48 protein-coding genes and 1 pseudogene (2 of these 49 cut by a window edge) are annotated in these 56,998 nt (G+C 69.0%); 29 read left to right on the forward strand and 20 right to left on the reverse strand.

Annotated features, from left to right (window positions below):
* On the reverse strand, nt 1–6 hold the 5' end (the start) of the coding sequence (locus tag OZ403_RS14915) for a serine protease (protein ID WP_140790537.1). 1,932 nt of this gene lie to the left of the window's left edge; only the first 6 of its 1,938 coding nucleotides appear in the window; its start codon is at nt 4–6; its stop codon lies beyond the left edge, outside the window.
* 459 nt (nt 7–465) lie between these two features.
* Here OZ403_RS14915 and OZ403_RS39705 point away from each other — a divergent pair.
* Nucleotides 466–666, forward strand: a pseudogene (locus tag OZ403_RS39705) (hypothetical protein); the annotation flags it as partial.
* A 50-nt stretch (nt 667–716) separates the two neighbouring features.
* On the opposite strand, the gene OZ403_RS14920 reads toward OZ403_RS39705, so the two are convergent.
* Nucleotides 717–935 (reverse strand): hypothetical protein, encoded by a 219-nt coding sequence (locus OZ403_RS14920; RefSeq protein ID WP_268784482.1) that lies wholly within the window; start codon nt 933–935, stop codon nt 717–719.
* A 4,795-nt stretch (nt 936–5,730) separates the two neighbouring features.
* Here OZ403_RS14920 and OZ403_RS14925 point away from each other — a divergent pair.
* Nucleotides 5,731–6,861, forward strand: coding sequence for a general secretion pathway protein GspE (locus tag OZ403_RS14925; RefSeq protein WP_268784484.1), 1,131 nt, complete (start codon nt 5,731–5,733; stop codon nt 6,859–6,861).
* A gap of 87 nt (nt 6,862–6,948) precedes the next feature.
* Here OZ403_RS14925 and OZ403_RS14930 read toward each other — a convergent pair whose 3' ends face one another.
* Nucleotides 6,949–9,741, reverse strand: a complete 2,793-nt coding sequence (locus tag OZ403_RS14930) for a vitamin B12-dependent ribonucleotide reductase (RefSeq protein WP_268784485.1) — start codon at nt 9,739–9,741, stop codon at nt 6,949–6,951.
* A 604-nt stretch (nt 9,742–10,345) separates the two neighbouring features.
* On the opposite strand from OZ403_RS14930, the gene OZ403_RS14935 reads away from it, so the two are divergent.
* The 9 genes from OZ403_RS14935 (at nt 10,346) to OZ403_RS14975 (ending at nt 21,677) form a co-directional block, all read left to right on the forward strand.
* Nucleotides 10,346–10,687 carry a (2Fe-2S) ferredoxin domain-containing protein gene (locus OZ403_RS14935; RefSeq protein ID WP_140790542.1) on the forward strand — a complete coding sequence of 114 codons (342 nt, stop codon included), beginning with the start codon at nt 10,346–10,348 and terminating at the stop codon, nt 10,685–10,687.
* 155 nt (nt 10,688–10,842) lie between these two features.
* Complete coding sequence (locus tag OZ403_RS14940; RefSeq protein ID WP_140854266.1) at nt 10,843–12,642, forward strand: glycosyl hydrolase family 18 protein; 1,800 nt, start codon at nt 10,843–10,845, stop codon at nt 12,640–12,642.
* 96 nt (nt 12,643–12,738) lie between these two features.
* Complete coding sequence (locus OZ403_RS14945) at nt 12,739–13,938, forward strand: hypothetical protein (RefSeq protein ID WP_268784486.1); 1,200 nt, start codon at nt 12,739–12,741, stop codon at nt 13,936–13,938.
* 143 nt (nt 13,939–14,081) lie between these two features.
* Complete coding sequence (locus OZ403_RS14950; protein ID WP_140796455.1) at nt 14,082–14,576, forward strand: sigma-70 family RNA polymerase sigma factor; 495 nt, start codon at nt 14,082–14,084, stop codon at nt 14,574–14,576.
* Nucleotides 14,573–15,445 carry a tetratricopeptide repeat protein gene (locus tag OZ403_RS14955; protein ID WP_268784487.1) on the forward strand — a complete coding sequence of 291 codons (873 nt, stop codon included), beginning with the start codon at nt 14,573–14,575 and terminating at the stop codon, nt 15,443–15,445. The genes OZ403_RS14950 and OZ403_RS14955 overlap by 4 nt, the downstream gene beginning before the upstream one ends.
* Nucleotides 15,442–16,674: a DUF7305 domain-containing protein gene (locus OZ403_RS14960; protein WP_268784488.1), complete on the forward strand. Its 1,233-nt coding sequence runs from the start codon at nt 15,442–15,444 to the stop codon at nt 16,672–16,674. Before OZ403_RS14955 ends, OZ403_RS14960 begins: the two co-directional genes overlap by 4 nt.
* A 206-nt stretch (nt 16,675–16,880) precedes the next feature.
* On the forward strand, nt 16,881–18,161 hold the full coding sequence (locus OZ403_RS14965) for a hypothetical protein (RefSeq protein WP_268784489.1): 1,281 nt from the start codon (nt 16,881–16,883) through the stop codon (nt 18,159–18,161).
* Nucleotides 18,162–18,510: 349 nt separating this feature from the next.
* Entirely contained in the window at nt 18,511–19,794 is a 1,284-nt protein-coding gene (locus OZ403_RS14970; RefSeq protein ID WP_268784490.1) for a hypothetical protein, read from the forward strand.
* Nucleotides 19,795–20,387: 593 nt separating this feature from the next.
* Nucleotides 20,388–21,677 carry a hypothetical protein gene (locus OZ403_RS14975; protein ID WP_268784491.1) on the forward strand — a complete coding sequence of 430 codons (1,290 nt, stop codon included), beginning with the start codon at nt 20,388–20,390 and terminating at the stop codon, nt 21,675–21,677.
* 130 nt (nt 21,678–21,807) lie between these two features.
* Here the strand turns inward: OZ403_RS14975 and OZ403_RS14980 are convergent, their stop codons facing one another.
* Together OZ403_RS14980 and OZ403_RS14985 are read right to left on the reverse strand one after the other, a co-directional pair.
* Complete coding sequence (locus OZ403_RS14980) at nt 21,808–22,962, reverse strand: lytic polysaccharide monooxygenase (protein ID WP_140798166.1); 1,155 nt, start codon at nt 22,960–22,962, stop codon at nt 21,808–21,810.
* Nucleotides 22,963–23,019: 57 nt separating this feature from the next.
* The gene (locus OZ403_RS14985; protein ID WP_268784492.1) at nt 23,020–24,492 is read right to left on the reverse strand and encodes a hypothetical protein; all 1,473 of its coding nucleotides are present in this window, start codon (nt 24,490–24,492) and stop codon (nt 23,020–23,022) included.
* 336 nt (nt 24,493–24,828) lie between these two features.
* Between OZ403_RS14985 and OZ403_RS14990 the strand changes: the two genes are divergently transcribed.
* From OZ403_RS14990 to OZ403_RS15015, 6 genes are all read left to right on the forward strand, one after another.
* Nucleotides 24,829–25,263, forward strand: coding sequence for a hypothetical protein (locus tag OZ403_RS14990; protein ID WP_140798168.1), 435 nt, complete (start codon nt 24,829–24,831; stop codon nt 25,261–25,263).
* Nucleotides 25,264–25,537: 274 nt separating this feature from the next.
* The gene (locus OZ403_RS14995; protein ID WP_268784493.1) at nt 25,538–26,035 is read left to right on the forward strand and encodes a hypothetical protein; all 498 of its coding nucleotides are present in this window, start codon (nt 25,538–25,540) and stop codon (nt 26,033–26,035) included.
* A gap of 83 nt (nt 26,036–26,118) precedes the next feature.
* Nucleotides 26,119–26,502: a hypothetical protein gene (locus OZ403_RS15000; protein ID WP_140790564.1), complete on the forward strand. Its 384-nt coding sequence runs from the start codon at nt 26,119–26,121 to the stop codon at nt 26,500–26,502.
* Nucleotides 26,503–26,517: 15 nt separating this feature from the next.
* Nucleotides 26,518–27,120: a hypothetical protein gene (locus tag OZ403_RS15005; RefSeq protein WP_140798170.1), complete on the forward strand. Its 603-nt coding sequence runs from the start codon at nt 26,518–26,520 to the stop codon at nt 27,118–27,120.
* Between the two features lie 10 nt (nt 27,121–27,130).
* On the forward strand, nt 27,131–28,864 hold the full coding sequence (locus OZ403_RS15010; protein WP_268784494.1) for a hypothetical protein: 1,734 nt from the start codon (nt 27,131–27,133) through the stop codon (nt 28,862–28,864).
* 196 nt (nt 28,865–29,060) lie between these two features.
* A complete protein-coding gene (locus tag OZ403_RS15015; protein ID WP_140790570.1) occupies nt 29,061–29,612 on the forward strand; it encodes an isochorismatase family protein in 552 nt (183 codons plus the stop codon).
* A gap of 3 nt (nt 29,613–29,615) precedes the next feature.
* On the opposite strand, the gene OZ403_RS15020 is transcribed toward OZ403_RS15015, so the two are convergent.
* From OZ403_RS15020 to OZ403_RS15045, 6 genes are all read right to left on the reverse strand, one after another.
* The gene (locus OZ403_RS15020) at nt 29,616–30,488 is read right to left on the reverse strand and encodes a metal ABC transporter permease (RefSeq protein ID WP_140798173.1); all 873 of its coding nucleotides are present in this window, start codon (nt 30,486–30,488) and stop codon (nt 29,616–29,618) included.
* Complete coding sequence (locus tag OZ403_RS15025) at nt 30,469–31,281, reverse strand: metal ABC transporter ATP-binding protein (RefSeq protein WP_140790574.1); 813 nt, start codon at nt 31,279–31,281, stop codon at nt 30,469–30,471. The genes OZ403_RS15020 and OZ403_RS15025 overlap by 20 nt, the downstream gene beginning before the upstream one ends.
* Nucleotides 31,268–32,116: a hypothetical protein gene (locus tag OZ403_RS15030; protein ID WP_268784495.1), complete on the reverse strand. Its 849-nt coding sequence runs from the start codon at nt 32,114–32,116 to the stop codon at nt 31,268–31,270. Before OZ403_RS15030 ends, OZ403_RS15025 begins: the two co-directional genes overlap by 14 nt.
* 3 nt (nt 32,117–32,119) lie before the next feature.
* Nucleotides 32,120–33,049, reverse strand: a complete 930-nt coding sequence (locus tag OZ403_RS15035) for a metal ABC transporter substrate-binding protein (RefSeq protein ID WP_140790578.1) — start codon at nt 33,047–33,049, stop codon at nt 32,120–32,122.
* Nucleotides 33,050–33,067: 18 nt separating this feature from the next.
* On the reverse strand, nt 33,068–34,426 hold the full coding sequence (locus OZ403_RS15040; protein ID WP_140790580.1) for a zinc-regulated TonB-dependent outer membrane receptor: 1,359 nt from the start codon (nt 34,424–34,426) through the stop codon (nt 33,068–33,070).
* Nucleotides 34,427–34,503: 77 nt separating this feature from the next.
* Nucleotides 34,504–34,929 carry a hypothetical protein gene (locus OZ403_RS15045; protein WP_140790582.1) on the reverse strand — a complete coding sequence of 142 codons (426 nt, stop codon included), beginning with the start codon at nt 34,927–34,929 and terminating at the stop codon, nt 34,504–34,506.
* A 124-nt stretch (nt 34,930–35,053) separates the two neighbouring features.
* Here OZ403_RS15045 and OZ403_RS15050 point away from each other — a divergent pair, with 124 nt between their 5' ends.
* From OZ403_RS15050 to OZ403_RS15075, 6 genes are all read left to right on the forward strand, one after another.
* Nucleotides 35,054–35,395 carry a Rieske (2Fe-2S) protein gene (locus OZ403_RS15050; protein WP_140854290.1) on the forward strand — a complete coding sequence of 114 codons (342 nt, stop codon included), beginning with the start codon at nt 35,054–35,056 and terminating at the stop codon, nt 35,393–35,395.
* A 102-nt stretch (nt 35,396–35,497) separates the two neighbouring features.
* Entirely contained in the window at nt 35,498–36,055 is a 558-nt protein-coding gene (folE, locus tag OZ403_RS15055) for a GTP cyclohydrolase I (protein ID WP_216620342.1), read from the forward strand.
* The gene (locus tag OZ403_RS15060) at nt 36,052–37,470 is read left to right on the forward strand and encodes an FAD-binding oxidoreductase (protein ID WP_268784496.1); all 1,419 of its coding nucleotides are present in this window, start codon (nt 36,052–36,054) and stop codon (nt 37,468–37,470) included. The genes folE and OZ403_RS15060 overlap by 4 nt, the downstream gene beginning before the upstream one ends.
* A gap of 201 nt (nt 37,471–37,671) precedes the next feature.
* Entirely contained in the window at nt 37,672–38,418 is a 747-nt protein-coding gene (locus OZ403_RS15065; RefSeq protein ID WP_140790591.1) for a sigma-70 family RNA polymerase sigma factor, read from the forward strand.
* A 154-nt stretch (nt 38,419–38,572) separates the two neighbouring features.
* A complete protein-coding gene (locus tag OZ403_RS15070) occupies nt 38,573–39,313 on the forward strand; it encodes a tetratricopeptide repeat protein (RefSeq protein ID WP_418766481.1) in 741 nt (246 codons plus the stop codon).
* On the forward strand, nt 39,310–41,172 hold the full coding sequence (locus OZ403_RS15075) for an AMP-dependent synthetase/ligase (RefSeq protein WP_268784497.1): 1,863 nt from the start codon (nt 39,310–39,312) through the stop codon (nt 41,170–41,172). The genes OZ403_RS15070 and OZ403_RS15075 overlap by 4 nt, the downstream gene beginning before the upstream one ends.
* Before the next feature lie 128 nt (nt 41,173–41,300).
* Here the strand turns inward: OZ403_RS15075 and tatA are convergent, their stop codons facing one another.
* Nucleotides 41,301–41,579, reverse strand: a complete 279-nt coding sequence (gene tatA / locus OZ403_RS15080; RefSeq protein WP_442929779.1) for a twin-arginine translocase TatA/TatE family subunit — start codon at nt 41,577–41,579, stop codon at nt 41,301–41,303.
* A gap of 42 nt (nt 41,580–41,621) precedes the next feature.
* Complete coding sequence (locus tag OZ403_RS15085; RefSeq protein ID WP_140874674.1) at nt 41,622–42,647, reverse strand: sensor histidine kinase; 1,026 nt, start codon at nt 42,645–42,647, stop codon at nt 41,622–41,624.
* Between the two features lie 183 nt (nt 42,648–42,830).
* On the opposite strand from OZ403_RS15085, the gene OZ403_RS15090 reads away from it, so the two are divergent.
* From OZ403_RS15090 to OZ403_RS15100, 3 genes are all read left to right on the forward strand, one after another.
* Nucleotides 42,831–43,208 (forward strand): response regulator, encoded by a 378-nt coding sequence (locus tag OZ403_RS15090; RefSeq protein WP_140790601.1) that lies wholly within the window; start codon nt 42,831–42,833, stop codon nt 43,206–43,208.
* A gap of 97 nt (nt 43,209–43,305) precedes the next feature.
* Nucleotides 43,306–43,629 carry an SCP2 sterol-binding domain-containing protein gene (locus OZ403_RS15095; protein WP_011553019.1) on the forward strand — a complete coding sequence of 108 codons (324 nt, stop codon included), beginning with the start codon at nt 43,306–43,308 and terminating at the stop codon, nt 43,627–43,629.
* Between the two features lie 127 nt (nt 43,630–43,756).
* On the forward strand, nt 43,757–44,929 hold the full coding sequence (locus OZ403_RS15100) for a CaiB/BaiF CoA transferase family protein (protein ID WP_140854296.1): 1,173 nt from the start codon (nt 43,757–43,759) through the stop codon (nt 44,927–44,929).
* Here OZ403_RS15100 and OZ403_RS15105 read toward each other — a convergent pair.
* The 4 genes from OZ403_RS15105 to OZ403_RS15120 all read right to left on the reverse strand — a co-directional run bounded on the left by OZ403_RS15105 (nt 44,895) and on the right by OZ403_RS15120 (nt 51,064).
* Complete coding sequence (locus tag OZ403_RS15105) at nt 44,895–46,118, reverse strand: hypothetical protein (RefSeq protein WP_268784498.1); 1,224 nt, start codon at nt 46,116–46,118, stop codon at nt 44,895–44,897. The two genes, OZ403_RS15100 and OZ403_RS15105, sit on opposite strands and share 35 nt — an antisense overlap.
* Before the next feature lie 106 nt (nt 46,119–46,224).
* The gene (locus OZ403_RS15110) at nt 46,225–46,824 is read right to left on the reverse strand and encodes a MarR family winged helix-turn-helix transcriptional regulator (protein ID WP_140790607.1); all 600 of its coding nucleotides are present in this window, start codon (nt 46,822–46,824) and stop codon (nt 46,225–46,227) included.
* Nucleotides 46,824–49,964 carry an efflux RND transporter permease subunit gene (locus OZ403_RS15115; RefSeq protein ID WP_140790609.1) on the reverse strand — a complete coding sequence of 1,047 codons (3,141 nt, stop codon included), beginning with the start codon at nt 49,962–49,964 and terminating at the stop codon, nt 46,824–46,826. Before OZ403_RS15115 ends, OZ403_RS15110 begins: the two co-directional genes overlap by 1 nt.
* A 35-nt stretch (nt 49,965–49,999) precedes the next feature.
* Entirely contained in the window at nt 50,000–51,064 is a 1,065-nt protein-coding gene (locus OZ403_RS15120) for an efflux RND transporter periplasmic adaptor subunit (RefSeq protein ID WP_268784872.1), read from the reverse strand.
* A gap of 347 nt (nt 51,065–51,411) precedes the next feature.
* Here OZ403_RS15120 and OZ403_RS15125 point away from each other — a divergent pair, with 347 nt between their 5' ends.
* Nucleotides 51,412–52,551: an acyl-CoA dehydrogenase family protein gene (locus OZ403_RS15125; protein WP_140790613.1), complete on the forward strand. Its 1,140-nt coding sequence runs from the start codon at nt 51,412–51,414 to the stop codon at nt 52,549–52,551.
* 10 nt (nt 52,552–52,561) lie between these two features.
* Here OZ403_RS15125 and dctA read toward each other — a convergent pair whose 3' ends face one another.
* The 3 genes from dctA to OZ403_RS15140 all read right to left on the reverse strand — a co-directional run bounded on the left by dctA (nt 52,562) and on the right by OZ403_RS15140 (nt 54,725).
* Nucleotides 52,562–53,851 (reverse strand): C4-dicarboxylate transporter DctA, encoded by a 1,290-nt coding sequence (dctA, locus tag OZ403_RS15130; RefSeq protein ID WP_174258777.1) that lies wholly within the window; start codon nt 53,849–53,851, stop codon nt 52,562–52,564.
* A gap of 103 nt (nt 53,852–53,954) precedes the next feature.
* Nucleotides 53,955–54,242 (reverse strand): hypothetical protein, encoded by a 288-nt coding sequence (locus OZ403_RS15135; RefSeq protein WP_140790617.1) that lies wholly within the window; start codon nt 54,240–54,242, stop codon nt 53,955–53,957.
* A gap of 60 nt (nt 54,243–54,302) precedes the next feature.
* Complete coding sequence (locus OZ403_RS15140; RefSeq protein ID WP_268784499.1) at nt 54,303–54,725, reverse strand: hypothetical protein; 423 nt, start codon at nt 54,723–54,725, stop codon at nt 54,303–54,305.
* A 75-nt stretch (nt 54,726–54,800) separates the two neighbouring features.
* Between OZ403_RS15140 and OZ403_RS15145 the strand changes: the two genes are divergently transcribed.
* Together OZ403_RS15145 and OZ403_RS15150 are read left to right on the forward strand one after the other, a co-directional pair.
* Nucleotides 54,801–55,442, forward strand: coding sequence for an SAM-dependent methyltransferase (locus tag OZ403_RS15145; protein ID WP_140798184.1), 642 nt, complete (start codon nt 54,801–54,803; stop codon nt 55,440–55,442).
* Nucleotides 55,443–55,490: 48 nt separating this feature from the next.
* Nucleotides 55,491–56,998 carry the 5' portion of an alpha-2-macroglobulin family protein gene (locus tag OZ403_RS15150; protein WP_268784500.1) on the forward strand. It continues 4,528 nt past the right edge of the window, so the window shows 1,508 of its 6,036 coding nt (coding positions 1–1,508); its start codon is at nt 55,491–55,493; the stop codon falls past the right edge of the window.

Genomic DNA, 56,998 nt, shown 5'->3' on the forward strand with positions numbered 1-56,998 from the left:
TTTCATCGACTCTCCTGGGAGTGAAGCTCTTGCGGGTTTGACCGCACTCGCAGTTATAGCCTGAAGAAATGACAATTCTGTGTGATTGCCACGGGTTCCGTGGCTGGGTGGTGTGATTGGAGATTTTCCATTTCACGGTGAGTGGTGGTTGCCCGTTGCGGCGTGGGGATTGGGCCAGGGCCTTGGTTTCACTCGGAGCAGGTGCCTGTGGCGCCGGTCGTACGGCCTGGCTGGCATGCAGCGGCCACGCAGCGGGAGGGGCGTCTCAGCCGCTGTGAAGGCGTCTAGAATCGGCCGGACATGGCCGAAATGCTCGGAGCGATCCTGGTCCGCAAGGGCCTCATCACGCAGGCGCAGCTCGACGAAGCCCTCCGGGCCCAGCTCATCTACGGCGGAAGGTTGGGCTCCAACCTTGTCGAGCTGGACATCCTCGACATCGACACCCTGGCCATGGTGCTGGGGGAGATGTGCCGCTACCCGGTGGCGCAGGAAGCGGACTTCGAGGCGGCGCCGGACGCGGTGCTGCAACTGCTCCCCGCGGCGATGGCGGAGAAGCACCAAGCCTTCCCGCTGGCGCAGGAAGGCCGGCGGCTCAAGGTGGCCATGGCCAGCCCGTTGGAAATCGAGCACGCGGATGCGCTGGGGTTCATCACCGGTCTGCGCATCGTTCCGTACGTCACGCCGGAGCTGCGGCTGTTCCAGTTCCAGGAGCTTCGCTACGGCATCAAGCGCGAGACGCGTTTCATCCAGATGACCTCGACGAAGCGTCCGAAGCGGACCGCGGCCGTGGCGCTGCCCGTGGACCTCCCTTCGATGCCCGCCGCGCTGAGCATGACGCCTCCGCCTCCCGCGCCCGTGCGAGCGGAGCCCGAGGCGGAAGGAATGTTCGGTGGGCTCGCGCCCGGGCAGTACTTGAGCGGCGATGACCCGGACACGGAGACCGAGGATTCCAGCTCGGTCGGGTGGGCGCCGGCCGTGTCGGGGAGCTCGCATCCGTTGGACCATCTGCCGCCGCCCGAGCCTCCGGTGGCGATGATTGATTTCGGGGAGGACGGCGGGATGCGGGGGGGGACGCCCGAGGTGCCCGTGCCTCCGACGCTGACGCCAGTGGGTGGGGGCGCGCGGCCTGCCTCGCCGCCGCGACTCACGCCGACGGAGACGCCGCGTGCCGTCGCGCCGCCTCCGTTCGCGTTGGCGCCGGAGCCCGCGGAGGAGATTGACCTCCTGGAGGAAGGGGAGGTGCTGGAGGAGGGCGAGGTCGTCGAGGACGTGGCGGCCGTGCCCGAGGACTTCGACGATGGTGTTCCCGCGCCAGGAGTTGCTGTGGCCTCGGCCATGCCGATGGCGCCGCAGGGGGCCGGTGGAGGGACGCAGCCGCCTGGATTGGCGTCGCGGCAGGGGGTGGCGAGTCGGCCTCCGGTTCCGCCGGTGAGCGCCGCTTCTTCGGAGCCCGGGGGGCCGGCTCGGAGGGCTTTGGGGGTGGGCGAGGGAATGGGGGCTCCTCCTGGGATGCTCTCGCGGCCATCGGCGCATCCGGGAGCTCCGGTGCCTCCGGGGATGATGGGGGCTCGGCCTCCGTCGTCTCCTGGGCTTCAGGCGGTGGCGGGACCTCCGGGCATGGTGGGCGCGCCGCCTGGGCCGGGTGCGTCGATGCCGCCGGGGGGGGCCGGGGCTCGGCCGCCCTCAGCGACGGGACTGCCTGCGGTGCATGGAGCGCCGGGCGTGGGGACTGCTGGTCCGCAGGTTCCTCCGGGGATGCTGGGCGCATCGCCGTCGTCCGCGCCCGGAGGGATGGCTGTTCCACCAGGGATGATGGCTGCACGGCCTCCGTCCGCGACGGGACTGCCCGCGATTCCTGGGCCACACGGTCCGGTGCCGCCAGGCATGGCGGGCGCACGGCCTCCGTCCATGACGGGTGTACCGGCAGTGCCGGGGCCTCATGGGCCGGTGCCACCAGGGCTGATGGGAGCACCGCCTTCGGCGGCGGGTGCTCCGGTGCCACCAGGGCTGATGGGAGCACCGCCTCCGGCGGCGGGTGCTCCGGTGCCACCAGGGCTGATGGGAGCACCGCCTCCGGCGGCGGGTGCTCCGGTGCCTTCGGGGATCATGGGCGCAAATCCTCCTGCGAAGGTTGGAGCGGGTGCTCCGGGGCTGATGGGCGGGCAGGCTCCTGCGACGGCTGGGGCGGGTGCTCCGGAGCCTCCGGGAATGACGGGGCATCGGCCTCCGTCCGCGACGGGGCTGCCTGCGGTGTCGGGACCTCCTGGCATGGCGGGTGGTGCGTCCGGACCTGCTGTGCCAGTTCCTCCCGGGATGATGGGACATCGCCCGCCGTCCGCGACGGGCCTGCCCGCGGTGCCGGGGCCTCATGGGCCGGTGCCGCCGGGAATGATGGGAGCACGGCCTCCTCCCGCGCCCGGCCTCTCCTCCGCGCCCGGGCCACACGGGCCGGTCCCTCCCGGGATGATGGGACATCGTCCGCCGTCCGCGACGGGCCTGCCCGCGGTGCCGGGGCCTCATGGGCCGGTGCCGCCGGGAATGGTGGGAGCACGCCCCCCGTCGTCGTCGGGCCTGCCTGCGATGCCCGGGCCTCATGGGGGGCCGGTGCCATCGGGAATGATGGGAGCACGGCCTCCGCCCGCGCCCGGATTGCCAGGGTCGCCTGGGCCGGTGCCTGCGGGGATGATGGGAGCACGGCCGCCACCTGCGCCTGGCCTGCCAGTGCCTCACGGGCCGGTCCCTCCCGGGATGATGGGAGCGCGCCCGCCGTCGTCGCCGGGCCTGCCTGCGGTGCAGGGGGCTCGTGGGGCGATGCCGCCGGGAATGACGGGCGCACCGCCTCCGTCCGTGCACAGGGGGCCCCAGGCTCCTGGGCCTCACGGGACGATGCCACCGGGAATGACGGGAGCACCGCCTGCGACTGCGCACGGGGTGCCCCATGCTCCCGCGCCTCACGGGGTGATGCCACCGGGAATGAAGGGCGCACCGCCTGCGACTGCGCACGGGGTGCCCCATGCCCCCGCGCCTCACGGGACGATGCCACCGGGAATGAAGGGCGCACCGCCTCCGTCCGTGCATGGGGCGCCCCATGCCCCCGTGCCTCACGGGGTGATGCCACCGGGAATGACGGGCACGCCGCCTCCATCTGCGCACGGGCTGCCCAAGGCTCCCCTGGCTCACGGTGCATTGCCTCCGGAGATGACTGCCGGGGCTCGGGCTGTCGCCGGGCCGGGGATGCCCCGTCCTCACTCGCCTCACGGACAGACGCCTCCGGGCACATTGCCCGTACCTCCGGCCGCCGGTAGCCCACCTGTGGCCCCCCTGCAGGGCGCACTCATGCAGGGCATGGAGCAGGGCCCGTTGAGTGGACCGCCCGCGCAGGTGTCCCCGACGCCGCCTTCGGGCGTGGTCGCTGCGCATCCAGCGGGCATTCCGTCGCAGCCCCCCATGGGGATGACGCCTCCAGGCGCAATGCCGCCTCCTGCGTCACTGGGGGATGCACGACCCGTGGAAGCGAACATGCCAGTCCCTGGCAATGCCGCTGCGGAAGCTCCTCGGACCGACGAGCCAGCCGAGACTTCTCCAGGGGAAGCGCACGCTGCCCCCTCCTCGGCCGCCGCGGATGGAACGGAACGTCCGTTCCACCTCGAGCAATCCCTGGGGGCTTCGGTGCCGAGCGGTGTTTCCTCGGCGCCGGACTTCGACTCAAGCCGGATGCCGGTTCCTCCCGGAATGTCGCCCGCGGTTCATCGCGGGCAGGGCGTCTCGCCTGCTCCCTTCGCGTCTGAAGGGCGAGAGTCCCCCCACGAGAGCGGCGCGGTGCCTCAACTGGTTGGCATCCCTGTTGAGGTGTCGGCTCAAGAGCACGTGCCGTCTGCCGTCGACGCGAGTGGGGCTCCTGCGCAGGCGTTGCCCACGGACTCTGACGTGGTGTTGGACGTGGATGCCGTTGCCGTCACGGCTTCCGACGTGGTGTCGGCGCCCCCTGTCGCGACCGAAGGTGCGTCGTCGGTGGACGTGGAGGTGGCTCCCGAGACGCCAGACCGCACGGATGTCACGGTCGTGGTTGAGCCGGTCATTGCCACGGACGCTGCAGTTGGGCCGCAGGAAGTCGACGAAGCCGCCATGGTGACGGCAGAGGGCGCCGGTGCGGCATCGGGTGGCGTCGCAAGCGAAGCCGTTGGCGTGACGGCAGCGGACGTCAGTGTGGAATCGGGTGGCGTCACAACCGAAGCCGCCGCGGTTTCGTCGGACACAGCAGTTGCTACGGACGCGGTCCTTGATGCCACTGCAGTCGGTGCCGTTGACTCAGCTGTGCTGGAAGCCGCAGATGGATCAGGTGCTCGGGCCGAGGAACCGTCGGCCAGCCCCATTCACGACGAACCGAAAGCAACTGTTGCGGCATCGGTAGCAGGTGCGGCTACCGCTGAGTCTGAAGCAGCCAGCGTTGCGAGTCCGGACATTGAGGCTGTAGCCGCATCCGCTGTGTTGGACGCGGCCAATGCTGCCACCTCAGGCGTCGATGACTCGGCGGTGGGTGCGGCTTCCTCCGCGCAGGATGTTGCTGGTGATGCGAATGCGGTCTTGGCCGTATCGGCGGCCGGTGCCGTTTCGGCACAGCCGGACGACTCCGTTGGGCCAGGTGCGAACGTTGATGCATCGGCCGCAAGCTTCGTTACTGCCCAGCCGAATGACTCCGACGTGGAAGGCACGGCGGTTCATTTGCCGGGCGTTGACGCACGTCCGGCCGCAGAAGCGGCGTCGACCGCCGAACTGGCGGATGCATCAACTCCAGGGCCGGAGGCTGGGACCTCACAGCACTCGGACGCTTCTCCTGTTGAGTCGCCGAACGCCGAGGCTGTGAGCACGGTGGTCTCGGCGTCCTCCGACGATGTCGCTGCGCCTGAGCTCATCGGTGGCGTCCCGCAGGGTGACAGCCTCACGGATGCACGCTCCAACGAAGTTGCGCTGACGGTTTCGGAGCGAGTGGCAACGCCGGATGGCACGGCGGCCACTGCCACCGTGGAAATCGGTGCTGTGCCTTCCTCCGTTGAATCGCCAAGTGGCGAGCGAATCGTCAGCGATCCAGAAGTGGCACAAGCCCTGGCTGCGAGCGCCTACGAAGCGGCGCTTCCGTCGCCGGCCTCCAGCGCGGCTCCTCAGGTCGCGGAGGTGCCGGCGCAAGCAGGACAACCAGCGCCCGTGGACAGTGTTTCGCACACGCAGTCTTCCGACACGTCTCAGTCCGTCACCGACCACGTGTCCGCGGATTCGATTCCCGAACCGGAAGGGACTGAGCAACCTCCCAGTTTGGAAGCGCTGCCGGAGGCCTCGCAGGCCCACTCCGGTCCAGCCCTCGCGGGAGAACCCGCGGAGGCCGTGTCGTTGCTGGCTTCCACGACTCCAGCCGAAGCACAGCGTCCAGCCGAGCCCATCATCGTGGCCGATGCCGTTGGCCATTCCACGGCTCAATCCGCTGCAACCGAAACGCTGGCGGGCACGGAGCCTTCCGAAACCGCACCGGCGAACTCGGAACTCACGAGCGATTCATCCTCACCGGCCACGCAGGGTCCAGTCGCGGTCAGCCTGTCTGCGGAGACGACTCTGACTGCCACCGTAGACGCCCCAACCGCCGTAACACCGCGCGATGCGCCTGACGGCTTCTCGGAGGCGGCTGCGGCAACCACAGAAACCGAGCCAACTCCGTCCATCGAGTCCGCTCCCGCCGCCATGCCATCCACGGGCGAACGGGCCGCGCTGCCCTTCGGCGAGGTGACGCAGCCATTCGGCCTCAAGTTGGACCTGGCGGCCATCGCCAGCGAGTCCGATCCGACGGCGGAGGATGCTTCAACAGGCAAGCACGCGGATACGCCAACGCAGGACACCCCGGCGCCGCGCAAGGCACGCGGCTTCGTCGTCGCGGAGCATGGCGAACTGCTCACCACCCCTGTTGCCCCCGCGGCCAGCCTCGACGCCACGGAGCCCGCCGTGCATGGCGGCACTCCCGCGCCCTTCGTCGAGACACCCGAATTCACGACTCCACCCGTCGCCCCCACGCCCCGGGCGCCCATTGAACTGGATGACCTGTCCGGCGCATCCGACGAGCCGATGCAGCTCGCCTCGACGTGGGAGTTCGTGGGCTGGCAGGGCGGCGATGACGCGGGCCCCATCGGCCACGTCCCGGAGACGACCTGGGCGGACCGCGGTGTTGACCTCGACGGCCCGGCCATATCGCCCGCGGCGACCGAAGTGCCTCTGGCCTCGGCGTGGGACTTCATCCAGCAGCCATGGCAGCCCACTGCGGCGGAGCCTTCGGAAGTCATCACCACGCTCCTGTCCGCGGCGGCCAGCACGGCCACGGAAGTGCCCGTGGGTGGCCCTTCAGTGACGGCGGAGCACGTGTTGTCGGCGCTCGACGTGGTGAGCACCCAGGGCACGCTCGGCAGGGTGGTGCTGGCGTACTGCGCGGGCCGCTTCCAGCGCGCCTTCCTCTTGGGCGAAAGCCTCGGCCTCGCGCGGGTGGGGCATGCATGGGGACCGGGCAGCGAAAGCGCGGCGGTCGCCGGACTCAAGGTCGACCTTGAAGCGCCGTCCCTGCTGCACACCGCGATGACGTCCATGGGTGCCAGCGTCTTCGACGCACCGGCCTGTCCCCAGGACGAAGCCATCTTCGCCGCGCTCGGAGGCGAGGGCGCCTCGCACCTGGCCGTCATCGCCATCCGGAGCCGGGGCCAGGCAGTGGCGTTCATCGTCGCGGACCATGGCGCGGAGCCCATCGCCGCGCCCGCGCTCGATGAACTCACGCTCATCGCGCAGAGGGCCTCCGAGGTCTTCTCCCGTCTCCCCACCCGGAGCGCCTGAGCGCGAGCCGGAGGAGGGGAGACGCGAAAAGGGCTCCGGAGCCAGGTGCTCCGGAGCCCTCTTCACTTCAAGAACGGCGCGTCGCGCTCAGCTGCAGCCGCTGGTCGCGCCGCAGTTGCCGCATTTGTAGCAGGCACCGCTGCGCACCATGATGGCGCCGCAGGTGTGGCACGGCGGAGCATCCGCCTGATTCAGCCAGGTGGACCGCTTCGAGGAGTTGGAGTCGGACCGCTGCACCGAAGCCGTCTGCGCGGGCAGGGCTTCCCGCTTCGGCTGCACGTCCACCCGGTCCAGCACCGCGTCCTCTTCCTCGCTCGGCAGGAACTTCAGCTCCAGCCAGCGGAAGATGTAGTCGGTGATGGACTTGGCGATGGGGATGTCCGGGTTGCCGGTGAAGCCGCTGGGCTCGAAGCGGGTGTGGCTGAGCTTGTCGACCAGCACCTTCAACGGCACGCCGTACTGGAGCGCCAGCGACACGCTGGTGGCGAAGCTGTCCATCAGCCCGCTCACCACCGAGCCTTCCTTCGCCATGACGATGAACAGCTCGCCCGGCAGGCCGTCCTCGTACATGCCCACCGTCAAGTAGCCCTCGTGGCCGCCGATGGAGAACTTGTGCGTGATGGAGCGGCGCTCGTCCGGCAGGCGCCGGCGGACCGCGCGGGGCTCCGGCTGGAGGGCGGGGGCGGGCTCGGGGGCCACGGTGGATTTGGCGGCGCGCGTGTCCTTCACCGTCTCCTTCGACGTGTTCAGCGGCTGTGTCCGCTTGCACCCGTCGCGGTACACGGCGATGGCCTTGAGGCCGCGCTTCCACGCCTCCAGGTACGCCTTCTCGATGTCCTCCACCGTCGCGTCGGACGGCATGTTCACCGTCTTGGAGATGGCGCCGGAGAGGAACGGCTGGCAGGCCTCCATCATCTGGATGTGGCCCATCCAGTGGATGCTGCGCTCGCCCTGGGCCGGCTTGAAGGCGCAGTCGAACACCGGCAGGTGCTCGGGCTTCAGGTGCGGCGCGCCCTCGATGGTGTCCTGCTTGTCCAGGTAGCTGATGATGTCCTGGGACTGCGTCTGCGGGTAACCCAGCTTCTCCAGCGCCAGCGGCACCGTCTGGTTGACGATCTTCAGCATGCCGCCGCCCACCAGCTTCTTGTACTTGATGAGCGCGATGTCCGGCTCGATGCCGGTGGTGTCGCAGTCCATCATGAAGCCAATGGTCCCCGTGGGGGCCAGCACCGTCACCTGGCTGTTGCGGAAGCCGTGCTCCTCACCCAGCGCGAGCGCGCGGTCCCACGCGTCCTTCTGCGCGGCGAACAGGCCCTGGCTCACACCCTCCGGCGCGATGTGGTACGCGGCCTTGCGGTGCTTGCGGATGACGCCCAGCATCGGCTCCGCGTTCTTCGCGTAGCCAGCGAAGGGGCCCTGCTTCTCCGCCAGGCGGGCGCTCATCGCGTAGGCCTCGCCGCACATCAGCGAGGTAATCGCGCCGGCGTAGTTGCGGCCCGCGGGCGAGTCATACGGCAGGCCCGACGCCATCAACAGCGCGCCCAGGTTGGCGTAGCCCAGGCCCAGCGGCCGGTAGTCGTGGCTGTTCTTCTCGATGCGCTCGGTGGGGTAGCGGGAGTTGCCGACGATGATCTCCTGCGCCATCAGCAGGATGTCGACCGCGTGGCGGAACGCCGTCACGTCGAAGTCGCCGTCGATGGTGCGGAAGTGCATCAGGTTCAGGGACGCCAGGTTGCAGGCGGAGTCGTCCAGGAACATGTACTCCGAGCACGGATTGGACGCGTTGATGCGCGCCGTCGTCGAACACGTGTGCCAGCTGTTCACCGTGGTGTCGAACTGCATGCCCGGGTCGCCGCACAGGTGCGCGGCCTCGGAAATCTCCCGGAACAGCTCGCGCGCCTGGTAGGTGTCCAGCGGCTGGCCGTCGCGCACCGACCGCGTCGTCCAGGTGGCGTCATCCACCACCGCCTTCATGAACGCGTCGGTGACGCGCACCGAGTTGTTCGAGTTCTGGAAGAACACCGACGAGTACGCCTCGCCGTTGAAGGACGGGTCGTAGCCGGCCTCGATGAGCGCCCAGGCCTTCTTCTCCTCGGTCGACTTGCAGCGGATGAACTCGAGGATGTCCGGATGCTCGGCGTTGAGGATCACCATCTTCGCCGCGCGGCGCGTCTTGCCGCCGCTCTTGATGACACCGGCGAAGGCGTCGAAGCCGCGCATGAAGGACACCGGGCCGGACGCGGTGCCGCCGCCCGCCAGCAGCTCCTTGCTGCCGCGGATGGTGGACAGGTTGCTGCCCGTGCCGCTGCCGTACTTGAAGAGCATGCCCTCCGTGCGCGCCAGCGTGAGGATGGAGTCCATGTTGTCCTCCACGCTGTTGATGAAACACGCGGAGCACTGGGGCTGCGCCTCGACGCCGACGTTGAACCACACGGGCGAGTTGAAGGACGCCTTCTGGCGCAGCAGCAGGTGCGTCAGCTCCGCGTGGAAGGCCTCGCGGTCCGCGTCCCGCGTGAAGTAGCCACCCTCCACACCCCAGCGGGTGAGGGTGTCCACCACACGCGCCACCAGCTTGCGCACGCTCGTTTCACGCTCCGGCGTGCCCGGCGTGCCGCGGAAGTACTTCGACGCCACGACGTTCGTCGCCAGCATCGACCAGGACTTCGGAACCTCGATGTTCTTCTGCTCGAAGACGGCCTTGCCATCCTCGCCGGTGATGCTGGCGCTGCGGTATTCCCACGCCAGCTCATCCGCGGGATCCACGCCCGGTGTCGTGAAGAAGCGCTCCACCGTCAAGCCCGTCGCCGCCACGCGCGCCTTGCGCCCGCCGCGCCGCTCCTTCCCGTTCACCGTGGACTTCGAGCTCAGCTCTTTATCCATGTCGCCACCCTCCGCGAGTTCACTGTGAGTTCTGATGCAAAATTTGCAAAACGCTAACGTCGCGAGATCCCGATGGTTCCGATGGATCAGCCCGACGCGAAACGCGGGTGACCTCGGAGCGGATTCGCGACGACGAAGCAGGGGCGCGCCCGGCCCCTCGGCTGTTCTTGGGAGATGCCCGCCTGACTGCCGGACGAGGCCATGGATAGACGCCTGTAGCACCTCCGTCAAAGATTCTATCGATACAACAAATGGTATCCGTCAATGTCATGCCCACCACGGATTGTGTACAGCCGTGAAGTGGGCGCCCGGTGTCTGCCTGCCTGCCCTGCTGCTACTGCGTTCAGCGAGTGAGCCCGATCTAGAGGGCCGCGCCTGCCCTGGCAACACATGCTTTGCAGTGCCTGAGTCCAGATGGCGAGCCATGTATTGTCACTTCGAGCCAAGCGAGCGTGATCACTGGGAGACGTTTGCTGTGAGTCTGTGCACGACTCGGGTGGGTGCAACCGTGCTGATCCGCCAGGCGTGGTGGATCAGCCCCGTTGGCGGTCCGTTGGTGAACGAGGCCGTCGATTTTGGCCCGGACGCGCGTTAGGAGGCGGACATGGCTCCTCCCTACCAGCGCCACGTCTTCGTCTGTACCAACCGCCGCCCGGACGGAAATCCCAAGGGGTGTTGCGCCTCCAAAGGAGCGGAGGAGGTTCGCGCCGCCTTCAAGGCGGAGCTCGACAAGCGGGGCCTCAAGGGACACATGCGAGCCAACGCGGCGGGATGCCTGGACACGTGCAGCTTCGGTGTCGCCGTCGTCGTCTACCCGGAAGGCACCTGGTATGGCGGCGTCCAGGTGGAGGACGTGAAGGACATCGTCGAGCAGCACCTGATGGAAGGCCGCCCCGTGGAGCGGCTGCTGATGCCCTTCTCCCGCAAGGCCGTCACCCCGGGCTAAAGCGCGCTTCTCTGTATTAACCCGAAAAAGTCGACGCCTGCCTCTGTCTGCGTGAACCCGCAGACGAGCCGCGCGGAACCCTTGTCGAGAAGTCCGGTGCAGGCCTGCACCGGGCTTAGGCTCGGCGTGTGTCCAGCGCGGCGAGGAGCACATGCATGCGTCGCAGTTGGTGGGCCTCTGGCCTGATCGCCACCGCCTTGTCCGTGGCTGGCTGTGATTCCGAAGTGTCGTCGTCTCACGTCCGGGACCTGATGGCGTTCCAGGATGCGGCTCTGGCCGCGGAGTGGTCCGTGGGTGTCGCGTACTCCGTGGGGACGCGCGTCACCTATCAGGGGCGCCTCTATGAATGCCGGCAGCCGCACACGTCCCAGGCGGATTGGACGCCGGTAGCGGTGGCGGCGCTGTGGTTGGACCTGGGGCCTGCGGGGGGCGGTGAGCCGGATGCGGGCAGCGGCGGGACGGACGCGGGCACGGGCGGGGACGTCACCGCGCCCACCGTGGGCTTGAGTGCCAGCACCTCGCGCATCATCGCCGCGGGGCCGTTGAGTCTGACGGCCACGGCGACGGACGACGTGGGCGTGACGCGGGTGGAGATTCTGGAGAACGGCACCGTCGTCGCCACCGGCTCGCAGTTCAGTCGGGCCTTCAGCGGCTGGGAGCAGAACGGCACGTATGTCTATGCGGTGCGCGCCCATGACGCCGCGGGCAACGTGGGGACCACCACGCTCACCGTCGTCGTGGACATTCCGGGTGGGCCGCCGCCGGGAGGAAAGCGCATCGTCGGCTACTTCACCGCGTGGGGCATCTACGCGCGCAACTACCACGTGTCCAACGTGCAGCCGTCCAAGCTCACGCACATCAACTACGCGTTCTCCAACATCTCCGGGGACGGACGCTGCATCCTCGGCGACCCGTTCGCGGACATCGACAAGGGCGGCGGCTGGCAGGGTGAGTGGGATCCCGGCCAGCTTCGCGGCAACTTCCGCGCGTTCAAGGAGATGAAGCGGCAGAACCCGCACCTGAAGCTGCTCATCTCCGTGGGCGGCTGGTCCTGGTCCACGCACTTCTCCACCGTGGCGTCCTCGCCAGCCTCGCGCGCGGCCTTCGTGAAGTCCTGCGTGGACCTCTACATCCGCGGCCAGTACCCCGGCGTGGACCCCGTCAACGGCGAGGGCGTGTTCGACGGCATCGACATCGACTGGGAGTACCCCGTCGGTGGCGGCCTGCCGGGCAACAGCAACAGCCCCGCGGACAAGCAGAACTACACGCTGCTGATGCAGGAGTTCCGCAGCCAGCTCAACGCCGTCACCACGCAGACGGGCAAGCCGTACCTGCTCACCATCGCCACGGGCGCCTCGCCGGACCTGCTGGAGAACAAGCAGGAGACGAAGAAACTGTCCGACGTGCTCGATTGGATCAACGTGATGTCCTACGACTACCACGGTGCCTTCGAGAGCACGGTGAACTTCCACTCGGCGCTCAATCGCGTCACGGGTGACCCGGGCGCGGCCACGGGCTTCTACACGGATGGCTCGGTGTCGAAGATGCTGGCGCTGGGCGTGCCGCCCGCGAAGATTGTCGTCGGCGTGCCCTTCTACGGCCGGGGCTGGGGCAGTGTGCCCAACGTGAACAACGGCCTGTTCCAGAGCGGCGTGCCCACACGCGGCACGTGGGATGACGGCTCGTCGGGCCTGACGGGCGTGTTCGACTTCAAGGACATCAAAGCCAACTACGAGCGCGCCGGTTCCGGTTACACGAAGTTCTTCCACCCGGAGGCGAAGCAGGCCTACGTCTACAACCCTGCCACGGGTATCTGGATTGGGTATGACGACGTGCAGAGCATGAACGCCAAGGCGGACTACATCCTGAACAAGAACCTGGGCGGCGCGATGTTCTGGGAGTTGAGCGGTGATGACGGCTCGCTGCTCGATGCGCTGGCACGGAAGCTGCGCTGACCCGGGCTGAAAATCAGACAGGCATTGTGAGCGTGTCGTGAAGCCATACGCCGAGGGACTTCTGTTCCCCGGCGTCATGGCGTTAGGGTTTGCCGCATGTCCTTCGCGGCCGCCGTCCTGCTGGTGGCGCTCTCCAGCTCTTCCGTGGCCGCCGAGCCGTGGACCGCCGTCGTCCGGGTGGCGTCCGACGAGGACACCGCCTTGCTCGTGCGAGTGCGGGGGCAGAGCAGCGACCTGCCCATGCGGCTCGAAGTCTCGTCCGGAGCGCCGCTCGAGGGATTTCGCGAGGGCCCATGGCTCGCGGCGGAACGGCTGGCCGGGCACCACCAGGCCCGCGCTGTCCTCTGGTTCGTGCGAGAGGGCAGCGACGTTCGCGTCCAGGTGGCCGAGTTCGACAGCCGGCGTCTGTTCTCCCGGGCCGCGCGGCTGGGGCAGTCGCCAGGCTCGCTGGAATGGTCCACGGGGGCGGAGGCGCTGGCGCTGGCCGCTCGCTCCGCACTGCGCGCGGTGGAGGCCGGTGCGCCGCTCGGTGATGTGGTGGAGGTGGCGCCGCCGCGTCATGCATCGAACGAAGAGGGGACTGAAACCGGGGTGGGCCGGCGCATCGGGGAGGCAGCCTCCGGTGATGAGGCCGCGCCGAGGACGCCCACGTCCCCGTCCCCGGAAGAGGCCATTGCACTCGCGGAGGATGGGGCCTTGGCTTCTGCTCGGGAATGCGTGGCGTCACCTCGTGAGGGCCTGGGGCTGGCTTCGGCCGAGGAGAACCCAGCGCGCCAGATGTGGCTCGCGTTGGGGGGCCATGCCGCGCTGGATGGGTACACGCGCAGGGGCCACCAGGGGTTGGTGGTGGGTGTTGGATTGCAGCCGGGCCGTTGGCGGCTGCGAGCGCAAGTCCTGGCCAGTGTTCCGACCCGGCTTCGCGATGCCCGCACGGAGTTGACGTTGGGGCAGCACGCGGCGTCGGTGTGGGCGGGGCTTCCCTGGGCGGCGGCAGAAGGACTGGATGTGGAGGCGGGATTCGGCGCGGGGGCGGTGGTCTTCACCCGCCGGACGCAAGCGCTGACGGAGGATGTGAAGGCGGCGCCTCCGGGCACGATGCTGGCCCTGCTCATGGGGCCCGAGCTCCGCACCCGGTGGCGGATGGGGGCGCGTGTCGGCCTGGAGACGAGTCTGGCCGCGGAGGTCCTCCTGGGCCGGCCCGAGCTTCGCTACGCCATCGATGGAAACTTCGTGTCTCGTGGTGCGGGTTGGGCCGTCCGCCCACGGCTGGGCCTGGCGATGGTGGTTTTTCTTTGAGCGCGGATGACCCGAATGGCCCGGTGCCGTCCTCCATGGCGGCAATGAGGAGCTCGGGCTCACACGCAGCGGACCCACGTCGTGCGGCGGAAGACCCTCGCATCCAAGCGGCCATCCAGGGCGAGCGCGAGGCAACCGGGGCGTTGTTGATGGAGCTGCTCCCCCGGGTCCGCAACCTCGTGCGCTACCTGGTGCGCGGGGATGTGGACGTGGAGGACATCGCCCAGGAGGCGCTCATCGCCCTGGTGCGAGGACTGCCGTCATACCGCGCCGAAGGCCGCTTCCAGTCCTGGGCGGACCGGGTGGTGGCTCGGACGGCGTTCGCATGGCTGAAGCGCTCCCGCGGCCGGGATGCCCAGCACGCGGATGCGCCGGTGGAACTGGTCGCGGTTCCCTCCGAGGATGCGCTGCCGGACGAGTATGTTCATCGCCGGCACATGGTGACACTCCTGGATCGGCTTTCGACTGAGCAGCGGCATGCACTGGTGTTGCATCACGTGCTGGAGTTGAGCGTGCCGGAGATTTCGACGGAGCTGGGCATTCCCTTCGAGACGGTGCGCAGCCGGCTCCGCTTGGGGCGGACGGCGCTGCGCTCGCTGGCGTCCGCGGAGGGTGATGGAGGGGAGGAGCGGGGATGAGTGACTTCAGGGAAGAGGGGGATGACGCCCTGAATGCGCTGGTCCTGCCGTTGGACGAAGGCGCGGGGCCGGCCCGACGCATCTCCCGGGAACGGTCGGCGCAGATGGTGCTGGCCGCGCTGGAGGCGGGTGCGTTGGTGTCACAGCCCACGCCCCGGCCACGCGGCAAGCGGCCTCCCGTGTGGTTGATGACAGGCGCGCTCCTCGTGGCGGGCGCCGCGGCAGCCGCGGTCTGGAGCTTTACGCACTCAAGCCGGGCGTCGACGTCGCAGGTTGAAGAGGCTGTGCTCACGAGCCCCCCGCGGTTGGGCGCGGCGTCACAATGGAGCGACACCGAAGCGGTGGACGCGGCACCCTCTCGGTTGGATGCCGTGTCAGAAGTGGTTCCGGCCGAAACGCCAGCGGTGCCTGCCGCGTTCATCGCTGAAGCCGAGGGAGCGTCCGAGCCGGCGCGTCCGCGAGCGCCACCGGCCACCGTGAAGTCGGCTGCGCCGGAAGACCTCTTGCTCAAGGCCAACGGACTCCGTTCCGATGGGCGGTGGAAGGAGGCCGAGGCGCTCTACTTGCGCGTCATCCGCGCCGAGCCCTCGTCGCTCGCGTCATATGTCGCGCGCGTCGCCTCGGGCTCGCTTCGACTGGAGCACCTGGGGGACGCGCGAGGCGCCCTGCGTCAGTTCAAGGCGGCGCTTCGCATCCAGCCACGCGGTGTGCTCGACCAGGAAGCGCAGCACGGCATTGCCGAAGCGCACCGTGTTCTCGGTAACCGGGACGCGGAGCGCAGCGCGCTGGAGTCGTTCCTCTCCACCCATCCGGATTCGCCGCTCGTGCCGTCGGCTCGCGCGCGCGTTCGGGAACTCACCGCGCCATGAACAGGCGATGGACGTTGGCGGTGCTACTGGCGGCGTCGATGGGAAGCTGCACCCGTGGGGACCTGGTGGCCACCGTCCAGTCGCCAGACGCAGGACACGTGGGCTCCTCGGCGGATGCCGGTGGGCCCGATGGCGGTGAGCCGCCTGACGACTGGGAGGCGTACTGCGCGGGGCGCGGGCCTCCCATCGTCGTGGGCGATGCCTACACCGATTCTCAGGTGTGCAGCGGACGTCTGGCGGAACGAACCTTCCGTCACGCTCTGTGCACCTGCGAGGGGCTCGCCCTGGGCGCGTCCTTCGAAACGGATGCCTTTCACGGCACCACGGGGACCTATCAGCCAGGAGGCGCGGGGGGCGACGTCGGGGTGAATGGTGCGCTGTCGGCCAATGACGCGGTGTCGGTGGGAGGCTCGCTGAGTATTGGAGGCGCGGGAGGCGCCCAGCTCGGGCAGACGTTCCGCGTAGGCGATGCGTTGCACTGCGGTGGCCCGCTCACCGGCAACCCTGTCTCAGCCACCGTAGTGGGGGATGCCCGCGTACGCGGTGACGTCGCGTTGCCCGCCTTCGGCGTCGGCGGCGTGCTCACGGTTCCAGCGGGCCACGTACTGGGGCCGGTGGACGCGGTCGAGGTCCGCCGCGAGCCCGTGGACCCCGTCATCCCCTGTTCGTGTGATGCGGCGTCCCAGGTGGATGTCTCCGGGCTCATCGCCCGGCACGTGCTCGACAATGACAACGCGGCCATCGGCCTCGACGCCACGGCGATGGAGGACATCGAAGGCGAACGCGCGCTGGAGCTGCCGTGTGGCCGCTTCCACCTGACGCGCATCACCGGGACCGGCCGCGCCACGATCACGATTCGCGCACGCACGGGGCTCTTCATCGAGGACGTCGTCGACCTGGGCGAAGGACTGTCGGTGGACGTCCATGCGCCTGGAGAGCTGGACCTGTTCCTCGGGGGCGCTGTCGCGGTGGCGGGACCGCTCACGTTGGGGTCCACCGCCACGCCATCTCGCGTGCGAGTGTACGTCGCGGGCTCGAACGTGCTGGCGCTGTCCGCGGGCAGCACCCTCGCGGGCAATCTCTATGCGCCCCGTGCCGCACTCAGCCTGAGCGGTGGCGCGGAGGTCTTCGGCTCCGTGTTCGTCCGTCAAGTCGAGGCTTCCGGACCGCTCCGACTGCACTACGACGCAGACATCCGCGATGCGGGCGCCGAGTGCACGGGCGATTGAGGTGCATGCCACCGGCCCTGCGTATCCGTGCCAAGCCTCCGTCGTTCGTTCGAAGGCACTGAGCCCCGGCGTCCGGCATCGCGCGCAGGGGCGGTGGCTCGATGCTCCTGTCCACCGCCCTATCCGGGCTGCTCCCCGCGGGTGGCTGGTGACGCGTGTGTAGGTCCCCAGCTTTGCGCCGCTGTTCTTGAAGGGGGAGGCTGCACATGAAGCGGGAAGTGAGGGCCGGCATTGCCGGGCTGGTGTTCGGGTCCATGCTGGTCGGCTGTGGGGTGGCGCCGGAACAAGGAGAACTGGGCGGCGTGGAGGACGTGACGGCGGGGGCGTCAGCGAGCGCCGAGACCGGGCTCGACGCACACCGCGGCTCCTCCACGCCAGTCGCAGTGGCTCGATATGGGCACGCGGTCGCGTACGGCGACGGCAAGTACTTCGCGGTCTGGGCCGACGTGCGGACCGGCGGCATCTACGGCACGCGTGTGAAGCCAGACGGCACCGTGCTCGACCCGGGGGGCATCCGCATCAACTTCGGCGAAGAGATTGGGAAACGACCGGCCATCGCCTTCAACGGGACGCACTTCTTCGTGGTTTGGGGCACCATCAACGGAGTGGACGGTGTTCGCGTGAAGCCGGACGGTACCGTGGTGGGGCCGATGTTTCGAGCAGTCCAGTCGGACGAAGTCTTTGATCCAGCGCGAGTCGCCTGTTCCCCGAAAATCTGCCTTGTGACGTACACCGTCGCCGGTGACGACTCCTCGACCATCTACTTCACCCGGGTGTCCAAGGACGGAGTCATCCTCTCAACGGCCGACCGGACGCTCAGCGCCTCCAACACTTTCGCGGATGACGCGTCGTCGACTTGGAACAACAGCAAGAAGGAATTCCTGGCCGTCTGGTCCGTCGAGCAGGGTGATGGCCCGGAGAACGCCGATATCTACGGCAACAGGGTGAAGGAGGACGGCACCATCCTTGATGGCAGCGGCTTCCCCATCTCCGCGGCGGAGGGCGCCCAGACGACACCTGACGTGGTGTGGACGGGCAAGAGCTACCAGGTGGTCTGGTCCGATGACCGGAATGGGAACCCGGACATCTACGGTGCGCGTGTGAGCAAGACAGGCACGGTGAAGGACCCGGACGGCATCCCCATCTCCACCGAGGTGGGCGCGCAGACCGCCCCGCGCATCGCCCACCACAATAGCAAGTCCCTGGTCGTCTGGGATGACACTCGCTACGGCCCGCACAGCATCTGGGGCGCGCGGTGGGGAGAGGACGGAGACGTGTGGGACGGTTCCGGTTTCCCCATCTCCAGCGCGGGTCTGGCCCAGCAGTACCTGCCGGACGTCGCCTTCGGGGCCGACAAGTTCTTCACCATCTACGCCGCCCAGGAGACCTATTCACCCGGTGTTCCGCACTACATCGTGGGTACGCGCGTGACGCATCAGGCGCAGGTGAAGGACGTGCCCGCCGTGCCGCTCACGCGCCGGCGCTGAGCCGTTGAGGGAGAGGGCCTCGCCGCGTGCGAGGCGGCGTTCCTCAGATGCAAGGGCCGGCGCATGCACGCCTGCCTGGGCCCTGCGCGCGGGCTCAGTGGTTCATGCCGAGCTCGCGGTTCTCTAACGACAACTGAAACGCACGCCACTGGCCCTGCGTATCCGTGCCAAGCCGCCGTCGTTTGTTCGAAGGCTCTGAGCCCCGGAGTCCGGCGTCGCGCATGCGGCGCAGGGGCGGCGGCTCGATGCGCCTGTCCACCGCCCTATCCGGGCTGCTCCCCGCGGGTGGCTGGTGACGCGTGTGTAGGTCCCCAGCTTTGCACCGCTGTTCTTGAAGGGGAGGTCGCACATGAACCGGGAAGTGAAGGCCGGCATTGCCGGGCTGTTGTTCGGGTCCATGCTGGCCGGCTGCGGGGTGGCGCCGGAACAGGAATGGCAGGGCGGAGTGGAGGACGCGACGGCGGAGGCGGAGGCGCTAATGAGCGTCGAGACCGGGCCCGAGGAACACCGGAGCCGCGCCAGGCCCGCTGCGCTGGCGAAGTTCGGGCCGGCGGTCGCGTACGGCGACGGCAAGTACTTCACGGTCTGGACCGACGTGCGGATCGGCGGCATTTACGGCACCCGGGTGAAGCCGGACGGCACCGTGCTCGACAAGGAGGGCATCCGCATCAACATCGGAGACGTCGAAGGATTCCGGCCCGGCATCGCCTTCAACGGGACGCACTTCTTCGTCGTCTGGGAGAGCGTGGATGGTATCGACGCTGTGCGCGTGAAGCCGGACGGCACCGTGGTGGGCCCGGTGTTCAACGTCAAGCAGTCGGGCGAAACCGTCGGCCCGGCGCGAGTCGCCTGCTCCCCGAAAATCTGCCTAGTGACGTACACCGTCTCCGGTGACTTCTCGAACATCTTCTTCACACGGGTGACGAAGGATGGCGTCGTCCTCGATACGGGAGACGAGTCGCTCAGCGCCTCCGACACCTTCGCGAATGACGCGTCGCCGACCTGGAACAACAAAACGAAGGAGTTCCTGGTCGTCTGGTCCGATGAGCACGGCGAGGGCCCGGAGAACGCGGACATCTACGGCAACAGGGTGAAGGAGGACGGCACCATCCTGGACGGCGACGGCTTCCCCATCTCTCAGGCGGAGGGCGCCCAGACGACGCCTGACGTGGAGTGGACGCACAAGAACTACCAGGTGGTCTGGACTGATGACCGGAATGGGAACCCGGACATTTTCGGCGCGCGCGTGAGCAAGACGGGCATGGTGAAGGACCCCGAAGGCATCCCCATCTCCACCGCAGAGGGCGCGCAGGCCGAACCGCGTCTTGCCCACCACAACGACAAGTCCCTGGTCGTCTGGGACGACACGCGCGACGGACCGCACCGCGTCTGGGGTGCGCGGTGGGGCGAGGACGGGGACGTGCGGGACCCCTCGGGCTTCCCTATCTCCACCGGAGACCAGCCACAGGAGTACCTGCCGGATGTCGCATACGGGGGCGGCAAGTTCTTCGTTGTCTATTCGGGCCAGGAGACCTTCGATCCCCTCGAACCGCACTTCATCCTGGGCACGCGGGTGACGCATCAGGCGGAGGTGAAGGACGTGCCCGCCCTGACGCTCACGCGCCAGCGCTGAGTCGTTGAAGGAGAGGCCGCTCCGCTGGCCGGCAACCACGCAGACCGCTGATTTTGGTCCGCGTGCGAGGCGACTCGCCTCAGCGACCTGGGCCGGCGCATCCACGCCGGCCTCGGCGGCGCGCTCAGTGGTTCAGGCCGAGCTCGCGGTTCTCCAGCGACGTCAGCCTCGCGGAGTCGTACACGCTCCGGAGGGCGGAGTTGGAGATGGCCTCCCCGAAGAGCATTGGGTCGATGTCAGGCCCGTGCCTGGCGCGTAGTGCAGTGTCGACCTGGGCGAAGGGCTGTAGGTAGACGTCCGTGCGCCCCGTGCCGAACTCTGCTTGAGCGCTCGTTCGTCAAGTTGAGGCTTCGGGGCCGCTCCAACTGCACTACGACGCAGACATCCCACCGGCCCTACGTGTCCGTGCCAAGTCTCCGTCGTTCGTTCGAAGGCCCTGCGCCCCGGCGTCCGGCGTCCGGCGTCGCGCGCGCAGGGGCGGCGGCTCGATGCTCCTGTCCACCGCCTTATCCGGACTTGCACCCCTCGGGGGGCTGGTGACGCGCGTGTAGGTCCCCAGCTTTGCATCGCTGTTCTTGAAGGGGAGGCTGCACATGAGGCGGGAAGTGAAGGCTGGCATTGCCGGGCTGTTGTTCGGGTCCATGCTGGTCGGCTGTGGGGTGGCGCCGGAACAAGAAGAGCTGGGCGGAGTGGAGGTCGGGACGGCGGAGTCGGAGGCAGAGGCGCAAATGAGCGCCGAGACCGGGCCCGAGGAACGCCGGGGCTACGCCAATCCCGCCCCGCTGGCGCGCTACTGGCCAGCGGTTGCGTACGGTGGGGGCAAGTTCCTCGCTGTCTGGACCGACGTGCGAACCGGCGGCATCTACGGCACCCGGGTGAAGCCAAACGGCACCGTGCTCGACAAGGAGGACATCCGCATCAACATCGGAGACGTCGAAGGATTCCGGCCCGGCATCGGTTTCAACGGGACGCACTTCTTCGTCGTCTGGGAGAGCCTGAATGGTGTCGACGCTGTGCGCGTGAAGCCCGACGGCACCGTGGTGGGCCCGGTGTTCAACGTCATCCAGACGGGCGAATCCGTCGGCCCGGTGCGAGTCGCCTGCTCCCCGAAAATCTGCCTGGTGACGTACACAATCTCCGGTGACTTCTCGAACATCTACTTCACGCGGGTGACGAAGGATGGCGTCGTCCTCGATACGGCCGACCAGACGCTCAGCGCCTCTGACACCTTCGCGAATGACGCGTCGCCGACCTGGAACAACAAGACGAAGGAGTTCCTGGTCGTCTGGTCCGATGAGCACGGCGAGGGCCCGGAGAACGCGGACATCTACGGCAACAGGGTGAAGGAGGACGGCACCATCCTGGACGGCGACGGCTTCCCCATCTCCCAGGCAGAGGGCGCCCAGACGACGCCTGACGTGGAGTGGACGCACAAGAACTACCAGGTGGTCTGGACCGATGAACGGAACGGGAACCCGGACATTTTCGGCGCGCGCGTGAGCAAGACAGGCATGGTGAAGGACCCCGAAGGCATCCCCATCTCCACCGCAGAGGGCGCGCAGGCCGAACCGCGTCTTGCCCACCACAACGACAAGTCCCTGGTCGTCTGGGACGACAGGCGCGACGGTCCGCACGCCGTCTGGGGGGCGCGGTGGGGCGAGAACGGGGACGTGTGGGACCCCTCGGGCTTCCCTATCTCCACCGGGGACCAGCCACAGGAGTACCTGCCGGATGTCGCCTACGGGGGCGGCAAGTTCTTCGTTGTCTACTCGGGCCAGGAGACGTTCGATCCCCTCGAACCGCACTTCATCCTGGGCACGCGGGTGACGCACCAGGCGGAGGTGAAGGACGTGCCCGCCCTGCCGCTCACGCGCCAGCGCTGATGCATTGAGGGCGAGTGCCTCGCCAGCGGCGGTCCGCGGGCGAGGCGGCGCTTCTCAAGGGCATGGGCCGGCACATGCACGCCGGCCCAGGTCCCGCGCACGGGCGATGTGTCGCGTCATCCGGCGGGCTTCAGGGAATGCGCTCCCACGCGTCCTGCCAGTTCAAGCCCGTGCCCGGCGCGTAGTGCAGCGCGGAGCCCTTGCACCAGCCAGAGTAGGGGAAGGGCTTGCAGCGATAGCGCAGTCCATCGGTGCCCCGTACCACGGTGCCCGCGGCATAGCCCTCAATCCCAGACGGGTAGACAGGCTCGCCACCGCCACCCGGCGGCGGCTTCATGATGTCGACCTGGAAGGTGTAGCCCGTCTCACGCGCGTAGACGCGGTTGCCCAGCGCGTCCTGCACGGGATTCACTCGTCCCGAAGCGTCGAGCACGCCCACCTGCACGCGGCTGGACGCGCCGTTCACCCGCTGCGCCAGCGCATGAATCCACTGGGCCGCCGGCGAGGCCGTGGCCAGGGGATGCACATGGGATTCGGCGTCGGCGCCCTGCGCGTCGAACACGCGCAGCGTCACCGAACTCCCCTCGGGGAGGTCTTCACGCGCCTGCACCTGGCCCAGCTCCTTCCATGACGAGGGCGGCGGCGGGGTGTTGCTGAACTTCACGTCGGTGCAGGCGTAGAAGGCCTCCGGGCTGTCCGAGCGCTGCCAGATGCCGTAGATGACATGCGAGCCCGTCTTCCCTTGTGGGAAGGGGCAGTTGAGCCGGTAGCGGTTGTTCTGGGCGGAGACGTGGGTGATGGAGCAGAAGGGATTTGCTTCCAGGTCCGACCACTTCAGCGGCAGCGCCGGGTTGTAGCCCTCGCGCGTGACGTAGAGGCGGAAGTAGCCGGTGGCGTGCACGGCGGTCGCGTGGAAGACGAACTCGAAGCGGCCCTGGGTGTCCGGGGTGATGAGCGTGGAGGGCCAGTCCGTGCGCGCGAGGTCCAGGCCCCGGTGGCTTTCATTCGCGGCGCTGCACAGCTTCCCGTCCGGAATGATGTCGCGGTGCCTGTCGTTGGCGTTGCCCTGCCGCACGCCATTCCAGTCGTAGAGCGCCTGCGTGCCGCCGGCCTGGATGAGCGCCTTGCACGCGTCGGACTTCGGCGTCTCCGGCCCTTCCTTGAAGCAGCTGTAGACGCGGCTGAGAGGTACTTCCATGGAGCCGTGCGCCAGGGCCACGCTGGCGCACAACATGGACACGACGGCGAGCGACGCGCCGAGACACCGCTGCACTGCTGAGGTCATCCCTTCCTCCTGTGGTGTGAGGAGGGAGGGCGCGGCCCCCGAAATCGGGTCAACGGCCTAGAAGGCCTTCCACGCCATCAGGAGCTTGGAGGCGACTTCAGAGGTGATGAGCGGCAACACGCCGCCACCGCCGACGATGTTGACGATTTCCGACATGGACCCGCGGCACACACCGCCCCACGCGGGCTGCCGCGCCAGGCCCACGGAGGCATAGGCGGAGTAGTCCACGAAAAAGGACGAGGGCAGAACGGTGCCGTTGGGCTCGCAGAGCAGGTGCTCCTCGGGCGGCGAGTCCACCACCTCCTGCACCACGAAGCCTCCGCCGGCCGTGTCCGCCGCCGTGCGCGCGCACAGCTCCGCCCACGTCATTGGCGCGCCATAGGCCGCCTGCACCCGCTCCGTGTAGGGGACGGTGCCAGCGGAGCGGCCCAGGAAGACGGCTCGGCCGCCATAGTCCCAGGCCCGCTTGAGCACGAAGCGCGCCGGCGTCGCGGCGACCAGGGCTACAAGGTCCTCCACGCGTTCGCCGTCGGGGCCCTGCGTGGGGCCGGGCTGGAACATTCGCGTCCACGGCACGGACGCGCGCACCGCCTCCAGCTCTTCGCCGGTGAGCCGCGCGGCTTCGGCCAGTGCGGGCTCGGCCAGGGCCTGCGACAGGCGGGCGAAGGTCAGCTTCACCTCCACCTGCGAGGCGGGGGGATTGAGGAACACCGCCTTCTTGCCGGGCACGGTGCCCAGGAAGTCCTCGACCCAGGGGGAGGGGGACTCCTCCAGGCGCCGGACGAAGAGGTGCCGGTACACCAGGTCGTACTTCTTGCCGTGGGCCACGAAGGCGTCGTCACCGGACACCTCGTCCGGATGGACCAGGTCCGCGTCCGCGCCGAATTCGCGGAAGCGCTCGCACAGCCAGCGCAGCTCCGTGATTTGGGCGTCATTGCGGCGGCACAGCAGGGCCACCGTGTCTGGCATCCGGCCGTTGCGCTCGGCCGCGTAGCCGTCCAGCAGCGCCCGGTACAGCGCCAGTGCGTTGCTGCCGTTGAGCGACAGCAGGGCGTGCAGGGACTTCTCCGGATAGCGGAAGTAGCGTCCCACCACCTCGATGAAGGTGCGGGCCGCGATGTCGGAGTACCCCTGCATGGCGGGGATGGTGGCGTTGACCTCCAACGCCCACGGCGTGCCGCCCGCGACGAAGTAGTCCACGCGGGTGGTGGCCAGCCGGGTGGACTGGCGCCAGGTGCGCTCGGCGAGTACGCGCTCGAGAGGGGAGAGGGCGCCCAGCAGGGACTCCGCGTCCGCGCTCTGGAGTTGTGCCTGCGCCATCTTCACCGTGGCGGAGGACAGGCGGGCGGACAGCTCCGAGCGGCGGCGAATCTCCGCGGCGTCGAGCACCACGGGCGTGGCGGTGATGGGGATGGGGCGGGTGGTCCCGTCCGGTCGCGTGACGGCGAGGCCCCGCTGGTAGGCGATTCGCGCCAGGTCGGGCGCGATGTGGCGTGCCTGGCTCCGGAGCACGTCGATGAACTCTTGCACGAAGTCGTGACCTCGATGGTACGCCCGGGTGTCTTCCGGGCGGCGCGAACCCTACGCCTGGACGGGTCCACCGGTCCACGGGCCCGGAGCCTCCCTTCGGGGCGGGACGCACCCTCGGTGGCCTTTGGCTGCCCGCCGGGCCTGGGCTGGCCGCTCCGGGGCGCACCCGGACAGCGGCGCTGGAAAGGCTTCCATTGTTGCTTATGTTTCCGAGTTGCTGTTGTGATTCCGCCAAGGTGATGTCTCCTGGCGAATGTTGCGTGAGACAGTCTGACTTGCGCGAACGGCCTGTCTGGCTTACAACCGTAGACGCCGTTCGACCGGGAATGCCCTGACGTGAGTCGCTCCACCTATCACCAGCCCGTGAGTTCCGTCCGGTCGCGCCGTCTGGCGCTGCCGTTCGCGCTCGTGTGCGTGCTGGCGTACATGGGGAGCGTGATGCACTTCGCCCTGGTCCAGCACGCCACGTGTCTGGAGCATGGTGAGGTGATGCACGTGGAGGCTGGTGACGCCCATGGCGCCGGTCACGTCGAGGTGTCCTTCGACGACGTGCGGCTCGCCTCCAAGAGCACGGAGGCGGACTCCCACGGCTCCGACGCCCACTGTGTCCACGCCTTCTTCCGGCGGGAGGCTCCGCCTCCGCAGCAGGACACGCCGTCCCTTCTGGTCGCGCCCGCTCGCTCCGAGCCCGCGCTGGCGGTGTTCCGCTTCCACGCGGAGCCCGTCGCCCGTCTGCACCTGGCTCCCAAGGCGTCTCCGCCGCGCGCGTGAGGCCCGGGAGTTTGCTCGCTCACGCGGCCTGTCGCGTCGTGTGAGGCTGCCCGTCCGATAAAGCCAGACAGACTCCGTCCGCTCCGCGCGGGCTGTGAGTCATTGCGGCTTTGCGTCCATGCTGGCTGAGCTGTCTCACGGCGTCCGTGTTTCGTGCCCCGCGCACGTCCCTTCCATTCCCACGCACCCGTGGCGGCCCCTCCATGTCCTGGCGGTGTTCGTTGCTGGCGCGCGGGCGTGGCACACCCGCAGTCCAATCCCGTGGAGTAGCACCATGACGAAGAAGCTCCTTGCCGCGTTCCTGTTGTCCACCGCGCTCGTCTCCGCCGGCTGCGGCGACGACCATCCCGAAGAAGAGGGCGTCGACGCCGAGGCGTGTGAGCACCTCCAGAATGGGCCTGCCACTTCCGTCTTCGCCTGGCCAGGCACCAACAACCCGCCCTCCGAGATTCACGCGGACCACCGTCGCTACGACATCACCCTGATGAGCGGCCCGGACGGGAATTCGGGCTTCGTGTTGTTCGCCGCGGGCGAGGCCACTGACTACGTCATCTACACCAACGCATCCGTGCCCCTCTCCATCACCACCGCCAGCGGTGTGGCGGTGGAAATCGAGGAGAGCACCAGCAGATCCGAGGGCTGCACCGACATCAAGGGCCGCCACGTTGTTCCGCTCTCGGTGGGCACGCACCGCCTGTACTTCGGCCCCACGTCCATCGCGACGGTCGGCGTCCTCATCGAGGAGTCGCACGACCACGGCCACGAGCACTGACGCTGTCCCCGGGCCCCCTGGCCCATTCACCCGGGGGCCGGCGCTGTCGGTGCCGGCCCCTCGTTCCCCGAAGAGAGATGACCATGGGGTCCTTCCAGCAGTTCTTGACGGACAAGAACATCCCCTCCGAGAAGCTTCTCCGCCTGTCGCGTCAGCTCGAGTCCTACGGCTCCGAGGGCCGCACCCTCCTGAAGAAGCGGAGTGCCCGTCGCCGTGACAAGGACACGCAGGGCAAGGGCTACGAGTCGCTGTCCATCGGCAAGCCGAAGAGCGGCCGAGGCATCAGCACGCAGCAGCTCCAGGCCGCGCTGGGAGACCTGCCGCTGACGGCCAGCGTGCGCGGAAAGCTGGTGCGCGCCGTCAACGCGGTGCTGGGCAAGCAGGGTGGAAGCCCGGTGGATGCACCCGCGCTCTTTGGCGCCAGCCCCGTGCGCCGCGGCGCCACGGCGAAGAAGTCCGCGAGCTGAGAGGAGACAGCGCCCATGTCCGGCAATGCCATGTCCACCGTGATTCCCTGTGAGCTGCGACGCGATGGAGACCGGCTGTTCGACGTCTCCATGTGGTGCCTCGGGCGGGATGTCCTCTGCCCGGAGGGGAACCTCCTCGTTCGCCGGGGGCTCGTGCGTCACGCGCGTCCCGAAGGCGTGGAGGGACAGAGTCCCTACACGGTGGGCCTGCCGGGCGGTGGGCGACTGACGCTGTGGGGCTTCGGCGCGCTGTGCGAGTGCGGCGAAGCCATCTTTGTCCCGCGGGCGGGCTTCGCGCCCATCCTGCTGGAAGGTGTGCCGGGCCGACTTCCGTTTCGCGCGGAGGAGCTGGGCCCGGCGCGCTTGCCGGCCACGGGGCACGAGCGGCGGGCGCTGCGCGCGGGGCTGGCCTCGCTGGCGGGGTGGCTGGCCGAGCACGAGGACTGGGTGTCCTCCGAGATGGGGCCGTCCTGGCGCCGCGAGTGTTTCGAGGCGCGTCGCAAGGCGCCCCCTGTCGCCGCGGATGGACTGGCCTCGGCGTGGCGGCGCTTCGCCTCCCGCCTTCGTTTCCTGGATTCAGGATTCAACGTCTGCACCGCCCCGGTCGCCGGGGCCTGAGGAGGACATCATGTTGGCGCGACTGCTCCGAGCCGATGAACCTTCCGTCCATGCCCGCGCGCCGTGGGAGGATGTCGCGGATGACGCGCTCCCCACGCCGCGCCCGCGCGAGGGCCTGGGTAACGCACACCTGGATGTCACCACCGCCTGGCCCCAGGCCCAGGCCTGGTTCGACCAGGGCCTGCGGCTGTTGCAACTGGGCTGGGGCGGTGAGGCCCGCCGCGCCTTCGCGCAGGCCACGCGGGAGGATTCGTCGCTGGCCATGGCCTGGTGGGGGCTCGCCCTCACGCGAGGCTCCGGCGCCCGCTTCGCCACCGCCCGCGCGGAGGCCATGGGCCGCGCGCTGGCCCTGAGCGAGGGCACCTCGGACCGCGAACAGCGCTACATCGTCGCGGGCAGTCTGCTGGCGGAGAAGGGCCCTGCCAATGGGCGCCACGCCTTCGTGCGTGACATGGAGTGCCTCATCGACCGCTATCCCGAGGACGGCGACGCGCGGCTGCTGCTCGCGGGCTTCCTCCTGGACGGCTACGAGCCAGATGGCCGGCCCGGACAGGGGCAGCCGTATGCGCAGGCCCTGCTGCGCGAGCTGCTGCGCTCACACCCGGACCACGCGGGCGTCCACCATGCGTGGGTGCATGCCATGCTGAACAGCGGCCGGCCCGAGGCTGCTCGGGACAGCGCCCGCCGCCTGGTGACGCTGGCGCCTCGTGCCAGTCCCGCGCTGCTCTCCGCGGGGCGCCTGCTTCAGCGGGTCGGGCTGGTGGCGGAGGCCCAGCGCGTGCTGGAGGCGACGGTGGCCGCGGATGATGCGTACCTGGCCGAGGAAGGGCTGCACACCTCCGACGCACCGAGTTCCGAGGCGGCCATGCGGCTGCTCAGCCAGGGCTGCGCCGAAGCGGGCCAGTACGGCGAGTCCCAGGCGTGGGCCCGTCGCCTGCGGCAGCGGGTGGAAGGTGCTGGAGGCGACGACCAGGCGCTGCTGTTCGCCGCCGCCACGATGGTGTCCGCGCACCTGCGCTTCGGCTTCTGGCGTGCGGCGGCGGACGTGCCCATGGCGCTGTCCGATACGGCCAGCCCGGCGGAGCGGGCGCTGCGGGACGGGATGCGCCAGTACACGCGGGGCCTCAGCCTGTTGGAGGCCGCGCGCCTGGGCGAGGTGGAGCGGGTGTGCAATTCGCTGGACGCGCAGCATGCGCTCCTGGCGGAGGCTCGTCGCTCGGAGGACCTGGCCCTGTGTCCACGGGATGTGGCGCGTGTGGTGGAGGTGGCCGCTCAGGAGCTGCGCGGCGCGCTGGAGGCTCGCAGGGGCGAGGTGGGCCGCGCCGAGGCCACGCTGACGCGTGCGTGGCGGTTGGAGCGGCGGCTTCGGGCCGCGGGGCCCGCGGCCTTCTCCCGACCCGCGCGCGAGGCCCTGGTCCGGCTGCGTCTGCGCACTGAGCGAGAGGACAAGGCGGTGCAGTTGGCGAAGACGCTGGTGGCGGAGCGGCCCGGGTGTGGCCACCTCCGACTGCTGTCCGCCGAGTCGCAGGTGGCGCTCGGCGCTTGGAGCAGCGCGGTGGAGGACTTCACCGCGTTCCTCGACTGCTGGCGTGACGCGGACCCGCCTCAGCCGGAGCTTCGCCGCGCTCGGGCCTTCATCGCCAGCCGAGGGCGTCTGCTGCGGCTCGTGCGCCCGCCGGAGCTCCTCGCCCCGCGGGAGACCGGGACGCCGGCCCTGTCCACGCATGGGACGGTGTCCTGCTGAGCGGTGCCGGAATGGCATGGGGGCCGCCGCCTGTCGGCAGTCCCCATCGAGCATGAGCCCGGCCCACGGACCTCATTGCCCGCGCGTCGCGGGTTGACTGTCATCCGCTGGAACTCCGCCTCGCATTGGCGTCCACCAGCCGCGCTGGCGTCTCCCTCTGCTTGACGGGCCCGCGCCGTTCGCGCGAGGAGGGGGCATGCCCACCTTCCGCCTCAAGCAGGACCAGGCCGCGTTGCTCGTCGTGGACATCCAGGAGCGCCTGTGCGCCGCCATGGACCGGGACGCGCTGGACCGGATGCTCAGTCGCACCACCGCCGCCATCGAGGGCGCACGCGCGCTGGGCCTCCCCATCCTCCTCACCGAGCAGTACCCCCAGGGCCTGGGGCCCACGCATTCGCTGTTGCGGATGCGGGTGCTGAAAGACGTCAAGGCGGTGGAGAAGCTGGAGTTCAGCGCCGCCGTGCCAGACGTGCTGGCCGCGCTCGGCGGGCGCACGCAGGTACTGGTTGCGGGCATGGAGACGCACATCTGCGTCTTCCAGACGGTGCGTGACCTGGCCGAACGCGGCCTGTCCCCGTTCCTGCTCACGGACGCGGTGCTGTCCCGCGCGCAAGAGGACCGGCAGGTGGGCCTCCAGCTGTGCCGTGACGCGGGCGCGCACGTCGCCACGGTGGAGGCCGCGCTGTTCGACCTGCTCGGGCGCGCCGGCACGCCCGAGTTCAAGCAGGTCTCCGCCGCGGTCCGCTGACGCTCAGCGCGCCTTCTGCACCGCGTGGACGAGCATCCGGAGGACGGTCGCCACGGCCACCATGGCCGCGGCGAACACCGTCTGCGAGCCGCCCACGGGGAAGTCGTAGAAGAAGGCGAAGAGATAGCCGCCCACGCCCGCGATGGCGCCGAAGAGCGTGGCGATGAAGAAGGTCCACGGCAGCCGCAGCTCCAACATCAGCGCGGCGATGGCGGACAGCGTGGAGAAGGCGAACACCGGCAGCGCGCCCAATGCCCGGGCGCACACGCCCACCATGACGCCGATGCTGACCATCAGCACGCCGTCCAGCAGGCGCACCGGCAGCCCCTGCACCAGCGCTCCCGTCCGGTCGAAGCTGGCGAAGGTGATGCCCCGGTACCACCACAGCTGGATGAACATGACGGCCCCGCCAGCGATGGCTACCGTGTAGAGCTGCTCGGGCGTCACCAGCACCGCCGTGCCGAAGAGGATGCCCTGGATGTCGTGCGCCTCTTGCGCGATGCGGTCTCCCACGAGCACCGCCGCGCCGCCCGCCAGCGCATAGGCCAGGCCCAGCAGGCTCTCTCGCGTGAGGCGCAGCTTCGCCGGCTCCGTCATCAGCAACATTGTGGCCAACAGCGCCAGGGTGGTGGCGCCCAGCACGGGCTCCACATGCGTGCCCAGGTGGATGGCCGCGTAGAAGGCCAGCGCCACACCCAGGCCCGCGGATTGGGCCACCGCGGCGCTGACGAACACCATGCGCCGCAGCACCACGTACACGCTCAGGAAGCCCAGCACGCCGCCCGCGATGAGCGCGCACAGCAGCGGGTCCCTGAACAAATCGAACGCCAGGTGGAACTGCTCCCACTTGGATGGTTCAGCGAGCGTCGTTTCCACGGTGAGGTCCCAGGGGCGCGCGTTGGCAGTACTCGTCGCCGTACTGGCGGCGGAAGGCGGGGTGACAGAAGACGGTGCGGGCATCGCCCATGACGAAGGCGGACGTCTCGCGGTCCACGAAGACGAGCACGTCCGCGTGCTCGGCGGCGACCTCCAGGTCGTGGCACACCACCACCACGCCCAGGCCCCGCTCACGCGACAGGGTGCACAGCCGCTGCATCGTCTCGTGCTCGGCCACCGCGTCCATGGCGGCGGTGGGCTCGTCCAGCAGCACCAGGTCCGCCTCGGTGGCCACCAGCCGGGCCAGCAGCGTGCGCTGCTTCTGGCCCTCGGACAGCTCGCGGTAGGGCCGCGACGCGAAGGCCTTCGCGCCGGCCGTCTCCAGCGCGCTCTGAACGGCCTGCCGGTCCGCCTTCCGGGCAAAGGGCCACAGGAAGCTCCAGCCGCGCAGGCGTCCCCACGCTGTCAGCTCGCCCGCGCGCAGTGGCAGCAGCGAGTCGATGGCGGATGTCTGCGGCACATAAGCACTGCGAACCTGCGCGGAGGCGCGGGAGATGGTGCCCGACACCGGCGGCTGCATGCCCAGCAGCGTCCGGAACCAGGTGCTCTTGCCGGAGCCATTGCGGCCCACCACCGCCACGAACTGGCCGCGGCGAATGGTCAGGTCGATGGGCGGCAGGATGGCCTTGCCGTCGTAACCGATGACGAGCTTCTCGCAGGTGAGCAGCGCATCACCCGGTGCGAACGTGGCGGGCACCGCGTGCGCGCCGTCAGGGGGCTCAACGGTCTTCACGCTGGACCTCCGCTTGTGGCTCCAAGGTGGCGAGTGCTTCCATCAGCGCGGTCCGGATGGTGGCGTTCTCGGGCGCGTTCAGGTCCACCACGCCGTCAGGGCCAGGCGTGGTGGCCGCCCAGTCCAGCGAGTCGAACAACGTCGGCGCCAGCGCCAGTCGCAGGGCCAGCTTCACGCGTGGCTTGTTCTCGCGGTCCGCGGGGATGTCCACCGTGCCGCGCAGCACCATCAGCGGTGTGGCCTCCTCCTCCGCCGCCAACGCGAGCCGGAAACGGCGCTCATCGTTGAAGCGCGGCGTGGCGCGGCTGTCGCGTACGGCGCCTTCCAGGTGCACCAACGACACGTCCCACTGGTAGCGGCTGACATGGGTGCGGCCCAACTCGCAGGACGGCTCGCAGCCGGGCGACAGCGTCTGGTCCGCCAGCAGGTCCAGGTCCGCGTCCACGTGCAGGCTGGCCACCGTGGCCTCCGCGCCGTCACCACCGCCATCCAGCTCCGCCTGGATGTCCTCGTAGTCCACCAGCGCGCCATCGTCGCGGTGGCAGTGGCCGTTGTGGCAGTTGGTGTAGCCCGCCGGCGGATTGGCCGGGTCGAAGGTGGTGGGGCCGCGGGCGCCGCCGCCGCCCACCAGGTCGATGTGGTCCACGCCCAGCGCGGCGCCGTCCAGGCGGAGCTCGAAGTCGGAGGCGAGCCGCTGGAAGCCGTTGCCCACGTTGCGCCCGGCCACCGGCGTGTAGTCCGCGCGGACGGTGGGTTCCAACACCGCGAAGCTCTCACCGGGCTCCAGCGCGCAGCCGGACAGGAAGAGCAGGGGAAGGAGGAGGCGGGTCCGCATGGCTCAAGTCCCCTTGCCGGCGAGCCCCTTCTCCAGGCGCTCGACCATCTCGTTGATGTGCTGGAGGTATGTCTCCTTCGCCTTGAAGTCCGTGCCGCCGTGCAGCGTGACGAGCGGCGCGGGAATCTTCGAGGCCACCAGCCGCGCGGTGGTGTCCGGGTAGTAGCTCTCCATCAGCACCATGCGCGCCTTGCGCTGACGGCCCTGGGCCAGGACGCTCGCGACGTGCGACGGGTTGGGCGGGATGCCGGGCTTGGGCTCCAGGTAGGCGATGGTGTCGAAGCCCAGCCAGTCCGCCAGGTACGCCATGGTCCGGTGGTAGGCGATGACGGGCTGGCCACGCAGCGACGCCAGTCGCTTCTCCCAATCCGCGCGCGACTTCTCCAACTCGGTGGTGAAGGTGGCGAGGTTGTCGCGGTAGGCCTGCGCGTTCTTCGGATCCAACTGCGCCAGCCGGTCGGTGATGCCGCGCGCGACGGACAGCGCCTGGCGCGGGTCATAGAGGAAGTGCGGGTTTCCGCCCGGGTGGACGTCGCCCTGTCCCCGGTCTACCTGCACCGTGGGGACCTCCAGCAGCTTCACGAACTGCGAGGCCACCAGGTAGCCCGGGTTGCCCACGAGGATCTTCGAGTTGCGCGCGCCCACTTGGAGCGTAGGCAGCCAGCCGAGCTCCAGGTCCAGGCCCACCGCGATGAGCAGGTCCGCGCGGTTGAGCGCCAGGGCGAGGTTCGGCTTGGCATCCACGAAGTGCGGGTCCTGGCTGGACAGCGCCAGGGCCTGCACTTTGACGTGGTCGCCGCCCACGGCCTTCGTCAACGCGGCCAGGTCCGGCAGGGTGGTGACGACGTTGAGGTCCGCGCGAGCGGGGGACGCGACGAAGAGGGTGAAGGCGGCGCACACGGCCGCGAACAGACGGGAGAGACGCATGGTCATGGCTCCTTCGAAAGGGGGTTAGAACGCGTGGGCGCCGTGGGCGCCGGTCACCAGCTCGAGCGCGAGCATCAGGGAGTAGCCGGCCTCATCCCGCCATCCGGCATGGTCCCTGGCGCCCTGGAGGCGCAGCCGGGAGAACTCGGTGGGCCAGAAGGTGACGTTGGCGGACACGCGGTTGCGTGACTCCGTCCAGTCCGGGTCCAACGGGTCGATGACGCGCGCTCCGTCTTCGCCTCGCGCCGCCGTTCCCAGCTCGTAGCGCAGCGCGGTGGCCCACCGCGGCGAGAAGCGCCACGCGGCCTGCGCGTAGGTGTTGAAGTCCGTCAGCACGTCCCCGGGCACCTGGCGGCGGCGGTAGTAGGCCTCCGCCTGGAACGTGATGAGCGTGGTGTTGTAGGCCTGGGTGATGGGCCGGTAGCGCAGGTACAGGTCCGTGCCGAACACGTCCGTACGGTTGCGGTAGCCGGTGGGATTGGGACCGGTGGCGGTGGACAGGCCCCACATGAGGGACAGGTCATCCGACAACGGGAAGAACTGCTTCACCGCGCCGGTGAGCTGCAAGTCGAACGGAGACTGCACACGTTCGCTGGTGGCGCCCAGGAAGCTGCGCGCGGTGGCCTCTCCGGTGGCGTCGGTGGTGCTGCCAATCACCTCCACGTACCAGGGCAGGGGAGCCAGCCAGGACACCTCGGCGCCCAGTCCACGGTTGCTTTCGCCTCCGAAGATGCGGCCCACGGCGAAGGGCTGGTCCACGAAGTCCCACGAATGCGGGTGCGTGGGGTTGATGCGGCCGAAGCGCGTGAGGAACTGACCGGCGCGCACCTGGAGGTTGTAGGGCAGCGCCAGCGTGGTGCCGTAGGCCTCTTCGATTTCCACGCCGAACTGGCTGAAGACGATGTTGGCGTCGAACCGGAAGTAGGGGTCCACCACCGAGCCGATGGACAGCTCCAACTGCTGCAGGTTGAAGCCGTTGCGCGTGGGGTCGTGCGCGCCGCTCTGCAGGGGCTCCTTGTCCGTGAAGGCCGCGGCGGCCACGTCCAGGATGAAGCTCAGGTCCAGGAAGTTCGCGCCCGTGTTGGGGGTGTTCACCCCGGGGATGGAGAGCGCGGAGCCACCGCCAGGCATGGAAGCCGGCGGCGCCGCGGTGCCGGTGGGCGCGTTCTGCTGCGCGGCCGCGGCATCGCTGCCAAGCGCCTTCTCGATCTCCTCCAACTCCTCGGGTGTGAGCGCGGGCGCGGCGTCTTCCCGCGACTCCTGCACGGGGGCGTCCGCCGGAGGCGCGGAGGCGTCCTGGGCGCTGGCGCCGCTGGCGAACAGGAAGGGCGTGAGTGAAACGGCCATGAGAGCGCCGTGAGCACGGCGCGAAAGGGTTGCCACCTGGAATGCTCCTCGAACGGGGCGACCGCGAAGCGGCCACGCCCACCAATGACTTGCCAGACCTCGGACGACGCACGTCACGCGTGCGCGGGAGGCGAGGCCTTGGGAGCGGTATCGAGGATGGAGAGGGGGGCCTGGACGCGAGGCGGCGCGGTGGCCGGACGGCTCACGGCGAGCAGCGTCAGCACCAGGGACGTTCGGTAGGGCGTCAGGAGCTCCGGGCGGGAGCCAGACGTCACCAGCGGACATTCCTCATGGGTGAGGGCCGCCGAGTCCGTGACGGCTTCGGGCAGGGCGGACAGCTGTGGGCTCTGCTCGATGGCGAGCCGGGACAGCCGCGCGCCCGTGCCGAGCGCCGTCTCCTCGAACGTCTGATGCTGCGGACAGAACCGGTGCGCGTGCTCGTCCCTCGCGTGCATCAGCGCGCTCAGCGGCTGACACACCCACAGCGCGACGAGCAGCGTCGCGGTGCAGCGGGCGAAGGTGTGGGCTCGCTGATTCATCGGAAGGGGCGGTTGCCCGGGTGCTCTAATGACGCGGCACGGCGGGTGTCAAGGGACGGTATCACGCTCTGTTTCGTCCGGGTGGGGATGTGTCGGCCCCGGCCGGGCGTTGGGGAACATCGGGATGAACGGACAGCTGGACGGAGGATTCATTCCAGTGGCGACGCTGGACGCACTCGACGCGCGGGGCCGCGCGGTGGTGCAGGTGGACGGTGTCGCGGTGGCCCTCTTCCGTGTGGATGGGGAGCTCCATGCGGTGGCGGACGCATGCCCCCACCGGGCCGGCCCCCTGTCGGAGGGCGACCTGGTGGGATACGTGGTGCACTGTCCGTTGCACACCTGGCCGTTCGACGTCCGGACGGGGCAGTGCCCTCGGCATCCCGGGGTGCATGTCCGCACCTATGCGGTGCGTGTGCAGGGACAGCACATCCTCGTGTCCGCATCAGGTAGGGTCCACGCCCCCTGAGTGCCGGCCCCTTCCAGGAGCGATTCCACTGTGACTTCGTCCCGAGCCCGCCGCAAAGCCCCCGCCGCTTCCGCCCCTGCTGGTGTCCCCGATACCTCGGCCATGGCGCGTGCCGTGGCGGACTTCCTGCGCGCCGCCGGCCTGAACCTCCAGGACGTCCACCTGGCGGACACCCCCGCGCGCGTGGCCGAGGCCTGGACGGCCGAGTTCCTCGACGGCTACAGCCGCACCCCGGAGCAGGCGCTGGGGGAGACGTTCCCCGCGCCGCCGGGCTCCTCCGGCGAGCTGGTGGTGGTGACGGACCTGCGCTTCCACTCCATGTGTCCGCACCACCTGCTGCCACTCACCGGGCGGGCCCATGTGGCCTACGTGCCGGGCAAGCGGGTGGTGGGCTTTGGCCGGCTGTCATCGCTGGTGGACTGCTTCGCGCACCGGCTCATCCTCCAGGAAGACATGGCGCGGGAAGTGGCGCGCTCCCTGGCCCAGGTGCTCGGCAGCCCCGCCACCGCGTGCATCATCGAAGCGGAACAGGCGTGCCTGCGCCTGCGCGGGGACAAGCAACGCGACGCCGTCACCCACGCGGAAGCCTATGAAGGCACCCTGCGGCGCGACGGTCCCCTGCGCCGTGAGCTCTGGGCCCGGCTGGGGGCCCGGCGATGAGCGCGCCCCTGCCGCGAGTGGGGCCCAAGCGCGTGGCCCCCGTACGCGAGGCGCTGGCCGCCATCATGGCTCCGGAGCAGCTGCGCGTGGATGACGCCGCGCTGGCCGCCTACGCCCGTGACGAGTCCGACAGTGGCGTCCATGCGCCCGACCTCGTCGTCTTCCCCGCGGACACGCGGCAGGTGTCGCAGGTCTTCAAGGCGTGCGCGGTGCACGGCGTGCCCTTCACCCCCTGTGGCGCGCGCAGCGGCAAGAGCGGCGGCTCGCTGCCCTTGCATGGTGGGGTGGCGGTGAGCCTGGAGCGGATGAACAGCATCCTCTCCATCTCCCCCGAGGACCTCACCGCGGTGGTGCAGCCCGGCGTCATCACCGGCGACCTGATGAAGGCCGTGGAAGCGGTAGGGCTCTTCTATCCACCGGACCCGAACTCCTGGGAGCTGTGCACGTTGGGCGGCAACGTGGCGGAGAACGCCGGCGGACCTCGGGCACTCAAATACGGTGTCACACGCGACTACGTCATCGGACTGGAGTGGGTGCTCCCAGACGGCGAGGTGGTGAGGGTGGGCCGGCGCACCATCAAGGGCGTGGCGGGTTATGACCTGGTGGGCCTCTTCGTCGGTTCGGAGGGCACGCTGGGGGTCGCCACCGAAATCACCGTCCAGCTCATCCCGCTGCCGCGCGAGGTGCTGACGGCCCTGGTGGTGTTTCCGTCCGTGCTGCACGCCGCGCGCGCGGTGTCCGCCGTGCTGGCCGCGGGCATCCTCCCACGTTGCCTGGAACTCATCGATGACGTGGCCCTGCGGGCGGTGAACGGCCGCGGCTTCCAGTTCCCGCCGGGCGCGGGTTCCGCCGTCATCGTGGAGGTGGACGGCAACGGCCGCGAGGGCTTGCTCGCTGAACTGTCTCAGTTGGGTGACATCTGTGCTGGTCAGGGCGCCACCGAGATGCTCGTGGCCCAGGATGCTTCCCAGCGCGAGAAGCTCTGGGCCGCGCGCAGGGTGATTTCCCCAGCCCTCCGGGCCCTCAAGCCTCACAAGATTTCCGAGGACATCGTCGTGCCCCGCTCGAAGATTCCGGAGGTCATCGAGCGCTTGAAGGCCATGGGCGCGGAGCTGGGACTCACCGTGGCCACGTATGGCCATGCGGGCGACGGGAACCTGCACGCCAACATCCTCTACGAGGGCGCCCACCAACGGCCGCTGGTGGATGAGGCCCTGCGGCGCATGCTGGTGATGACCGTGGAACTGGGCGGAACGATCACAGGCGAGCACGGTGTGGGGTACGCGAAGCGGGAATATCTTTCGCTGGAGCAGTCCCCCGCGCTCATCGACCTGCAGCGCAGGCTCAAGGCCTTCTTCGATCCATCAGGGTTGCTCAACCCCTCGAAAATCTTCCCCGCGCTCATGCGTTCTTGATTCGTGGCCGACGCGGCTCGTTTTTGTCCCGGCGTCGAGCGGCTTACCGTCCAAAGCGTGGGAAGGGCTGGGAATGTCGCGCGAAATGCCTAATCGGACCTGGAATGAGAAACCCTTTCGCTCGTTGCGCGTCTTAGTTCCAGGTGGACGCGAGGCGGCGGGGGGAGAGCGCGTCCGGCATCGAACGGAGGACGGGAAATCATGGCCAATTCGACGAAGTACGCAGCGGAAGGCCTGTCGCACTACCTTCGGAACCTGGGCGGGCACCAGCAGCTGACGCGTGAGCAGGAGTACGAGCTTGCGCGCCGCGCCCGCAAGGGTGACGAGTCCGCGCGGCAGACGCTTGCCAGCTCCAATCTGGCCTTCGTTGTCGCCGTGGCGAAGAAGTTCGCCAATCGCGGCGCGCGACTGGATGACCTCATCCAGGAGGGCAACGTCGGTCTCATGAAGGCGATCGAGCACTTCGATCCAAAGAAGAACGTGCGCTTCGCCACCTATGCGGTGTGGTGGATTCGCGCCTACATCACCCGGTACCTGAAGGACAACCGCAGCCAGGTGCGCGGTGGTGAGGCCGAGCGCGGCAGCATGGTGGACTTCTCGCTGGACGCCACCATCGACGAGGACGGCGAGACGACCTTCCTCGACCGGCTGGAGGACAACAGCCCTTCGCCTCAGCAGGTATTCCTGTCGCACGAGCAGGACACGGAGATTCAGGAGGCGCTCGCCAAGGTGCGCAAGCGCATTGGTGACCTGGGCTGGGACATCCTCACGGAGCGGCTGACGCAGGACAAGCCGCTGACGCTGGAGGAGCTGGGCCAGCGGTGGGGCGTGTCGCGCGAGCGCGTGCGTCAGGTGGAGCTGAAGACGAAGAACTTCCTGGAGCGCTACCTGCAGGCGTTCAACGAGAACGAGGAGCATCTGGGCGAGCAGGCCGCCGACGCGGCGTGAGCGGCCATCCAGGGCGCTTCCCACCTGGGAAGGTGCGTCATCGGGGCGGGACGGACCGGGTCATTCCGGGCCGCTCCCGCCTCTTGTCGTTTGGCGGATGATTTACCCGCGATGGTTTGCTAGCGGGCAAAAGTGCGTGCTAAGCCCGGCGCTTATGCGCCTGATTTCATTTGCTTTGAGCCTCCTCCTGAGCCTGCCTGCCTGGGGGGCTGAGGCCTCCCTGCTGTCCGAGCTTGACGCGCTGTACGCGAAGCGCGGCGAGTCCGGTGGGGAGAAGGCCTACGAGGGGGCCTTGAAGACGGCGCTGGACGCCGCGCCGGAGGACTACGAGCTGGTCTGGCGCAAGGCGCGCATCCTCCAGTGGCAGGCGGACGGGGCGGCCAACGAGAAGCTCAAGAAGGTGCTGGGCCGCCAGACGTGGGACTGGGGTGAGAAGGCGGTGAAGCTCAACCCCGCCCGGGTGGAGGGCCACTACTACGCGGCCACCGGCATCGGCGCCTACTCCCAGGCCGTGGGCATCATGAAGGCGCTGGGCGAGGGGCTCGAGGGCAAGTTCAACGAGCGGCTCGACAAGGCCATCCAGATTGACGCGGGCTACGACCGGGGCGCGCCGCTGCTGGCCAAGGGCCGCTACTACTACGAGCTGCCCTGGCCCAAGCGCGACCTGGCGAAGTCCGCCAGCCTCTACGAAAAGTCCATCGCGAAGGACCCGCAGATGCTGCGCGCCTACTACTTCCTGGCGGAGACGCTCCTCAAGGACGGCAAGGCCGCGAAGGCTCGCGAGGCCATTCAAAAGGTGAAGCAAGGCAGCATCGCGTACGACCCCGCGGAAGGGCGGCGCGTGCAGGAGTGGTCCAAGAAGGTCGAAGCCGATATCGAGAAGGAGCTCAGATGAGGGCAGAGAATCAGGTAGCGGCTCCCGCTACCGCGGGGGGGGATGCGACGCTGGTCCAACTGCTCATTCAGCGCGCGAAGAACGCGTCGACGGTGGGCGCATGCCACAAGAAGGACGGCCGCTGGCAGGACGTCACCTTCGCCCAGTTCCTGGACGAGGTGAAAGCGCTCTCCGCGGGCCTGGTTGCCCAGGGGGTGAAGCCCGGAGACCGGGTGGCGATTTTCGCGAACACCAGCCTGCAGTGGCTCATCTGCGACGTGGCCATCAGCGCCGCGCAGGCCATCACCGTCCCCATCTACGCGTCCAACACGCCGGATGAGTGCCGGTACATCCTCAACCACTCCGAGACGACGCTCGTCTTCGTGGACAACGACGAGAAGGACGCCCGGCAGGCGGGCCGGCTCACGCGCCTGCGCCAGAAGCTGGCGGAGTGTCCGACGCTCCGCCACATCGTCGCCTTCGAGGGCCCCGTCGCCGGTGGCGCCGAGCTGTCACTCGCCGACGTCGTCGCCCAGGGCCGCACCGAGCACGCCGCCCGTCCGGACGACTTCGAGGCGCGGGTGGCGGGCGTGTCCATGGAGGACACCGCCTCCATCATCTACACGTCGGGCACCACGGGTGACCCCAAGGGCGTCATCCTCACGCACCGCAACTGGGCCTTCGAGGCGAAGGCCGCCCAGTCGGTGGGGATGATGGTGCCCTCTGACTCGGTGATGCTGTTCCTGCCGCTGGCGCACGTCTTCGCGCAGGTGGTGAAGGCCGCCTGGCTGAGCATGGGTTACCGGCTCGTCGTCGCGGAGTCGGTGGACAAGCTGCTGGCCAACCTGGTGGAGACGCGTCCCTCGGTGCTGCCGTCGGTGCCGCGCGTCTTCGAGAAGGTCTACAACAACGTGGTGGCCAACGGCTCGGCGGCCCCGGGCCTCAAGGGCCGGCTCTTCCGCTGGGCCTTCAAGCTGTTCGACGAGTACGTCGAGGCACGCAGCCAGGGGCGCGAGTACGCCACCCTGGGCTTCGCGTTGGCGAAGAAGCTGGTGTTCTCCAAGGTGCACGTGGCCATCAGCGAGAAGCTGGGCGGCAACATGCGCGTGTTCATCTCCGGCGGCGCGCCCCTGTCTCCGAAGATTGGCTACTTCTTCGACCTGCTGGGCCTCAAGGTGCTGGAGGGCTACGGCCTGACGGAGACGTGCGCCGGCACCACCGTCAATCGCGAGCACAAGATCAAGATTGGCAGCGTGGGCGCGCCCGTGCCGGGCATGGAGGTGATGATTGCCTCCGACGGCGAAATCCTCATCCGCGGCCCGTCCGTCATGAAGGGGTACTACAAGAACCCCGAGGCCACGGCGGAGGCCATCGACGCGGAGAACTGGTTCCACACCGGTGACATCGGCGAGCTGGACGCGGACAACTACCTGCGCATCACCGACCGCAAGAAGGACCTCATCGTCACCGCGGGCGGGAAGAACGTGGCGCCGCAGAACCTGGAGAACGCCCTCAAGACGCACGCCATCATCAGCCAGTCCATGGTGTACGGCGACAAGCGGCCGTACCTGGTGGTGCTCATCACCGTGTCGGAGGAGGGCGCGCGCAAGCTCCTGCAGGACCAGGGTGCCCCGGTGGGCACCTACGCGGAGAACGCCCGGCGCCCGGAGGTCCATGCGGCGGTGAAGGCCGCGGTGGATCAGGTCAACGCGCAGCAGCCGCCCTACGCCACGCTCAAGCGCTTCACCGTGCTGGAGAACGACTTCAGCCAGGAGACGGAGGAGCTGACGCCCAAGCTCAGCGTGAAGCGGAAGGTCTGCACCCAGAAGTACAAGGCGCAGCTCGACCGGATGTACGAAGGCACGGCCGTGGTCGACTGAGGCCCACGCCAAGCACAGGGTAAAAGCGAACGCCCGGCCCACCCCTTGTTCCAGGGGGCGGCTCGGGCGTTGCGCGTTTCAGGGCACTGCTCACGTCCTGCCGGGAGGCACGGCCACCCGGCGGCGGATCAGACGTGGCCGCTGGGCGTCTGGCTCTTGGTGACGTCGTTCTGCACGCCGGTGCTGCTGGAGAGCGTCCCGGAGCCCTTCTTGTCCCCAGGGGCCGCCGCTTCCTCGCCCTCACCGCCAAAGCCGCGCTTGAAGTTGCGGATCGCACTTCCCAGTGAAGAGCCCAGCTGTGGCAGGCGCGACGCTCCGAACAGGAGCAGCAGCACCCCCATGATCAGGAGGATTTCCATTCCCTTCAAACCCATCACTCGGCTCCTTCGCGAAGACGCCAGGAGCATACCGATGGGCGCCGCCGACTGCCAGCAAGACCGGCGGGCGATTCAAGCCTGCATGGTTGCTGGAGAACCGAGCGCGGCGATGGGGGCCTGGGTCAGGGTGAGGAAGAGGGTGCTGCCCCCTCGGTCCGACTCGACGCCCACGCTGCCCCCGTGGGCCTCCACTTCCTGCCGGGCCAGGTAGACGCGCAAGGGGTCCTCCAGCCGCTTCTCCCGGAAGGCGCGCTCCTCGCGCTGGAAGACGGCGGCGGCGTCCTCATCCGTCAGCGGCGCCCCGTCCCGGCGGACCTCCACGCGCACCCGGGGAGCGAAGTCGCGGATGCCCAGTCGGATGACCTCACCCGGTTGGGCGCGGGCCAACTGGTACTGAATGAAAGACTCCACGGCGTGCTGGATGCGGGCCCCGTCCACGATGACCTCGGGCACCGCCTCCGCCGGATTCAGGTCCAACACGAGCGCCACCTGGGCCGCTGAGGCCGCGGCGCGCTGCCGCTCCACCGCCGCGTCCAGCAGGGGCAGCAGGGACTGGCGCTCCGGCTCACAGGGCAGGGAGCCCAGGTCCGCCCGGCTGGCGTCGAAGAAGTCCTGGGAGAAGGCCAGCGAGCGGTCCGCGTTGCGGAGGATGGTCTCCAGGCCGCGCTGCACCTTGGCCTCCAGGGGCACGCGGCCGTTGAGCAGCAGGGCCGCGTACGAGCGCACGTTGGCCAGTGAGCCGCGCAGGTCATGCGACGCCATGGACAGGTATCGCACGCGCCGGCGCACCCCGGCCTCGTCCCACGCCAGGGGCGACGTCCACAGCAGCAGCGCGCCGTCCTCCAGCGTCTCCTCGCCCGCCATCAGCACCTGGCCGTCCCGCTCCCAGAGGCTGCCGCTACCAGCGCGCCGCTGGAAGCCCGCCACCGCCATGAGCTCCGGCAGGGAGCCCACGTGGCTGGGGAGCGCCTCCAGGCCCAGCTGCTCCAGCAGCGAGCGCCCGAGCGGGCGCGGGCTGCCTCCGCGAGGCAGGAGCAGAAGCCCTGGTGCCGCCATGTCGCCTGCTTTCAGCTCCCCCTCGCTCGCCACGTTCCACACCCCCAGTCCATCAGGTCACGGAAAGGGTGGGCAGTGACTGTCGGTTTTGCAACGTGGGCCCATGTCTGGCGGCGTGGGCGCATTTTCTTGCGCGGCCGTGTGGGAGGATGGTTGAAGAATCCCAGCGTCGCACCTCGGGAGACTGCTCTGACCTTGCACAATGCACAGCATGCGAGGGCCCCGGTGGTCCTGGTCGTCGATGACGACCCGGACATCCTGGAGGCCCTTTCAGAGATTCTGGAAGCCGAAGGCTTCGAAATCCGCCGGGCGCGGAACGGGAAGGAGGCGTTGGACCGGCTCGAACCCGAACCGCCCAACCTCATCCTGTTGGACCTGATGATGCCGGTGATGGACGGTTGGGAGTTCGCCCAGCGGATGCGGCAGAAGCCGCCCGAGGTGGCGCGCATCCCCCTCATCGTCCTGAGCGCGGACCGCAATGTGGGCAGCAAGGCCGCCGACATTGGCGCGGTGGGGCATCTGGCCAAGCCGTTCGAACTCAACGATTTGTTGGACATGGTTCGCCGCTCGCTGAACCCCACCGCCGCGTCCACCATCGCGTGACAGATGCCGCATCCGTGTCTTGACCTGCCAGGGGGGCGCCATTACGGTCCCCCCTGTCTTTGATTTTCAAATCAACGATCAGGCCAAGGAGTGTGTCGTGAGCGCGAAGGACATCATCGAGAACCAGATTCCGGAGACCCTCAAGGCGAAGCCGGAGCTGGCGAAGGAAATCAACGCCGTCATCGTCTTTGACGTGTCGGGTGAGGGCGGCGGGAAGTGGACGCTGGACGCCACCAAGTCCGAGGGCTGGGTGACGGAAGGTGCGGTCGACAACGCGAAGATGACCATCTCCGTGAGCAACGACGACTTCGTGAAGATTCGCGAGAAGAAGCTCAACGCGCAGATGGCGGCCATGCAGGGCAAGCTGAAGTTCAAGCCCATGGACATGGGCCTCGCGATGAAGCTCGCGAAGCTGCTCTAATTTCCGGCGGACCGGAGCGCTGCGGGCAGACTCCGTCCGCTGGCTTCTGTCACACGCGGCGCGTCTCCTTCACAGGGGCGCGCCGCAGTCGTTTCCACACCCCCGACGCTCGCTCCGAGGAATGCCCATGTCGTCGCTCCCGCTTACAGGCCTCCGCGTGCTGGACTTGTCGCGCCTGCTGCCCGGCCCCTACGCCACCCTGGTGCTGGCAGACCTGGGCGCCACCGTGGACAAGGTGGAGGAGCCGGAGGGTGGGGACTATGTCCGCCAGATGCCGCCCCTGCGGGATGACGTCAGCGGCCTGTTCTACGGCCTCAACCGGAACAAGCGCTCCCTGACGCTGAACCTGAAGCAGCCCGCGGGCCGCGAGGCGCTGAAGCGGCTGGTGCGCCACTACGACGTGCTGGTGGAGAGCTTCCGGCCCGGCGTCATGGACAAGCTGGGCGTGGGCGAGTCCGTGCTGCGCGCGGAGAACCCCCGGCTCATCTACTGCGCCATCTCCGGCTACGGGCAGACGGGGCCGGACCGGCTGAAGGCGGGGCATGACTTGAACTACGTGGCCCGCGCCGGCCTGCTGGGCTACGGCGGTGAGTCCGGCGGCGCGCCCGCCTTCCCCGGCGTGCAGATGGGGGACATTGGCGGCGGCAGCCTCTTCGCGCTGGTGGGCGTCCTGGCGGCGCTGCACGAGCGTGAGCGCACGGGGCAGGGGCGCTTCGTGGACGTGTCCATGACGGACGGCGCGCTGGCCTTCCTGCACATGCACCTGGCGTCGCGCCTCTACATGGGGACGGAAGGCGCCGCCCTTCAGCGGGGCACGGAGGCGCTCAACGGAGGCTACGCGTGCTACGGCCTGTACCGCACGGCGGATGACCGGTGGCTCGCGGTGGGCGCGCTGGAGCCCAAGTTCTTCGCGGGCGTGTGTGAGCGGCTGGGGCGTCCGGAGCTGCTGGAGGATGCATACGCCCCGGGTGAGCCCGGCGCGCGCGTGAAGGCGGAGCTGACGCGCCTGTTCGCCGAGCACCCACTGGCGTACTGGCAGGAGCGCTTCGCGGGCTCCGACCTCTGCATCGAGCCCGTGGCGGAAGGGGACGACGTGCTGAAGGACCCGCAGCTCCAGGCCCGGGGCCTCTTCGTGGAGACGGAGGACGCGGTGCTGGGTCGCAAGGTGACGCACCTGCTGACGCCGCTGCGCATGGGCGAGACGTCGCTGCGCGCGCCGCCCGCGCTGGGGCAGCACTCGCGGGAGATTCTGGAAGAGGCGGGCTTTACCGCGCAGGAGCTTGCGCGGCTGGGGCACTGACGGCGGGCGTCCGCCACAGGGCCTCGCCGTGCGCGGCGTGGCAGGTGTCGCCCAACAAGTCCAACGCGAGCTGCGGCTGCCGTTCGGCCAGCGCTGGCCACCCGTCGAAGGCGCCACCGGCTTCCAGCCGGCGCACGGTGTGCTCCAGGGCCGTGCGCGCCCGCTCCACCGCCTGCTGCTGGGCCTTCGTGGGCCGCCACCGGGTGTCGTCGCGGTAGCGGCCGAGCGTCTCCAGCAGGTGGCCCTGGAACTTCAGCATCTGCACCAGCAGGGGCAGCCTGTGCGCGAATGGCGCGTCGGCCAGCGCCGCCTCGTATTGCCTGCCCTCCGAGTCCAGCCGGTACAGCAGCACGTCCACCTGCGCGTCCAGCCGCTTGCGCCACGCCTTGCGCACGGAGGCATGCCGGGCCCAGCCCGCCACAGCCTGGAAGTAGTGAAGCCCGCCGCACGGGTGGGCGTAGATGCCCTGCTTGCGCTTGGGGACCTGCGGCCGCCCCTCGCGCATCGCCGCGGACAGCTCGGCCTGGGCGGCTTCGAGCGTGGCGAGCGCGTCCCGCATCACCGTGTCGATGTGGACCGTCGTGCCCTCGCTGTTGCGGAACGTGGCGCCGGGCTCCATCGCCAGGGACAGGGCGTCCAGCGCCCAGGCACCTTCGGGATTGGCCACGAGCGATGCGCGGAAGTCGAGCTGCAGTTGCTCCACCAGCGCCTGCACCATGATGGGGCCCCAGGACGCGTTGAAGCGGTGGCGCACCGGGTAGCCCGCGTGCAGCAGGCTCTTGAGCTGCAGGGCGGGGTGGGGCTCCACCGGCGTGCCGTTGGCGGTTCGGGTGTCGAAGAAGAGCCGCTGGGCGGCGGCGGGGGAGTGGGACGGGGGCGGTGTCCGGCGCAGGTAGCGCGCGATGATGGCGTCCGCTGCGGGCTGACCGTCGCGGGTGCGGAATTCCCGGCCGTCCAGCGCCAGGCCATGGGCCAGCGCCCAGGGGTTGTCGGGCGTGGAGGCCCACTGCCTGCACCGGGAGGACAGCAGCGAGGACACGTCCGGTGGGAGCGCCGCGCCCGCGGGGGCCCGCAGATGGACGGTGGAAGGTGCCACCGCGGGCCACGTCACCTCCGCGCGCGCGCCAGCGGGGGCGGCGGCGCCCAGTCCCACGGCGAGGCTCACGAGGAGGAAGGCGGTCATCGTCATGCGGTGTGCGTCCGGGGGAGCTTATGCGCACGGCCGCGCCAGCGACACCCTTGGCGTCCTACGCGCGCCGGCCCGAAGCATGGGCCGGCGCGCGTGAGGGAAAAGTTCAGCTCGCCTGTGGGGGGCCGCCGGCCGATTCCGCCTCGGCCGTCAGGCGCGCCAGCATCCGCTCCAGGATGCCGAACACGGCGTCGCGGTCCTCGGCGCTCATCAGGCTCAGTACGCGCCGCAAGCTCGCGTCCAGGCCCCTGTCGATGCGGGCGAAGACCTTGCTGCCCTGCTCGGTGAGGCGCACGACGACAGCGCGCCGGTCCTCCACGTCGCGGGTCCGCTCCACCAGACCCATGCTCTCCAGGCGGTCCACCACGCCGGTGATGGTCTTCCGGGTGATGCCCACCCGCAGGGCCAGGACACCCACCTGCACCGGACCGTCGTTCCCCAGCCACGACAACGCATGCATCTGCGTGGGCGTGAGCTGGAGGTCCTCGCAGATGCCCGCCAGCGGGTTCTTCAAGGAGCGGTAGCGGCTGAACTCAATCAGCAGCTCGTGGAGGCGCCGCGACTCGGGCGTGGAGGCTTCGACGTCTTCCTCCAGCAGACCGTGGCTCTCCTCGGAGCCACCGTCCTCGGGGAGGTCTTGTCCCTCCGCGCCCGGGTCGCCTCGCCGATTCGCGAGCGCGGCCGGCTTGTCATCCGGCCGCCGCATCAGGCGGTCTCCACCCGGGCCGCGGCGGCCACGGAAGGCGACTCGGCGCCGTGCTTCGGACCCACCGCGTGCGGCGTACCGGACGTCGCGTCCGGACCCTTGCGCCGCTTGAACTTCTCGGTGAGCTGATCCATCAGCGAGTACACCACTGGCACCACGCCCAGGGTGAGGAACGTGGACGTCACCAGACCGCCGATGATGGTGATGGCCATGGGCGCGCGCGTCTCCGCGCCGTCACCCTTGGCGACCGCCACCGGAATCATGCCGGCGATCATCGCGATGGTCGTCATCAGGATGGGACGCAGACGCACGGGAGCCGCCTGGAGCAAGGCCTCCGTCGCCGTCTTGCCTTCCTCACGCAGCTGCAGCGTGAAGTCCACCAGGAGGATGCCGTTCTTCACCACCAGACCCATGAGCATGATGACGCCGATGAGGGCGAACATCGACATGGCCTGACCGGTGACGAGCAGACCGCCAATGGCGCCGATGAGGGCGAAGGGCAGCGACATCATGATGGTGAAGGGGTGGATGAAGCTCTCGAACTGCGCCGCGAGAATCATGTAGATGAGGATGATGCCCAGCAGCAGGGCGGAGCCGAAGGCCGCCACGGCCTTGCCCATCTCCTTCGCGTTACCCTCGAAGTCGTAGATGACCGTCTTGGGCAGCTCCTTCTCCGCGTACGCATTGAGGAAGGTGATGCCGTCGCTCAGCGCGTAGCCCGAGGCCAGGTTCGCCAGCAGGGTGATCTGCCGCTTCTGCGACTCGCGGTCGATCTGCACCGGGCCGTCGGCCGGGGTGATGGTCGCGATGTTGCGCAGCTCCACCAACTGGCCCGTGGTGCTGCGCACGGTCAGCTTGCCCAGCGCGTCGGCGGAGGCCAGCGTCTGCGGCGGCAGGGCCACCTTGATTTCGTACGTCTCGCCACCCTCTCGGTAGTCGCCGAACTTGTCGCGGCCCAGGAAGGCACGCAGCGTGGCACCCAGCGAGGCCGCCGGAACGCCCAGGGCGGCCGCGCGCTCGCGGTCCACCTTGACGTCGTACTGCGGCTTGCCGGAGCGGAACGTCATGTCCACGTCCACCAGGCCCGGGTTCTGGCGCATGGCGGCCTGGACCTGGCCGGCGGCCTTCACCACCTCGTCCCAGTTGTCGCCGCGGAGGTTGAACTGGATCTGCTGCGTGCGGGCGCCGCCGCCGCCCACGGCCGCGATGTCCTGCACCGTGACGGTGACGCCGCTGCGGGGGGTGATGGCGCCGCGCAGGTACGTCTTCAGCTCGCCCTGGTTGAAGGCGCGGTCCTTCAGCGGCACCAGGTTGATGAGCAGCTCGCCCTTGTGCACTTCCTCCTGCACGCCGCCACCGGCGGTGGCGAACGTGGAGTCGATGCCGGGCAGGGCGCGGACCTGCGCGTCCAGCGCGTCCAGCTCCGCCTGCGTCTCCTGCAGCGTGGATCCGATGGGCAACTCCACCGCCAGCTTGATGTTGCCGTTGTCCTGCTCCGGGATGAACGTGAACTTCAGGAAGCTGGCCATGAAGAGGGTGAGGAAGAGCACCACCACGGCGATCACCAGGGTGATGGCCCGGTGCCGCAGGATGCTGGCCAGGATGTTCCGGTAGCCCGTCTCCGTGGCGACCAGCACCTTCTCCACCGCCGCGGAGATGCCCGTGGGGTTGCCATGGTGGCTCAGCATGCGCGCCGACAGCATGGGCGTGAGCGTCATGGACACGGCGTAGGAGATGAGCACCGCCACGGCCACCGTGACGCCGAACTGGTAGAAGAACATGCCCATCGTCCCGTCCATGAAGGCCACGGGGATGAACACGGCGACGATGGCGAGCGTCACGGCGAACACCGCGAGCGCGATCTGGCTGGCGCCCTCGAGCGCTGCCTGCATGGGCGTCTTTCCGTCTTCCAGGTGACGGACGATGTTCTCGATGACCACGATGGCATCGTCGATGAGCAGACCGATGGACAGCGTCAGTGCCAGCATCGTGACGACGTTGAACGTGAAGCCCAGGGCCGCCATGACGGCGAAGGTACCGACGACGGACACCGGCAGCGCGATGGCGGCCACCAGCGTGGAGTTCAGGTTGCGCAGGAACACCAGCACGATGAGCACCGCGAGGAAGCCACCGAGCACCAGGTCGAACTGCACCGCGGCGATGGACGAGCGGATGAACCGCGAGTTGTCCGTCACCATCTCCGTGCGCACGCCCTCGGGCAGCAGGCTGTTGACCTCGCCCAGGGACTCCTTGATGGATTCAGCCACCTGCACCGTGTTGGAGCCGGACTGCTTGCGCACCACCAGCGCCACGGCGCTGCGGTCACCGCTCTTGGCGCTGGAGCGCGCCTCTTCCGGACCGTCCACCACGTCCGCCACGTCACGCACGCGCACCGGCGCGCCGTTGGGGTTGGCGATGATGATGTTGCGCAGCTCGTCCACGCTCTTGGCCTCGGACGTCAGGCGCACCACGCGCTCACGGCCGCTGTCCATGGTGCGGCCGCCCGGGACGTCCAGGTTCTGCGCCTTCACCGACTGGCTCACGTCGCTGACGGCCAGTCCGAAGCCGCGCAGCCGCTCCGGGTCCACGATGATCTGGATTTCGCGCTCGCGGCCACCGACCACGTCGATGCTGCCCACGCCCGCCTGACGCTGCAGGGCCGGCTTCACCACGTCTTCGGCGACGCGCGTCATCTCTTCAATGGGGAGCGCGCCCGACAGCGACAGCGTCATGATGGGCGCCGCGCCGATGTCGAACTTCTCCACCACCGGCGTTTCGATTTCCGTCGGCAGCTTGCTCAGCGTGGCCTGGACGCGGTCACGCACGTCCTGGGACGCCACGTCCACCTTGGTGTCCAGGGTGAAGCGGACGACAATCTGGGACACGCTCTCCAGGTTGATGGAGCGCAGCTGCTCCACGCCGTTGAGGGTGTTGAGCGCCTCCTCCAGCGGGTCACTGACGTTCTTCTCCATCGACTCCGGGTCCGCGCCAGGCAGCACCGTGGTGACGGTGACGACGGGGAACTCGACGTCGGGGAACTGATCCACGCCGATGCGCGGGTAGGCATTGACGCCAAAAACGACCACCGCGAGCATCAGCATCGCGGTGAACACAGGGCGGGTGATGAATGTCTTGAGCATTCAGGAGCTCCGAACTTGAAAGGGGAGGGCAGGCGTCACTGCACTACGCGGACGGCCGTGCCCTCCTTCACGTCCAGGGAGGAGTCGGCGAGCACGCGCTCGTCGACGCCCAGGCCCTGGAGGATGCGGACGTAACCAGGCAGCACTCGCTCGACGCGCACATCCCGCTTGCGCACCGTGCCGTCCTGCACCACCCACACGAAGCCCTCCTGGCCCCGGGCGCTGACGGCCTGGGTGGGGAGGAAGAGGCCCTTGTCGTCGGCCTCGCCCACGGTCGAGAAGTCCAGCTCCACCAGGGCGCCGGGACGCAGCGCCGTGGAAGGCTCACCCACCACGTCGGCCAGCACCTCCACCGTGCGGTTGGTGGCGTCCACCACCGCGCCCACGACGGACACCTGCACGTCGAAGCGCGCGCCGCTGGGGCTCACCGTGCCATGCGTCTTGCTGCCCACTCGGACCTTGTCCACCACGGACTCGGGGACCTGCGCGCGCACTTCCAGCCCCGTCGTGTCGACGATGCTGAACACGGGCGTGGAGGGGGTCACCGCCACCGAGTCACCGATGTTCTTCGTACGGGCCGTGATGACGCCGTCGAAGGGGGCGGTGATGGAGTGGTCGCGCAGCATCTCCTCCGCCAGCCGCAGCCCGGCGGCGGCCTGGGCGGCCTGGGCGGCGGCCTGCTTCTGGCCAATCACGGCTTGATCCAGCCCCGCGGCGGCCACGCCACCGGACTCCGCCACCTTCCGGGTGCGCTCCAGGGAGGACGTGGCCAGCTCCAGCGCCGCGTCCGCCGCCTGCTTCACGGCGCGCGCCTGCTCCACGCTGATGGCGACGTTGGAGGCGTCCAGCACCGCCAACACCTGGCCCTTCTTCACCTTGTCGCCCACCCGCACGTTCATCTTCGAGATGGTGCCGGTCGCCTGGGGCCCCAGGACCGCCTCGTTCTTCGAGCGGATCTGCCCCGTCACGCGGGTGACGTCGCCGCTCAACTCCGTGGCCGGAGTGATGGCGCGCACGCCCAATGCCGCGGGACCCGTCTGCTCCGGGAGGGCCGGCTTGTTGCTGGCCTTGCCACAGCCCGTCGTCACCACCGCTGCCATTGCCGCGGCCATCCACATGCGTCGAATCACGGTCGTCCTGCTCCTGCCGGTCACGGGGCACTTGTCCCCTGGAGACACTTCCGGGCCGGCTTCTACATGGAAAGTCTGCGCCCCGGAAACTACAGCCCCTGAACTGTCTGTCAAGAGGATACTCCGGAGTGCGGACTATCTTTCCCCGGCTCGCCCAACGGCCGTCCGCCGAGCGGGCAGGTGAAAATGACACGACGCGGTGCGTCCGTCCTCTGGCCTCAAGGAGGGGAACTGTGTGTCTGGGCGGCGGTGCTTGTGGCACCTAGAGGCCCCTGTTATTGATTCAAGAATCAATCCTTTCGTGCCGAGGACACCCCATGCCCCACCCATTCACCGAGGAACACGAGGCCTTCCGCAACACGGTGCGCAGCTTCGTGGAGAAGGAGATGACCCCGCACGGCCTCGAGTGGGACCGGGCGGGCATCTTCCCCAAGGAGCTGTTCCGCAAGGCGGGGGACCTGGGCTTCCTGGGCATCAACCACGACCCGAAGTACGGCGGTAGCGGGCTGGACTACTGGTACGTGACGGTGTTCGCGGAGGAGCTGAGCCGCAGCCTCAACGCGGGCGTGAACATGGCGCTGCTGGTGCAGAGCCAGATGGCCACGCCCATCATCAACGAGATTGGAACGGACGAGCAGAAGCGCGAGTTCCTGGAGCCGGCGCTCAAGGGCGAGAAGATCGCCGCGCTGGGCGTGAGCGAGCCGGGTTGCGGTTCGGACGTGGCCAGCATCAAGACGACGGCGCGCCGGGACGGGGATGACTACGTCATCAACGGCTCGAAGATGTGGATCACCAACGGCACGCGGGCGGACTTCATCACCCTGGCGGTGCGCACGGGGGAGGCGGGCTACGGCGGCATCTCCCTGGTGACGTTCCCCACGGACGTGAAGGGCTTCGGCGTCTCCAAGAAGCTGGACAAGGTGGGCAACCTGTCCTCGGACACCGCCGTCCTCTACTTCGAGGACTGCCGGATTCCGGCCCGCTACGTGCTGGGCGAGGAGAACGAGGGCTTCTACCACATCATGACCAACTTCCAGGGTGAGCGCCTGGTGGGCGCCATCACCACGGTGGCGGGCATGGAGCGGATGGTGGAGGACTCCATCCGCTACGGCAACGAGCGCGAGGCCTTCGGCCGGCCGCTGATGAAGTTCCAGGTGTGGCGCCACAAGTTCGTGGAGCACCTGACGGCCATCGAGGCGGCCAAGCGCCTGACGTACCACGCGGTGGACCTCTTCGACCGGAAGGAGAACCCGGTGAAGGAGGTCTCCATGGCGAAGCTGTTCGCGGGCGACCTGGCCCAGCGCGTGGCCTACGACTGCCAGCAGTTCTACGGCGGCATGGGCTACGTGGAGGAGACCTCCATCGCCCGCATGTGGCGCGACGTGCGCCTCATCACCATCGGCGGCGGCACCTCCGAGGTGATGAAGGAGATCATCTCGAAGCTCTACGGCTTCTAGCGCCGCGCACTCAGGTGCCGTGGCCCAGGCGCACCCCTTCCAGGGGCTTGGGCCCGCTGTCGAGCTCGGCGTGCATGACGGTGTCGTCACGCACGCCCTCCCACTTGGACACCACCAGCGTCGCCACCGCGTTGCCGATGACGTTGGTGATGGCCCGGGCCTCGGACATGAAGCGGTCCACGCCCAGCAGCAGGGCCACGCCTTCCACGGGCACCTTGCCGTTGAGCGCCGCCAGCGTGGCCATCAGCGTGATGAAGCCCGAACCCGTCACGCCCGCCGCGCCCTTCGACGTCAGCAGCAGCACGCCCAGCAAGGTGAGCTCCTCGCCCAGCGTGAGGTCCACGTTCACCGCCTGGGCGATGAAGATGGCCGCCATCGTCAGGTAGATGCACGTCCCATCCAGGTTGAACGAGTACCCGGTGGGCAGCACCAGCCCCACGGCGCCCCGGTCGCAGCCCAGCGTCTCCAGCCGCTTGAGCAGCCGGGGCAGCGCGGATTCCGACGACGACGTCCCCAGCACGAGCAACAGCTCACTGCGCATGTAGCGCAGCAGCTTCCACAGCGAGAAGCCGGACAGCCGCGCCACCAGCCCCAGCACCAGGAACACGAAGAGGGCGCAGGTGACGTAGACGGCGATGAGCAGCCGGCCCAGGGAGCTGAGCGATTCGACGCCGAACTTGCCCACGGTGAAGGCCATGGCGCCGAAGGCGCCCAGCGGCGCCAGCTTCATGATCATCCCGACGATGCCGAAGAAGACCTGCGCCAGGTCATCCGACAAGTCGAGCACGCGCTGTCCCATGGGCCCCAGGCGGGTGAGCGCCACGCCCGTCAGCACCGCGACGAGCAGCACCTGAAGCAGCTTCCCCTCGGTGAAGGCCGACAGGAAGTCATGCGGGATGATGTCCAGGATGAAGGGGATGGTGCCCTGCTGCGACGCGGACGCGCGGTACTGGGTGATGCCGGAGGTGTCGATCTGCGCCGGGTCGATGTTCATCCCCGCGCCGGGCTTCAGGGTGTTCACCACCACCAGCCCCACGACGAGCGCCAGCGTCGTCAGGACTTCGAAGTAGATGAGCGCCTTGAGGCCGATGCGGCCCACGTGCTTGAGGTCGCCCATCTTCGCGATGCCCGCGACGATGGTGAGGAAGATGACCGGTGCGATGATCATCTTCACCAGCTTGATGAAGCCGTCGCCCAGCGGCTTCATGGACTCGCCCAGGTCCGGCCGCAGCCAGCCGAGGATGACGCCCACCGCGATGGCCAGCAGCACCTGGACGTACAGATTCTTCAACCACCGCATCCGCACCCCTCTCTCGGGAGGCCGCGGACTATAGCGCCCCGGTTCGGCGCTTCGTTGGCGCCAGGTGCCGGCGGGCAGCGGGGGCTTCCGGTGGCGGGCTGCGTCACTTCTTGCGGAACAGCGCCTCCGCGGCGTTCAGCAGGGCGTCCCGGCTCTCCTTCTCATGGATGCCGCCTTCGCCAATCTGGAACAGCTCACAGAAGTTGGCGCCGTCCTTGTCCTTGGGCACCTCGGCGAAGGGCTCCTTGCACTCCTTCGCCACGCCCAGGTCGAAGTGACGGCAGTTGCGGCACGAACGGATGTCCTCGCCGCAGTGGGGGCAATCGTCACGCCGGCCCACCTGGTTCGCGATGATGTCCAACCGGTGTCCACAGTGCGCGCAGCCGGGCATGGCCTCCTCCATGAATCGGGGACGCCATTGTGCCAGCGGGCCGCGCTTGGCGGCGAGCGATCAGCGCTGCGGACTGGGCATCAACGCCTGGACGGGCTCCGGGGAGGCGGACTCCCGTGAGGTGCCTTCGTACGCACTGCCCCCCGTGGCATCGAGCAGCTGGTCGTTCAGCCGCTTGAGGAGGAACAGGAGGTACGCGGAGACGGTGGCCAGCGCCGAGATCAGCACGCCCAGCAGCATCCCGCGCTGCCACACGTGTGCCTTCTCCAGGATGGCCCGGCGCTCCGCGAACGTCTTCAGCTGGGCGTCCGCCGCGGCGCCGTCGAACCGGGCCGCGTAGTCCTCCGCCTGGGCGGTGCCGCGCTCCATCAGCCACTGGCCCTGCACCTGGAGGGCGTCCGCGCGGGTATAGCAGTAGGCGGCGCCCCCAGCCGACAGCAGGGAGATGCACAGCGCCGTCATCACGCTCCGGGTCGTGCCCATCCAACGTCCTCCGGACTGGCCGTTGCACGGGGAGTGACACCCGCGACTGCTCCGGCTTCCCGAAGACAGTAGCGGATGCTAGGGAGCCCCCCTGACATGGGCAAGCCCTACCGTCCTAAAGACCACTATTTCCAGAAGGCCAAGCAAGAGGGCCTGCGGGCACGTTCGGCCTTCAAGGTCGATGAACTCATCAAGCGCTTCCCCATGGTGAAGAAGGGGCACGTGGTGCTCGACCTGGGGGCGGCGCCCGGAGGTTTCCTTCAGATATTGGCGGATGCCGTGGGACCGAAGGGCCGCGTCATCGGCGTGGACATCGTCGCCATCCGTCCTTTCAGCCAGCCCTTCGTGCAGACGGCGGTGCTGGACGTGCTCGCGGACGACTTCGACGCGAAGCTGACCGAGCTCCATGCCGGCCCCTTCGACGCCGTCATCTCCGACATGGCCCCCAAGACGAGCGGCATCAAGGCCACCGACGAGGCGCGCAGCCTGCGGCTGGCGGGCAAGGCGCTGGAGTTGGCCGCGGCGCGGGGCCGGCCCGGGTCGTCCTTCGTGGCCAAGGTCTTCATGGGCCGGGACTTCGAGGACTTCCGCAACCAGGTCCGCGCCCTCTTCGAAGAGGTGAAGGTGGTCCGGCCGGAAGCCACCCGCGGCGCCAGCATGGAGGTCTACCTGGTGGGTCTGCGCCGCCGTGCGCCAGAGGCCCCGGAGGCGAACTGACGTTCATTGTGGAACGTTCGGGTGCCCAGCTGTGTCTAGAGTGCCGACATGCATCGGACCCCCTGGACCCGCGCACCCTTTGTTCGCTTCTGGCTGTTCGCCCTGCTGCTGCTGACCTCGCCCGTGCTGGGGCAGGGTAAGGCGCCGCCTTCGTGGAAGGCCATCGAGGGGATGGTCGAAGCGCAGAAGCTGGAGGCCGCCGCCCAGGGCGCCGAGGCCCGTCTGGCGCAGGCGAAGTCCAAGGGCGACGAGGCCGAGTGGACGCGCGCGCTGGTGCGCACGGTGCAGCTGCGCACCGAAATGCATGGCTACGAGACGGCGGTGCGCTTCCTGCGGGAGCAGCCCTGGCCCAAGGGTACGTTGCCTCGCGCGACGCTGAACCTCTACTACGCGAACGCGCTCGTCACCTATGCGCAGGTCTACGGCTGGGAGGTACGCCAGCGCGAGTCCGTGGCGTCCTCCGGGCCGGTGGACCTCAAGGCGTGGACCTACGAGGAGATTCTCGCCGAGGCCCAGCGGGCCTACGAGGAGGTGTGGAAGCAGCGGCAGCAACTCGGCGGCGAGCCCCTGAAGGCGCTGGCCGAGTACGTGAAGCCCAACACCTACCCGGAGGGGCTGCGCTCCACGCTGCGGGATGCCGTGTCGTACCTGCGCGTGTCCCTGCTGGCGGACAGCTCGCACTGGCGGCCCGAGCAGGCCAATGAGGTGTACCGCCTGGACCTGGGCACGCTCCTGGAGGGGACGCCCAAGGTGACGCTGACGGACCCCGGCGTCCATCCGCTGGTGAAGGTGGCGGCGGTGCTCGGGGACCTGGAGGCGTGGCACCAGTCCGCGGGGCGGCGCGAGTCGGCGCTGGAGGCCCGGCTGCAGCGCTACACGGTGCTGCACCAGCACTTCACGGACACGGCCGACCGGACCCGCATCCGGCAACACCTGGCCGCCTTGCTGCCCGCGTTCCGCGACGTGCCCTGGTCGACCATGGGGCAGGCCCAGCTCGCGGAGATGGAGCGAGCGGCGGACCACGCCGTGCGTGCCCACTCGCTGGCGAAGGCGTGCGCGGCCACGCACCCCGAATCCAAGGGCGCGCAGCGCTGCCGCGTGCTCATGGCCGCCATTGAAGCGCCGGAGTTCAGCATGGGCTCGTTGGAGTCGGACGGGCCGCGCCGCCGCTCCGTCGAGGTCACCCACCGCAACGTGTCCATGCTGCACTTCCGTGCGTTCTCCGTGGACCTGGAGAAGCGGCTGACCCAGGTGGATGACTACAACCTCATGCCGGACGGCGCGCCGTTGAAGGCCCTGGTGAAGGACCAGCGTCCGGTGGCCACCTGGAGCGTGCCGCTGCCGAAGACGGAGGACTTCCGGGAGCACCGCACCTTCGTCACGCCGCCGCTCACGGCCCGGGGGACATACGTCATCATGGCCTCCGCCCACGAGGACTTCCGCGCGACGAACAACCGCATCGTCGCGGTGTACCTGACGGTGACGCCCTGGGTCATCGTCGCGCGGCCCTCGAACGGGGACCTGCTGGAGGTGCGGCTGGTAGACGGCGACACCGG

The sequence above is a fragment of the Myxococcus sp. NMCA1 genome (assembly GCF_026810205.1).
Taxonomy (GTDB): Bacteria; Myxococcota; Myxococcia; order Myxococcales; family Myxococcaceae; genus Myxococcus; species Myxococcus xanthus_A.

What these genes read in the sequence shown, in the direction of transcription:
- OZ403_RS14925 (WP_268784484.1), top strand. Translation starts at nt 5,731, where the DNA reads ATGCCATCCACGGGCGAACGGGCCGCGCTGCCCTTCGGCGAGGTGACG.
- OZ403_RS14930 (WP_268784485.1), bottom strand. Translation starts at nt 9,741, where the DNA reads ATGGATAAAGAGCTGAGCTCGAAGTCCACGGTGAACGGGAAGGAGCGG.
- OZ403_RS14935 (WP_140790542.1), top strand. Translation starts at nt 10,346, where the DNA reads ATGGCTCCTCCCTACCAGCGCCACGTCTTCGTCTGTACCAACCGCCGC.
- OZ403_RS14940 (WP_140854266.1), top strand. Translation starts at nt 10,843, where the DNA reads ATGCGTCGCAGTTGGTGGGCCTCTGGCCTGATCGCCACCGCCTTGTCC.
- OZ403_RS14945 (WP_268784486.1), top strand. Translation starts at nt 12,739, where the DNA reads ATGTCCTTCGCGGCCGCCGTCCTGCTGGTGGCGCTCTCCAGCTCTTCC.
- OZ403_RS14955 (WP_268784487.1), top strand. Translation starts at nt 14,573, where the DNA reads ATGAGTGACTTCAGGGAAGAGGGGGATGACGCCCTGAATGCGCTGGTC.
- OZ403_RS14960 (WP_268784488.1), top strand. Translation starts at nt 15,442, where the DNA reads ATGAACAGGCGATGGACGTTGGCGGTGCTACTGGCGGCGTCGATGGGA.
- OZ403_RS14965 (WP_268784489.1), top strand. Translation starts at nt 16,881, where the DNA reads ATGAAGCGGGAAGTGAGGGCCGGCATTGCCGGGCTGGTGTTCGGGTCC.
- OZ403_RS14970 (WP_268784490.1), top strand. Translation starts at nt 18,511, where the DNA reads ATGAACCGGGAAGTGAAGGCCGGCATTGCCGGGCTGTTGTTCGGGTCC.
- OZ403_RS14975 (WP_268784491.1), top strand. Translation starts at nt 20,388, where the DNA reads ATGAGGCGGGAAGTGAAGGCTGGCATTGCCGGGCTGTTGTTCGGGTCC.
- OZ403_RS14980 (WP_140798166.1), bottom strand. Translation starts at nt 22,962, where the DNA reads ATGACCTCAGCAGTGCAGCGGTGTCTCGGCGCGTCGCTCGCCGTCGTG.
- OZ403_RS14995 (WP_268784493.1), top strand. Translation starts at nt 25,538, where the DNA reads ATGACGAAGAAGCTCCTTGCCGCGTTCCTGTTGTCCACCGCGCTCGTC.
- OZ403_RS15000 (WP_140790564.1), top strand. Translation starts at nt 26,119, where the DNA reads ATGGGGTCCTTCCAGCAGTTCTTGACGGACAAGAACATCCCCTCCGAG.
- OZ403_RS15005 (WP_140798170.1), top strand. Translation starts at nt 26,518, where the DNA reads ATGTCCGGCAATGCCATGTCCACCGTGATTCCCTGTGAGCTGCGACGC.
- OZ403_RS15010 (WP_268784494.1), top strand. Translation starts at nt 27,131, where the DNA reads ATGTTGGCGCGACTGCTCCGAGCCGATGAACCTTCCGTCCATGCCCGC.
- OZ403_RS15015 (WP_140790570.1), top strand. Translation starts at nt 29,061, where the DNA reads ATGCCCACCTTCCGCCTCAAGCAGGACCAGGCCGCGTTGCTCGTCGTG.
- OZ403_RS15030 (WP_268784495.1), bottom strand. Translation starts at nt 32,116, where the DNA reads ATGCGGACCCGCCTCCTCCTTCCCCTGCTCTTCCTGTCCGGCTGCGCG.
- OZ403_RS15035 (WP_140790578.1), bottom strand. Translation starts at nt 33,049, where the DNA reads ATGACCATGCGTCTCTCCCGTCTGTTCGCGGCCGTGTGCGCCGCCTTC.
- OZ403_RS15045 (WP_140790582.1), bottom strand. Translation starts at nt 34,929, where the DNA reads ATGAATCAGCGAGCCCACACCTTCGCCCGCTGCACCGCGACGCTGCTC.
- OZ403_RS15050 (WP_140854290.1), top strand. Translation starts at nt 35,054, where the DNA reads ATGAACGGACAGCTGGACGGAGGATTCATTCCAGTGGCGACGCTGGAC.
- folE (WP_216620342.1), top strand. Translation starts at nt 35,498, where the DNA reads ATGGCGCGTGCCGTGGCGGACTTCCTGCGCGCCGCCGGCCTGAACCTC.
- OZ403_RS15060 (WP_268784496.1), top strand. Translation starts at nt 36,052, where the DNA reads ATGAGCGCGCCCCTGCCGCGAGTGGGGCCCAAGCGCGTGGCCCCCGTA.
- OZ403_RS15065 (WP_140790591.1), top strand. Translation starts at nt 37,672, where the DNA reads ATGGCCAATTCGACGAAGTACGCAGCGGAAGGCCTGTCGCACTACCTT.
- OZ403_RS15070 (WP_418766481.1), top strand. Translation starts at nt 38,573, where the DNA reads ATGCGCCTGATTTCATTTGCTTTGAGCCTCCTCCTGAGCCTGCCTGCC.
- OZ403_RS15075 (WP_268784497.1), top strand. Translation starts at nt 39,310, where the DNA reads ATGAGGGCAGAGAATCAGGTAGCGGCTCCCGCTACCGCGGGGGGGGAT.
- tatA (WP_442929779.1), bottom strand. Translation starts at nt 41,579, where the DNA reads ATGCTCCTGGCGTCTTCGCGAAGGAGCCGAGTGATGGGTTTGAAGGGA.
- OZ403_RS15100 (WP_140854296.1), top strand. Translation starts at nt 43,757, where the DNA reads ATGTCGTCGCTCCCGCTTACAGGCCTCCGCGTGCTGGACTTGTCGCGC.
- OZ403_RS15105 (WP_268784498.1), bottom strand. Translation starts at nt 46,118, where the DNA reads ATGACGATGACCGCCTTCCTCCTCGTGAGCCTCGCCGTGGGACTGGGC.
- OZ403_RS15110 (WP_140790607.1), bottom strand. Translation starts at nt 46,824, where the DNA reads ATGCGGCGGCCGGATGACAAGCCGGCCGCGCTCGCGAATCGGCGAGGC.
- OZ403_RS15115 (WP_140790609.1), bottom strand. Translation starts at nt 49,964, where the DNA reads ATGCTCAAGACATTCATCACCCGCCCTGTGTTCACCGCGATGCTGATG.
- OZ403_RS15120 (WP_268784872.1), bottom strand. Translation starts at nt 51,064, where the DNA reads ATGGCAGCGGTGGTGACGACGGGCTGTGGCAAGGCCAGCAACAAGCCG.
- OZ403_RS15125 (WP_140790613.1), top strand. Translation starts at nt 51,412, where the DNA reads ATGCCCCACCCATTCACCGAGGAACACGAGGCCTTCCGCAACACGGTG.
- dctA (WP_174258777.1), bottom strand. Translation starts at nt 53,851, where the DNA reads ATGCGGTGGTTGAAGAATCTGTACGTCCAGGTGCTGCTGGCCATCGCG.
- OZ403_RS15135 (WP_140790617.1), bottom strand. Translation starts at nt 54,242, where the DNA reads ATGCCCGGCTGCGCGCACTGTGGACACCGGTTGGACATCATCGCGAAC.
- OZ403_RS15140 (WP_268784499.1), bottom strand. Translation starts at nt 54,725, where the DNA reads ATGGGCACGACCCGGAGCGTGATGACGGCGCTGTGCATCTCCCTGCTG.
- OZ403_RS15145 (WP_140798184.1), top strand. Translation starts at nt 54,801, where the DNA reads ATGCTAGGGAGCCCCCCTGACATGGGCAAGCCCTACCGTCCTAAAGAC.